56 protein-coding genes, 1 tRNA gene and 4 pseudogenes (2 of these 61 running past the window's edge) are annotated in these 55,845 nt (G+C 59.0%); 24 read left to right on the top strand and 37 right to left on the bottom strand.

Annotated features, from left to right (window positions below):
- Positions 1-901, bottom strand: the 5' portion of a protein-coding gene (locus NF78_RS15150; protein WP_035987616.1) for a M48 family metallopeptidase. 824 nt of this gene lie to the left of the window's left edge; 901 of the gene's 1,725 nt are visible here — the first part of the coding sequence; it begins with the start codon at positions 899-901; the stop codon falls past the left edge of the window.
- Positions 902-1,090: 189 nt separating this feature from the next.
- Here NF78_RS15150 and NF78_RS15145 point away from each other — a divergent pair, with 189 nt between their 5' ends.
- Entirely contained in the window at positions 1,091-1,570 is a 480-nt protein-coding gene (locus NF78_RS15145) for a DUF4079 domain-containing protein (protein ID WP_035987614.1), read from the top strand.
- Between the two features lie 175 nt (positions 1,571-1,745).
- Here the strand turns inward: NF78_RS15145 and NF78_RS15140 are convergent, their stop codons facing one another.
- The gene (locus tag NF78_RS15140; protein WP_225885301.1) at positions 1,746-2,522 is read right to left on the bottom strand and encodes a DUF1997 domain-containing protein; all 777 of its coding nucleotides are present in this window, start codon (positions 2,520-2,522) and stop codon (positions 1,746-1,748) included.
- A 211-nt stretch (positions 2,523-2,733) separates the two neighbouring features.
- Between NF78_RS15140 and NF78_RS15135 the strand changes: the two genes are divergently transcribed.
- Entirely contained in the window at positions 2,734-3,396 is a 663-nt protein-coding gene (locus NF78_RS15135; RefSeq protein ID WP_035987612.1) for an SDR family oxidoreductase, read from the top strand.
- A gap of 103 nt (positions 3,397-3,499) precedes the next feature.
- Entirely contained in the window at positions 3,500-4,336 is an 837-nt protein-coding gene (locus NF78_RS15130) for an SWIM zinc finger family protein (RefSeq protein ID WP_035987609.1), read from the top strand.
- Positions 4,337-4,426: 90 nt separating this feature from the next.
- On the opposite strand, the gene NF78_RS15125 is transcribed toward NF78_RS15130, so the two are convergent.
- Positions 4,427-6,757, bottom strand: a complete 2,331-nt coding sequence (locus tag NF78_RS15125) for an FdhF/YdeP family oxidoreductase (RefSeq protein ID WP_081972643.1) — start codon at positions 6,755-6,757, stop codon at positions 4,427-4,429.
- 234 nt (positions 6,758-6,991) lie between these two features.
- Here NF78_RS15125 and NF78_RS15120 point away from each other — a divergent pair, with 234 nt between their 5' ends.
- Positions 6,992-7,279 (top strand): hypothetical protein, encoded by a 288-nt coding sequence (locus tag NF78_RS15120; protein ID WP_156119780.1) that lies wholly within the window; start codon positions 6,992-6,994, stop codon positions 7,277-7,279.
- A gap of 63 nt (positions 7,280-7,342) precedes the next feature.
- Here the strand turns inward: NF78_RS15120 and NF78_RS28335 are convergent, their stop codons facing one another.
- The 5 genes from NF78_RS28335 to NF78_RS15095 all read right to left on the bottom strand — a co-directional run bounded on the left by NF78_RS28335 (position 7,343) and on the right by NF78_RS15095 (position 12,483).
- On the bottom strand, positions 7,343-7,798 hold the full coding sequence (locus tag NF78_RS28335; protein WP_052050524.1) for a hypothetical protein: 456 nt from the start codon (positions 7,796-7,798) through the stop codon (positions 7,343-7,345).
- Positions 7,799-7,884: 86 nt separating this feature from the next.
- Positions 7,885-9,009 (bottom strand): ParM/StbA family protein, encoded by a 1,125-nt coding sequence (locus NF78_RS15110; RefSeq protein ID WP_263970608.1) that lies wholly within the window; start codon positions 9,007-9,009, stop codon positions 7,885-7,887.
- Between the two features lie 748 nt (positions 9,010-9,757).
- The gene (groL, locus tag NF78_RS15105) at positions 9,758-11,392 is read right to left on the bottom strand and encodes a chaperonin GroEL (protein WP_035987603.1); all 1,635 of its coding nucleotides are present in this window, start codon (positions 11,390-11,392) and stop codon (positions 9,758-9,760) included.
- Between the two features lie 282 nt (positions 11,393-11,674).
- A complete protein-coding gene (gene groES, locus NF78_RS15100; RefSeq protein ID WP_035987600.1) occupies positions 11,675-11,986 on the bottom strand; it encodes a co-chaperone GroES in 312 nt (103 codons plus the stop codon).
- A gap of 152 nt (positions 11,987-12,138) precedes the next feature.
- On the bottom strand, positions 12,139-12,483 hold the full coding sequence (locus NF78_RS15095; protein WP_035987598.1) for a hypothetical protein: 345 nt from the start codon (positions 12,481-12,483) through the stop codon (positions 12,139-12,141).
- Positions 12,484-12,706: 223 nt separating this feature from the next.
- Here NF78_RS15095 and NF78_RS15090 point away from each other — a divergent pair, with 223 nt between their 5' ends.
- From NF78_RS15090 to NF78_RS15080, 3 genes are all read left to right on the top strand, one after another.
- Positions 12,707-13,891 (top strand): DegT/DnrJ/EryC1/StrS family aminotransferase, encoded by a 1,185-nt coding sequence (locus tag NF78_RS15090; RefSeq protein ID WP_035987596.1) that lies wholly within the window; start codon positions 12,707-12,709, stop codon positions 13,889-13,891.
- Positions 13,892-14,028: 137 nt separating this feature from the next.
- Positions 14,029-14,907: a cyanoexosortase B gene (crtB, locus tag NF78_RS15085; RefSeq protein WP_035987594.1), complete on the top strand. Its 879-nt coding sequence runs from the start codon at positions 14,029-14,031 to the stop codon at positions 14,905-14,907.
- A gap of 35 nt (positions 14,908-14,942) precedes the next feature.
- On the top strand, positions 14,943-15,641 hold the full coding sequence (locus tag NF78_RS15080) for a cyanoexosortase B system-associated protein (RefSeq protein ID WP_072016091.1): 699 nt from the start codon (positions 14,943-14,945) through the stop codon (positions 15,639-15,641).
- A gap of 93 nt (positions 15,642-15,734) precedes the next feature.
- Here NF78_RS15080 and NF78_RS15075 read toward each other — a convergent pair whose 3' ends face one another.
- The 5 genes from NF78_RS15075 to NF78_RS15055 all read right to left on the bottom strand — a co-directional run bounded on the left by NF78_RS15075 (position 15,735) and on the right by NF78_RS15055 (position 22,072).
- Positions 15,735-16,211, bottom strand: coding sequence for a hypothetical protein (locus NF78_RS15075; protein WP_156119779.1), 477 nt, complete (start codon positions 16,209-16,211; stop codon positions 15,735-15,737).
- Positions 16,212-16,360: 149 nt separating this feature from the next.
- Positions 16,361-17,005 carry a sigma-70 family RNA polymerase sigma factor gene (locus NF78_RS15070; RefSeq protein WP_035987588.1) on the bottom strand — a complete coding sequence of 215 codons (645 nt, stop codon included), beginning with the start codon at positions 17,003-17,005 and terminating at the stop codon, positions 16,361-16,363.
- Positions 16,989-17,300: a hypothetical protein gene (locus tag NF78_RS15065; RefSeq protein ID WP_035987585.1), complete on the bottom strand. Its 312-nt coding sequence runs from the start codon at positions 17,298-17,300 to the stop codon at positions 16,989-16,991. Before NF78_RS15065 ends, NF78_RS15070 begins: the two co-directional genes overlap by 17 nt.
- 122 nt (positions 17,301-17,422) lie before the next feature.
- A complete protein-coding gene (locus tag NF78_RS15060; protein ID WP_035987583.1) occupies positions 17,423-17,647 on the bottom strand; it encodes an NfeD family protein in 225 nt (74 codons plus the stop codon).
- Between the two features lie 198 nt (positions 17,648-17,845).
- The gene (locus NF78_RS15055; RefSeq protein ID WP_035987580.1) at positions 17,846-22,072 is read right to left on the bottom strand and encodes a DEAD/DEAH box helicase; all 4,227 of its coding nucleotides are present in this window, start codon (positions 22,070-22,072) and stop codon (positions 17,846-17,848) included.
- A 364-nt stretch (positions 22,073-22,436) separates the two neighbouring features.
- Here NF78_RS15055 and NF78_RS15050 point away from each other — a divergent pair, with 364 nt between their 5' ends.
- Both NF78_RS15050 and NF78_RS15045 read left to right on the top strand, forming a co-directional pair.
- On the top strand, positions 22,437-22,724 hold the full coding sequence (locus NF78_RS15050) for an Asr1405/Asl0597 family protein (protein WP_052050347.1): 288 nt from the start codon (positions 22,437-22,439) through the stop codon (positions 22,722-22,724).
- On the top strand, positions 22,721-23,314 hold the full coding sequence (locus NF78_RS15045) for a (2Fe-2S) ferredoxin domain-containing protein (protein ID WP_035987578.1): 594 nt from the start codon (positions 22,721-22,723) through the stop codon (positions 23,312-23,314). The genes NF78_RS15050 and NF78_RS15045 overlap by 4 nt, the downstream gene beginning before the upstream one ends.
- 239 nt (positions 23,315-23,553) lie before the next feature.
- On the opposite strand, the gene NF78_RS15040 is transcribed toward NF78_RS15045, so the two are convergent.
- Positions 23,554-24,090, bottom strand: a complete 537-nt coding sequence (locus tag NF78_RS15040) for a Dps family protein (protein WP_035987576.1) — start codon at positions 24,088-24,090, stop codon at positions 23,554-23,556.
- 404 nt (positions 24,091-24,494) lie between these two features.
- Between NF78_RS15040 and NF78_RS15035 the strand changes: the two genes are divergently transcribed.
- The gene (locus tag NF78_RS15035) at positions 24,495-24,950 is read left to right on the top strand and encodes a Fur family transcriptional regulator (protein WP_035989894.1); all 456 of its coding nucleotides are present in this window, start codon (positions 24,495-24,497) and stop codon (positions 24,948-24,950) included.
- Here NF78_RS15035 and NF78_RS15030 read toward each other — a convergent pair.
- The 4 genes from NF78_RS15030 to NF78_RS15020 form a co-directional block, all read right to left on the bottom strand.
- Positions 24,936-25,592: a DNA-3-methyladenine glycosylase family protein gene (locus tag NF78_RS15030; protein ID WP_035989891.1), complete on the bottom strand. Its 657-nt coding sequence runs from the start codon at positions 25,590-25,592 to the stop codon at positions 24,936-24,938. The genes NF78_RS15035 and NF78_RS15030 overlap by 15 nt on opposite strands.
- Before the next feature lie 44 nt (positions 25,593-25,636).
- Positions 25,637-26,527 (bottom strand): AEC family transporter, encoded by an 891-nt coding sequence (locus NF78_RS15025; protein WP_035987575.1) that lies wholly within the window; start codon positions 26,525-26,527, stop codon positions 25,637-25,639.
- A 261-nt stretch (positions 26,528-26,788) separates the two neighbouring features.
- On the bottom strand, positions 26,789-27,004 hold the full coding sequence (locus tag NF78_RS29565; RefSeq protein WP_072016071.1) for a type II toxin-antitoxin system HicB family antitoxin: 216 nt from the start codon (positions 27,002-27,004) through the stop codon (positions 26,789-26,791).
- Positions 27,001-27,189, bottom strand: a complete 189-nt coding sequence (locus NF78_RS15020) for a type II toxin-antitoxin system HicA family toxin (RefSeq protein WP_035987573.1) — start codon at positions 27,187-27,189, stop codon at positions 27,001-27,003. The genes NF78_RS29565 and NF78_RS15020 overlap by 4 nt, the downstream gene beginning before the upstream one ends.
- A gap of 99 nt (positions 27,190-27,288) precedes the next feature.
- Between NF78_RS15020 and NF78_RS15015 the strand changes: the two genes are divergently transcribed.
- Positions 27,289-27,867 (top strand): DUF4058 family protein, encoded by a 579-nt coding sequence (locus tag NF78_RS15015; RefSeq protein ID WP_035987570.1) that lies wholly within the window; start codon positions 27,289-27,291, stop codon positions 27,865-27,867.
- Between the two features lie 74 nt (positions 27,868-27,941).
- Here the strand turns inward: NF78_RS15015 and NF78_RS29560 are convergent, their stop codons facing one another.
- Positions 27,942-28,115 carry a protein adenylyltransferase SelO family protein gene (locus NF78_RS29560; protein ID WP_081972641.1) on the bottom strand — a complete coding sequence of 58 codons (174 nt, stop codon included), beginning with the start codon at positions 28,113-28,115 and terminating at the stop codon, positions 27,942-27,944.
- A gap of 144 nt (positions 28,116-28,259) precedes the next feature.
- On the opposite strand from NF78_RS29560, the pseudogene NF78_RS32450 reads away from it, so the two are divergent.
- Positions 28,260-28,715, top strand: a pseudogene (locus NF78_RS32450) (adenylyltransferase/cytidyltransferase family protein); the annotation flags it as partial.
- On the opposite strand, the pseudogene tnpC reads toward NF78_RS32450, so the two are convergent.
- A pseudogene (gene tnpC / locus NF78_RS33515) lies at positions 28,673-29,644 on the bottom strand (IS66 family transposase); the annotation flags it as partial. The pseudogenes NF78_RS32450 and tnpC sit on opposite strands and share 43 nt — an antisense overlap.
- Before the next feature lie 106 nt (positions 29,645-29,750).
- Between tnpC and NF78_RS33510 the strand changes: the two are divergent.
- Complete coding sequence (locus tag NF78_RS33510; protein ID WP_081972640.1) at positions 29,751-29,999, top strand: DUF4058 family protein; 249 nt, start codon at positions 29,751-29,753, stop codon at positions 29,997-29,999.
- Between the two features lie 68 nt (positions 30,000-30,067).
- Here the strand turns inward: NF78_RS33510 and NF78_RS15005 are convergent, their stop codons facing one another.
- The 5 genes from NF78_RS15005 to NF78_RS14985 form a co-directional block, all read right to left on the bottom strand.
- Positions 30,068-30,676 (bottom strand): Uma2 family endonuclease, encoded by a 609-nt coding sequence (locus tag NF78_RS15005; RefSeq protein ID WP_035987569.1) that lies wholly within the window; start codon positions 30,674-30,676, stop codon positions 30,068-30,070.
- A 101-nt stretch (positions 30,677-30,777) separates the two neighbouring features.
- A complete protein-coding gene (locus NF78_RS15000) occupies positions 30,778-32,256 on the bottom strand; it encodes a CoA-acylating methylmalonate-semialdehyde dehydrogenase (RefSeq protein WP_035987567.1) in 1,479 nt (492 codons plus the stop codon).
- A gap of 130 nt (positions 32,257-32,386) precedes the next feature.
- Positions 32,387-33,325 carry a DUF3365 domain-containing protein gene (locus NF78_RS14995; protein WP_035987565.1) on the bottom strand — a complete coding sequence of 313 codons (939 nt, stop codon included), beginning with the start codon at positions 33,323-33,325 and terminating at the stop codon, positions 32,387-32,389.
- A gap of 512 nt (positions 33,326-33,837) precedes the next feature.
- On the bottom strand, positions 33,838-34,125 hold the full coding sequence (locus NF78_RS14990) for a DUF4090 family protein (RefSeq protein ID WP_035987051.1): 288 nt from the start codon (positions 34,123-34,125) through the stop codon (positions 33,838-33,840).
- 56 nt (positions 34,126-34,181) lie between these two features.
- Entirely contained in the window at positions 34,182-34,889 is a 708-nt protein-coding gene (locus NF78_RS14985; protein ID WP_035987564.1) for a GntR family transcriptional regulator, read from the bottom strand.
- Between the two features lie 265 nt (positions 34,890-35,154).
- Here NF78_RS14985 and NF78_RS14980 point away from each other — a divergent pair, with 265 nt between their 5' ends.
- On the top strand, positions 35,155-36,651 hold the full coding sequence (locus NF78_RS14980) for a DUF4347 domain-containing protein (RefSeq protein ID WP_081972639.1): 1,497 nt from the start codon (positions 35,155-35,157) through the stop codon (positions 36,649-36,651).
- Here NF78_RS14980 and NF78_RS14975 read toward each other — a convergent pair.
- Together NF78_RS14975 and NF78_RS31200 are read right to left on the bottom strand one after the other, a co-directional pair.
- Complete coding sequence (locus NF78_RS14975) at positions 36,628-37,299, bottom strand: hypothetical protein (protein WP_035987547.1); 672 nt, start codon at positions 37,297-37,299, stop codon at positions 36,628-36,630. The two genes, NF78_RS14980 and NF78_RS14975, sit on opposite strands and share 24 nt — an antisense overlap.
- Before the next feature lie 135 nt (positions 37,300-37,434).
- Positions 37,435-37,590, bottom strand: a complete 156-nt coding sequence (locus NF78_RS31200; protein ID WP_156119777.1) for a hypothetical protein — start codon at positions 37,588-37,590, stop codon at positions 37,435-37,437.
- On the opposite strand from NF78_RS31200, the gene NF78_RS14970 reads away from it, so the two are divergent.
- The 3 genes from NF78_RS14970 (at position 37,585) to truB (ending at position 39,597) form a co-directional block, all read left to right on the top strand.
- Positions 37,585-37,863 carry a hypothetical protein gene (locus NF78_RS14970; RefSeq protein WP_035987560.1) on the top strand — a complete coding sequence of 93 codons (279 nt, stop codon included), beginning with the start codon at positions 37,585-37,587 and terminating at the stop codon, positions 37,861-37,863. The genes NF78_RS31200 and NF78_RS14970 overlap by 6 nt on opposite strands.
- Positions 37,864-37,979: 116 nt before the next feature.
- A complete protein-coding gene (gene msrA / locus NF78_RS14965; RefSeq protein WP_081972638.1) occupies positions 37,980-38,639 on the top strand; it encodes a peptide-methionine (S)-S-oxide reductase MsrA in 660 nt (219 codons plus the stop codon).
- A 70-nt stretch (positions 38,640-38,709) separates the two neighbouring features.
- Positions 38,710-39,597, top strand: coding sequence for a tRNA pseudouridine(55) synthase TruB (gene truB / locus NF78_RS14960; RefSeq protein ID WP_035987557.1), 888 nt, complete (start codon positions 38,710-38,712; stop codon positions 39,595-39,597).
- A 126-nt stretch (positions 39,598-39,723) separates the two neighbouring features.
- Here the strand turns inward: truB and NF78_RS14955 are convergent, their stop codons facing one another.
- Positions 39,724-41,202 (bottom strand): alpha-amylase, encoded by a 1,479-nt coding sequence (locus tag NF78_RS14955; RefSeq protein WP_035987554.1) that lies wholly within the window; start codon positions 41,200-41,202, stop codon positions 39,724-39,726.
- 210 nt (positions 41,203-41,412) lie between these two features.
- A pseudogene (locus tag NF78_RS29540) lies at positions 41,413-41,790 on the bottom strand (IS66 family transposase); the annotation flags it as partial.
- A gap of 44 nt (positions 41,791-41,834) precedes the next feature.
- On the opposite strand from NF78_RS29540, the gene cas1 reads away from it, so the two are divergent.
- Positions 41,835-42,239 (top strand): CRISPR-associated endonuclease Cas1, encoded by a 405-nt coding sequence (cas1, locus tag NF78_RS14950; RefSeq protein WP_052050520.1) that lies wholly within the window; start codon positions 41,835-41,837, stop codon positions 42,237-42,239.
- On the opposite strand, the gene NF78_RS31195 is transcribed toward cas1, so the two are convergent.
- The 4 genes and pseudogenes from NF78_RS31195 to rmuC all read right to left on the bottom strand — a co-directional run bounded on the left by NF78_RS31195 (position 42,131) and on the right by rmuC (position 45,759).
- Positions 42,131-42,718, bottom strand: coding sequence for an RAMP superfamily CRISPR-associated protein (locus tag NF78_RS31195; protein WP_156119776.1), 588 nt, complete (start codon positions 42,716-42,718; stop codon positions 42,131-42,133). The two genes, cas1 and NF78_RS31195, sit on opposite strands and share 109 nt — an antisense overlap.
- A gap of 366 nt (positions 42,719-43,084) precedes the next feature.
- A pseudogene (locus NF78_RS32445) lies at positions 43,085-43,249 on the bottom strand (DUF6444 domain-containing protein); the annotation flags it as partial.
- Positions 43,250-43,393: 144 nt separating this feature from the next.
- Positions 43,394-44,065, bottom strand: coding sequence for a hypothetical protein (locus NF78_RS14935; protein ID WP_035987547.1), 672 nt, complete (start codon positions 44,063-44,065; stop codon positions 43,394-43,396).
- A 167-nt stretch (positions 44,066-44,232) separates the two neighbouring features.
- Positions 44,233-45,759, bottom strand: coding sequence for a DNA recombination protein RmuC (gene rmuC / locus NF78_RS14930; protein WP_052050518.1), 1,527 nt, complete (start codon positions 45,757-45,759; stop codon positions 44,233-44,235).
- Between the two features lie 143 nt (positions 45,760-45,902).
- Between rmuC and NF78_RS14925 the strand changes: the two genes are divergently transcribed.
- The 5 genes from NF78_RS14925 (at position 45,903) to NF78_RS14905 (ending at position 51,535) form a co-directional block, all read left to right on the top strand.
- Positions 45,903-46,394 carry a GNAT family N-acetyltransferase gene (locus NF78_RS14925; protein WP_035987544.1) on the top strand — a complete coding sequence of 164 codons (492 nt, stop codon included), beginning with the start codon at positions 45,903-45,905 and terminating at the stop codon, positions 46,392-46,394.
- Positions 46,395-46,731: 337 nt separating this feature from the next.
- A complete protein-coding gene (locus NF78_RS14920; protein WP_035987542.1) occupies positions 46,732-48,090 on the top strand; it encodes an N-acetylmuramoyl-L-alanine amidase in 1,359 nt (452 codons plus the stop codon).
- Positions 48,091-48,281: 191 nt separating this feature from the next.
- Positions 48,282-49,526: a SpoIID/LytB domain-containing protein gene (locus NF78_RS14915; protein ID WP_052050516.1), complete on the top strand. Its 1,245-nt coding sequence runs from the start codon at positions 48,282-48,284 to the stop codon at positions 49,524-49,526.
- Between the two features lie 843 nt (positions 49,527-50,369).
- Positions 50,370-50,780, top strand: a complete 411-nt coding sequence (locus NF78_RS31190) for a hypothetical protein (RefSeq protein WP_156119775.1) — start codon at positions 50,370-50,372, stop codon at positions 50,778-50,780.
- 681 nt (positions 50,781-51,461) lie between these two features.
- Positions 51,462-51,535, top strand: a tRNA-Val gene (locus tag NF78_RS14905).
- A 225-nt stretch (positions 51,536-51,760) separates the two neighbouring features.
- On the opposite strand, the gene NF78_RS14900 is transcribed toward NF78_RS14905, so the two are convergent.
- From NF78_RS14900 to NF78_RS14890, 3 genes are all read right to left on the bottom strand, one after another.
- Complete coding sequence (locus tag NF78_RS14900) at positions 51,761-52,747, bottom strand: formylglycine-generating enzyme family protein (protein ID WP_035987540.1); 987 nt, start codon at positions 52,745-52,747, stop codon at positions 51,761-51,763.
- Positions 52,748-52,965: 218 nt separating this feature from the next.
- Positions 52,966-54,522, bottom strand: coding sequence for a DUF202 domain-containing protein (locus tag NF78_RS28320; RefSeq protein WP_197064845.1), 1,557 nt, complete (start codon positions 54,520-54,522; stop codon positions 52,966-52,968).
- 208 nt (positions 54,523-54,730) lie between these two features.
- Positions 54,731-55,120 (bottom strand): YidH family protein, encoded by a 390-nt coding sequence (locus NF78_RS14890; protein WP_035987538.1) that lies wholly within the window; start codon positions 55,118-55,120, stop codon positions 54,731-54,733.
- A gap of 190 nt (positions 55,121-55,310) precedes the next feature.
- On the opposite strand from NF78_RS14890, the gene NF78_RS14885 reads away from it, so the two are divergent.
- Positions 55,311-55,715, top strand: a complete 405-nt coding sequence (locus NF78_RS14885) for a YidH family protein (protein ID WP_052050672.1) — start codon at positions 55,311-55,313, stop codon at positions 55,713-55,715.
- Positions 55,716-55,732: 17 nt separating this feature from the next.
- On the opposite strand, the gene NF78_RS14880 is transcribed toward NF78_RS14885, so the two are convergent.
- A protein-coding gene (locus tag NF78_RS14880) for a YidH family protein (protein ID WP_081972636.1) crosses the window boundary here: on the bottom strand, positions 55,733-55,845 show its 3' end. 277 nt of this gene lie beyond the right edge of the window; the window shows 113 of its 390 coding nt (coding positions 278-390); its start codon lies off the right edge, out of view — the gene reads right to left on this strand; it ends in the stop codon at positions 55,733-55,735.

The following is a 55,845-nucleotide window of genomic DNA, read 5'->3' as shown; positions in this document are numbered from 1 at the left end:
GGTTGCGGGTCAGGGTCTGGTTCATGGCCCCCCGGAAGCGATCGAGGTTTTGGCGGGCTAGGGCGCTCATGGCCTCCGCTTCAGGGTGCTCGGGGTTGAGAATGGCGAACTGGTTGGCGGTGATGGCGGCCTCAATCCACTGCTGGCGGGCCATCTGCACTTCGGCCTGGGCCTTGAGCAGGTCTGGGTTGAAGGGGTAGCGGGCGACCGCCGCCTCCAGCACCCTCAGTGCCTCGTCAGCGCGATCGTTCTGCACCAGGTAGCGGGCGTAGAGAGCCTGCCCCGGCAAAAACTCAGGGTAGTTTTTAACCAGCAGCTCCAGGGGGACCAGCACCCGGTTGGGAAAGCCCGACTCGGCTCCGGTCTGGGCCTCGCGCCAGTAGACCTGCCCGGCGGGGGGCAGCTCGGCGGGGTCCGTCAGGGGGGCGATCGCCTCCTCTGGGCCAGTCTCGGCCAGCCACTGAGGGTCCTTGGCGGCCCGGTAGAGCAGGGTGGCATCGGCGCGATCGCCCCCCTGGTAGAGGCGATCGGCCTCCATCAGCACCTCGCTGCGCTTGGCCTGCTCCGGCGAAAGCCCCGCCAGCAGCAGGGCCCGACCCACCGGGGTATTGATGTCCAGCTCCGCAGTACTGGCCCCCTCGGCCTCGGGCACTAGGGCCGGAATATCGGGTTCTTTGGGCGGCAGCTTGAGGGTGCCGTCGGGTTGCTCCCCGTCACCGGTAGGTAGCGTGTGCGGGGGCCGGGAGGCGGGGTCCACCTGGAGGGTGTCGTTGACCAGGGTATCGCCCCCTACGCCAGGGTCGGCGGCCAACCCTGGCCGTAGCCCCAGCCCCTGGCTCAGCAGCACCGCCCCCAAAATGCTGGCCAGCAATACCGTCAGAAAACGCCTTGATCGCCGCATAGCTTCTCCCTAAATCGATGCTCTGGTCGCTTGAAAATGGAGGTATGGGGGCATATTGCACGACGCTGGGGCCGTCGCCAGGTTCCCGCCCAGCCCTTCCATTCTGACCAAAGCTTTGCCAAGCCAGAATCGGTGATCTTATAATTTTGTTAAATAAATGTAACGCCAAACCTGTGACCCCGGAGCCCCATGACCCTAGACACTATTCAGCCCTGGCTCAACTTTGTTCATCCCATCACCATGTGGCTGCTGCTGGCCATCACCCTTTACGCCCTCTACCTTGGGATTCAGGCTCGCCGCACGCGCCTGGCCGATGCCGAAACCCGCAAAGAACTGATCAAAGGTAAGTTTGCCCTCAAGCACCACAAGGTGGGCTCTGTCTTGCTGGCGTTTATGGTGATTGGCACCGTGGGCGGCATGGGGGCTACCTACCTGGAGGCGGGCAAGCTGTTTGTGGGGCCTCACCTGCTGGTGGGCCTGGGTATGGCCACGCTGATTGCGGCTTCGGCGGCGCTGGTGCCGTTCATGCAAAAGGGCAGCGAAACGGCTCGGCTCACCCACATCAGCCTCAACATTGTGCTGGTGGGGCTGTTTGGTTGGCAGGCGCTGACCGGCATGCAGATTGTGCAGCGGCTGCTGTCGGACCTGCAGAGCACCGCTGGATCCTGATACGCGCTTGTATGGCAAGGCCCCCGTGGGGGCCGTCAGGTGTTAACGCCTTGCTGATAGTGGCGGAATCCAAAGCCTGGGGTTCACGGTTTGAGGTCTGCGGTTCAAGGCCAACCGTGCACCTGAAACCGTGTACCTGAAACCCTACTGACCCGTCATTATTTAGCTCGACAGATCACTGGGACTGGTTATCCTGAGGCCCGTGACCGGCTCTGCGGCCCCAGTTTGACCAGAAATAGTGACCCCGGTAGCTCTCGGGCAGGGGCAGGTGGTGGCTGTGGTGAAAGTCCTCCTGCACTTTGCGGGTGAGCCGCTTGGAGACCTGGCGCACCACCTGGTTGAGCAGGCGATCGCCGGAGGACTTCAGCAGCGATCGCGGCACCGAGTTGAGCAGGCGCGGCATGTGAATTTTGACCGCCAGGCTCAAATCCCAATCCACCTGAGTCAGCGCGATCGCTGGCGGCGTGGCCTCTGGACCGGGCTGCAACCACATGACGGCGTGGAAATCGACGTCATAGCCGGGCGGTACGTAGCCGGGCACCGGCATGGTGTCGATGCGGTAAACCTGGTGGTCAAGGGGTGACAGGTAAAGCCCCACCTTCGGCTCTACCTCGTAGCCCAGCACCGAAAAGTGACCGACCACCAGCGCATAGCCGTGATCGGAGATGGGCTCGACCTGCATCGGCTGGGCACAGCGGGTAAACCAGCCCCGATGACTGTTCAGGTAGCGCCCCACCGTGTCGATATCGGCGGCCATGTCCATTTTGCCAGCGTAAAACCCCTCCAGCACCAGCGTCTCCCCGGTCGGGGGAGCGAGGGAAGGCTCCCCGGCGATCGCCTCCTGGGGCAGGGGGGTGGCCGTTCCAGGCTCAACCGCCCCAGCGTCTTCAGCGGCGGAGGTGAGCGGTAGGGCACCCGTATTTTGAGCCGACGGCGTGGAGTTCAGAGTCACGGTGCAACCATATGCTGAAACGACATTGGACAGGATCGTTGCGCCAAAGCTTTAACCTATCGTAAGCCTTAGTATCTCAAGTGTGCCCCCCAGAACTGTCATGCCGATCACGGTTTGCCTGGCCCTGCCAGGGAACCATCCCTAGGACTAGTTTATTTTTCAGGCCCTATTCCGTAGAATCAGGCCAGTTACCTGTACTGGGGAAGTAGCGGTGAAAGCATTTGTGGCCGGTGCGACCGGCGCGACTGGCTCAAAAATTGTGAAGCAACTCGTCAGTCGCGGCGTGCCGGTCGTCGCATTCGTCCGCAATGCCGCTGCGGCTCGCTCTCAACTGCCCCCCGAAGTCACCCTGGCGGAGGGCGATGTGACCGATAAAGACAGCATTCGCAGGGCCATGGCAGGCTGCACGGTGCTGCTCTCTGCCACCGGAGCCCGTCCCGGCTTTGACCCCACCGCCCCCTACCAGGTCGATTTTGAAGGCACCAAAAACCTGGTCGATGTCGCCAAGGAGATCGGCATTGAGCACGTCGTCATGGTGTCGTCCCTGTGTGTCTCCCGCTTTTTCCATCCCCTCAACCTGTTCTTTTTGATCCTCTACTGGAAGCACCAGGCCGAAGCCTACCTGCAGGCCAGCGGCCTTACCTATACCATCGTTCGCCCCGGCGGCCTGAAGGAGGATGACACCGACGGCCGAGCGCTGATTATGGCCCCAGCCGATACCCTGTTTGAGGGCAGCGTGTCGCGTCAAAAGGTGGCCCAAACCTGTGTAGAGGCGCTGTACCTGCCCCAGGCCCGCGACAAAATTGTCGAAATTGTCGCCCAGGAAAACGCCAACCCTCAGCCCTACGAAGCCCTGTTCGCCGGAGTGGCCTAGGGGCCGTCATCCGGTGTGACCCTGGCCCAAGCATCGGCAAACGGAACCATTACAACGCCCCTGCCTGACTCACTTACCATGGAACCAGCACAGGAGACCAGTGATGGCAGACTTTAGCCGCACCTGGTGGGGCAAGAACTTCATCGAGGCGATCGAGCGGTTGACCGACTCGGGCCGATTGCAGCGGGGGCGCTCCTACGCCCGAGGCGGCAAGGTCAAGAGCTTTGAGATCGACGGCAGCCTGGTTACAGCCAAGGTGCGCGGGTCGGTGAACCCCTACTTTGGGGTGACCAAGGAACCGACGTACACCACCACCATCAACTTTACGCCGATTAGCAAAGTCCAGTGGGCCGCTGCGATCGCCCTGGTCGCCTCCAAAGCCAGCCTGATCTCCCGGCTGTTGCTGAACGAAATGCCCGACACCATCGAAGACAGCTTCCAAACCCTGGGGCTAACCCTGCTGCCCGCCAGCGGCAAAGACTTTAAGACCCAGTGCTCCTGCCCCGACTACAGCAACCCCTGCAAACACATCGCCGGGGTCTACTACCTGATCGCCGCCGAGCTGGATCGCGACCCGTTTCTGCTGTTTGAGCTGCGCGGCCTTTCGCGGGCAGCCCTCAAAGCCGAGCTGGCCAAATCGCCCCTGGGGCAGGCCCTCTCAACAGAACTCTCGGCCCAGCAGCGATCGCCAGAACCGCTCGAGCAGTACTACACCCAACCCCAACCCGTTGAGGCATCGGCCCTCAGCCTGAAAGACTTTTGGCAGGGGGAGAAGCGCTTGCCCCAGACCATTGAAGTGGCCACGCCCTCGGCAGTCCCGGCCATTCTGGTCAAAAAGCAGGGCGACTTTCCCGCCTTCTGGAATCGCGACAACTCTTTTATAGAAGCAATGGAAGCTCTCTACGATCGCGTTCGCAGCAAAAACAAAGACCGCCTGTAGGGATCCAACCGATCAGAACCCAGGGTTTTGCTTAGCTTGGGCCACATCTCTTGAGCAAAGGTCAGCAAAACCCTCGGATCTGGGCAGCTTCTACGCTGCCTCAGCAAAAACCGCTACAGGCACCCGCTTGTAGGCCGGGGTGCCCGCTCGGGGCTCGATCCGCGCCTTCATCAGCACATTGGCCTCGGGGTAAAACATCAGCGCCGCCCCCGATCGCACCTCTCCGTAGATAATCTCGATGCCGTCGAGCTGGCCCGCATCCCCGCGCACGCTCACCCGCTGGTGCTGGCAAAAGCCCGCCCGCTGAGCATCGGCGGGGTTGATCAAAATGCAGTGGCGGTGGGGCATACCCCGATACTCATCGGCCTCTTTGTAGACCACGGTGTTGTGCTGCCCGTAGCTGCGCCCCGTGATCAGCGCCAGCACCATAGCGGGATGCTGGGCATCAGATAGGCCAAACTCTTGCAGCGTCGGCAGCCTCAGCTGGGGCAGGGGGGTGAGCTGCATTGCGGCTTTCCCCGAGGGGGTGGGGAATTTGGGCTCTAGAAAAATTCGCCCGCCGATGGTGAACTCGGTCTGGGTCTCGTCAATCTCGCCAATTTTTTCGTAGCCGGGAATGGTTTGGGCAATGAGTTGACGCACGTAGCGGGTGTCGTGCAGCCGCCGCCAGTCAATGGGGCGATCGCCGTGGATGCGGTGGGCCAACTCTGCCAGAAAGTCGATCTCCGTTACCAGGTCAGCGTCTTTTAAGTGGGTTTTGCCCGGACTGTTGAGCCGCACATAGTTATTGCCCGACTCCACGGTGGTAGGGTGGGGGTTCTCGAACCGGGCGTAGACCGGCACGACGATCGTGTTTTGCCGGGCTAGGCCGTGGAAGTGGCCCTGGTTGGGCTTGGTGGCCAGGTAGATGATCGTGTCGATGTTGCCCAGGGCGCGTTTGGCCTGGGTGAGGTCGGGGTTGGCGGCGTAGAGGTTGCCCCCCAGGCACAGCAGGGTATCGACTTCGCCCCGGTCGGCGGCTTCGATCAGGGCGCGGGCGTCGTAGCCGGGTTCGCGCCGCAGCGATCTGCCCAGCAGCTGCTCCAGCGCCTCGCGGATTTTGTCCTTGAGGTGGGCCGTCACCCCCATCGAGCCAAACCCTTGCACGTTGGAGTGGCCGCGAATCGGCATCAGGCCCGCGCCGGGCTTGCCCACGTTGCCGGTCATCAGGGCGGTGTTGGCGATGCTGTAGATGTTGTCCACGCTGTTGGCCTGGTGGGTGATGCCCATAGCCCAGGCAAAGACCACGTTCTGGCTGCTGTGAATCAGCTCGGCGGCGGCCACAATTTCCGCCTGGGGCAACCCGCAGGTGGCGACGATCGCATCCCACTCCGTAGCCGCCACCTGGTCAACTACCGCCTGCCAGTTCTCGGTGTGGGCCTTGAGGTAGTCAAACTGCACCCAGCCCCGCTCCAGCAGCACCTTTTGAATGCCCACAAACAGGGCCAGGTCGCTGCCGGGAATGGGCTGCAAAAACAGCGAGGCAATCTCTTGGCCCTGCACCAGCCGCAGCGGGTGAGCCGGGGAGCCAAACTTGACCAGCCCCACCTCTCTGACCGGGTTGATGACAAGAACTTTGCCCCCTCGATTCCGGGACGGATCGCTTCGCGAATCGCGCAGTTCAATCAGCTCATTCATCAGCCGGGGATGGTTGGCCGGGGCGTTGGAGCCCACCAGCACCACGCAGTCGGCCTGGCGCAGGCTCTCCAGGCTGACTAGGGACGTGCCGGTGCCAAACACTTTGTTGAGGCTGACCGTGGAGGGGGCGTGGCACAGGTCAGAGCAGTCGGCCAGGTTGTTGGAGCCCAGGGCCCGCACCATCAGCTGGAGCAGAAAGGCGGCTTCGTTAGACGATCGACCCGAGCTGTAGGAGGCCACCCGCTCCGGCGGCAGGGAAAAGCCAGCGGCGGCAATCTGGTAGATCTCCTCCCAGCTGATGCGCTCGTAGTGGTCAGACCCGGCCCGCCGAATCACCGGAAAGCTAAGGCGACCCAGGCGATCGGCCTGGCGGGAGGTGAGCGCTTGCAGGTCTGAGATAGTGCGGCGATCGAAGAAATGGCACCTCAGGCCCGGCTGCAGTTCCGAGGCGATCGCCTGCACGCTTTTCATGCAGCGCTGGAGCGGTTCTTCCAGCTCGTTGGCAAAGCCGCCCTTTTGCCCCCCGGTACCCCAGGCGCAGGACAGACAGGCGCTCTTGTGAACCAGCGTCTGCCAGATCTTCGGCCCCTGGATCGACAGGGTTTTTTCGGCCCAGTACTCAATCACCGGCAATCCGCCCCCCACGGCGGGGGCATGGATGGTGTCATCCGTAGCCGCGATCGGGCTGGTGGGCACTGCGGCCGAGGGGATCACGCCAGCGCTGGGTCGGTGGGGTTCGGTCATGGTCAAATGCTCACAACAGCCGCTCTCCATCACTATAGCGAGGGCTTTGCAGCCAGGCCTATCAACCCAGGGGGTAGATTACTAGCCGCTTCGTAGTCGTTCCGCATCGGCTTTCGGCACCGTTTGCGGCTAATTTCCCTCGATCGAAGGACGTTCTCCCAGCTTGCATTTGGCAAATTATATAAAGAAATATTTCGCAAAAGGAGGTTTCTTTTGAACCATCTGAGCAAAGCTTTGCTGAGTCTTGCCGTAGTTGGCACCGCGATCGCAGGGGCAACCCCAGCCATGGCCCAAGTTATCCAACTGGGGGATCAGGCCGAATTTGACCTGGGGGGAAACCGCAACCCCGAGCTGCGCCCCAGCCTATCCACCGATGGGAACCAGCTGAATATTCAAATTCAGGAACAGCCCCAGCCAGAAACTCGCTTTCGGTTCGACGGCGATCGCATCGAAATCCGTCAGGAACAGCCCGCCCCCAGAGACCGACTCAACCTGACAGTGCCGATCGAAACGGATGAATAAGCTGCGATCGCAGCCGCCCCCAACCGGGGGCATTCTATTTTTTTTTCAAACAACCAAAGCGGGCTAAAAATCATCAATCAGGCCACTCAAGCGAGATAAAACAGGGTCGTCGGGAACCGCTTCGACTTCCTCAACATAATGGCCAACCTCTGGAGCTGGCGAAGAATCCACTACGGCAGGGACGCCTGAGCCTGTCAAATCAGCTACCTGGAGAGACAACTGTGCCAGCTGAGCTTCCAACCGCTCTAGCCGATTTTTCTCTTGGGCAAAAAACCGCTGCTCCACGCTGTGCATCTGAGCTTCAAGGGCCTCAAGGCGCTTGTCTGCGGATTGTGGTGGGCCAGAGTAGGGGTGGTTACTCAGTAAAAGCTGGTGGAGGGCTTCCTTGCAAAGGCTGCTAAAGCTCAAGCCCGGCTGTCTGCTCAGCTCAGCGTTGATAGCCGCCAGGAGATGTTGGTCAAGCTCATTTTGACGAAACAGAACCAGCCTTTTCGTCTGACGTAACCACTTCAATACCATTCTTCTCGTCCCGAAACCATGATGCCACCCGTTAGTATCGCGGGTGCGTCACCGCCAGGCGGGACGCACCCCACAGCATCTAAACCCTAGGCAGCAGCTCGAGTCGCCCGGGCCGATGCCACTTGGGCCTCCCCATAGATGTACTGACCCAGGGCATTGGCCTGGCGGCAGGGGGTAGCCAGGTGGGCGTTGATCTTGGCCTCTCGCAGCAGGCGCTGAATGTCTTCCCAGAAGAACTCGCCGCCGCCGCCGGTGAGAATCACATCGGTGACGCGCTCGGGCAGCCAGGCCAGCAGCCGGTTACACATCTCCCGCGAGAATGTCTCCTTGAGGTTGGGCAAAATGTCGTCCAGGTTGGTGGGTCGATTGGCCCCGCGAGGACGGTAGAACCGCTGGCCCTGGGGCTGATTGACGGCGGCGATCAGCGCCAGGGACTGGCTGTCGGCCCCCTCGATCTGGGCCGCTACCTGCTCGTAAAACTGGCTCATGGCAAAGGCCTCGCTCCGGGATACCCCCCGCGCAAACCGGAAGTTGTCGACCATGATACAGTCGGTGGTCTGATGGCCAATATCGACGATCGCCACCGGCAGCTTGGTAAAGTCCACACTGGCATCCTTGGTTTCCTGCACCTCATTCCAGAGAATGCTGCCGTAGCCTTCGGGCATCACCCACACCTTAGCGATCTCAATGGTGATTTGCTCGCCGCGATAGCCCATCACATGGGGGCCCAGCAGCAGGCTCATCAGCTGCTCTTTCTCGCGCTCAAACTGATCCTGGGAGTGGTAGGGCAGCCCCAGCACCACCGAAATCTCACCCCGCAACTGAAAGTACCCAACACAGGCCAGAACCTTGACCAGGGCATCGTTGACCTTCGACTGGCCCACCCCCAGATTGGCGCCAAAATCTTCGGCTAGCTGGCCCATGGCATAGCCGCTGCCCTGGTAAACCATCCAGATGTCCGAGAGGGGATCCGTCGCCCGAGCCTCAAACGCGCCCCCCTGCACCTGTTCCATCGACAAATGCTTGACGTTGGCCGGAATAAACACAACGCTACCGGGGTCGCGGCTGATGGAGGTTTTAGTCGAGGTCCGGCCCAAATCGACGCTGAGAATGGATTTGGGTAAACCACCGGCCTCTCTCACCGCTGGGGCATCTTCCGAGGGCTTTACCAGCGGTGCCTGGTTCATCGGTATAGAAGCAGCTTGTGACATGGTCATTAGATTCTGAACCCTTTATCGAGCTTCACAAACACCACCAACCTCACACCCCCACAGCAAAGCCAGGCCAAAATCGTTCACAACTTTGACGGGAATCGGTTTCAGACTTGATGGCTAACTGTCCAAGACTCTTAAACTGACAAAGTGTTCCGAAAAAAATGTTTATTTTCCAGACAGCGATTTGCCATTACAATAAACAAATTTTTGTGGATTTTTCGGGTCGTCGCCGCATCAGTACTCTCACCTGTGACAAGTCAAAAAAATCACAGGGATTGTCCATCACAGTCCATCAGTTCTAACTTCTCGACCTATTTGTGTGATTTCTATCGTCATCTCTCCGCTGACAGAATAAGCAGAGTTGATGATTCCGGTCCCTAGTCTGGGGTACATCCCACTTCTGTCATCCTGAGCGGAACGGAGTGTAGCGAAGGATCTTCAGTCCTTGCGCAAGATCGAGATTCTTTACTTCGCTATCGCTACGTTCAGAATGACATTTGCAAAACTGGGATGCGCCCCCTAGTCTGTCTGCTAGATCGTTTTCGATGGCCGTAAATTCATAGCCTGAGGCAGCTTGATCAAGCGCAGTTTCTGGCGACAAAAAAGCTCGACTGATGCGATCAGCCGAGCCTTTGTATTTACCCTAAGGGCTATCATCAATGGCCTCGGATGGCCAAAGAACCAACGCTGCTAGCCCCTAACCCGCTGTTTGGGGCTAGCCCAGGCTGGGCCTGCCCTGGCGGATTTAGTAGTCGAAGTCGCCGCCCATGCCAGCGCCAGCGCCAGCGGCGGGAGCCTTGGGCTCGGGCTTGTCGACCACGATGCACTCGGTGGTCAGCACCATGGAGGCGATGGAAGCGGCGTTTTGCAGACCGGAGCGGGTCACCTTAGCCGGATCGACAATGCCAGCCTCGAACATATCGACGAACTGGTTGTTGGCCGCGTCGTAGCCGACGGTGAAGTCCTTCTCCTTCACCTGCTCGACGATCACCGCGCCATTGAAGCCCGCATTCTCAGCGATGCGGCTGAGGGGGGCCGTCAGGGCGCGGGTGACGATCTGGGCACCGAGCAGCTCTTCGCCGCTGAGGTTGTCGCTGGCCCAGGCTTCGAGCTGGGGTGCCAGGTGGGCCAGGGTGGTGCCGCCGCCGGGGACGATGCCCTCTTCTACGGCAGCCTTAGTGGCGTTGATAGCGTCTTCGAGGCGCAGCTTGCGGTCCTTCATCTCGGTTTCGGTGGCGGCCCCGACTTTGATCACGGCTACCCCGCCGGAGAGCTTGGCCAGGCGCTCCTGGAGCTTCTCTTTGTCGTAGGTGGAGTCGGTTTCGTCGATCTGGCGGCGGATTTGCTCGCAGCGGGCCTTGACATCCTTCTCGTTGCCCTCGGCGACCACGGTGGTGGTGTCCTTGGTGATGGTGATGCGGCGGGCGCTGCCCAGCATATCCACCTTCACATTGTCGAGCTTGAGGCCGGTGTCTTCAGAAATCACCTGGCCGCCAGTCAGCACAGCGATGTCTTCGAGCATGGCCTTGCGGCGATCGCCAAACCCAGGCGCTTTCACAGCGGCCACATTCAGCACGCCGCGCATGCGGTTCACCACCAGGGTGGCCAGGGCCTCTTTCTCAATGTCTTCGGCGATGATCATCAGGGGCTTGCCGGAACGGGCCACCTGCTCGAGCACGGGCACCAGGTCCTGCACCAGGGCGATTTTCTTGTCGGTGAGCAGAATGTAGGGGTCCTCCAGCACCGCTTCCATGCGCTCGGTGTCGGTGACGAAGTAGGGGGACAGGTAGCCCTTGTCGAAGCGCATGCCTTCGGTGACCTCCAGTTCGGTGGTCATGGATTTGCCCTCTTCGAGGGAAATGACGCCCTCGCGACCGACTTTGTCCATGGCGTCGGCGATCATCTGACCGACTTCGTCGTCGTTACCAGCGGAGATAGAACCCACCTGGGCGATAGACTTGGAATCGCCCACGGGGCGGGCGTGCTCAGCAATTTTTTCGACCAGGAAGGCGGTGGCTTTGTCGATGCCGCGCTTGAGGGAAATGGCGTTGGCCCCAGCGGCGACGTTGCGCAGCCCTTCTTTGACAATGGCGTGGCCCAGCACCGTAGCGGTGGTGGTGCCGTCGCCCGCGGCGTCGTTGGTCTTGCTGGCGGCCTGGCGCAGCAGGGACACAGCGGTATTTTCAATATGATCTTCTAGCTCAATTTCTTTGGCGATGGTGATGCCGTCGTTGATGATCTGGGGGGCACCATACTTTTTCTCTAGCACCACGTTGCGACCTTTGGGGCCGAGGGTGACGGCCACGGCTTCGGCCAACATGTCAAAGCCACGCTCTAGGGCGCGACGGGCGTCTTCGTTATAGGTGATGGTTTTAGCCATAGGTAAAAAATCCTCCCAGCAAGAATTGTTGACTAACTGCGTTGTGTGGTGTTTTTCGGTGTGTCATGGCGTTGGCATGGCCTGAGCCTGGCTTATAGCCTGACGCACCAAGTCTGACTCAAGGAATGCCGCGAATGGATGAGACATGTCCTTGAAAGGTTTTCCTAGCGGTGCATCGCTTCGCGGATGCACCCTACGGGGTGATTGGCGATCGCCCAGGTTCATGGTGGGCGGTGCCCACCCTACCCAGCCAAAATCGCGAATCCAAAATCGGAAATCAGTTTAGGCCAGGGCGGCGAGGATGTCGGACTCGCGCAGCAGCACGTAGTCGTCGGTGCCAAGCTTGATGTCGGTGCCAGCGTACTTGGAGTAGAGCACCTTGTCGCCGACTTTGACTTCCACGGTCTGGAAGGCACCGTCGTCGCTGCGCTTGCCGGGGCCGACCTGCACCACTTCGCCCACCTGGGGCTTTTCCTTAGCGGTGTCGGGCAGCAGAATGCCACCAGCGGTTTTCTCTTCGGCGGCGCTGACTTTGACCAAAATGCGATCGCCCAGGGGTTTAACAGTTGACACACTCAGGGTGACAGCTGCCATGGTATACCTCCAAATCGTTGGGAATAAAAGGATTAATCAGGGGGAATTAGAGGCTAATTGATAACAGTCTTTAGCACTCTCGCTTCCTGAGTGCTAATTTAGCCGCCCAAAAGTTCCTGCCGCAATTCTCTGGGAGGTGTGGTTTGCCGAACTTACCCCTGCCATTCCCCGAACACGATCGACTGCGCCACCTTGCCGATCCGTCCCAGGTCGTCATCCAGCAGGGGCGGCCAGACCACCCCGGCCTTCTGCCCCTGGGCGTAGAGCTGGCGGCTTTCGTAGGAGAGGATGAAGAGGGCTTTGGTCAGGGTGCGATCGAGAGTGGGTTCGTTTTTGAGCCCTTCGAACAGCACCTTGAGGGCCAGCAGCAGAGAGGTGACCTGGCCAGGAATGGGGGGCTTGCCCTGGCGCAGGCAGGCGATAAAGGTGTCGGGCAGGTCGGCGCTGGTGCCAAGGGTTTGGCGGACCACAAATTCGCGAGCGGTTTCAAAATCCATAGGGATAACGGTCACTGAATAGGGTAACCGACGCTATATCTGCCTCAGTCTACCGCCTAGTCTGGATTTGAGCGCCAGGGATAGCCAAATCGAGGGGGAACCCTGGAACCGTGGGGCGCGATCGCCCTGCTCCACCATCTGTTACGGTTTCGTTGCAATCGGGCAACCTGGGTGTGGCTGGCGTGGCCGTGCGCCGGTCCTTCATTCACCTCAGCGAGGGACTATGACCCTTTCGTTTTCCCCCACCATTCCCTTTGTGGACTTGACCTGGCAACATGCCCCCCTGCAGGAGGCCCTCCAGGCGGTCATGGCGGCGGTGCTCACCCAGGGAGACTTTGTGCTGGGGCAAGCGCTGACGGAATTTGAGGCCAACTTTGCCACCGCCTGCGGCACCGGGTTTGGGGTGGGGGTAGGCTGCGGCACCGATGCGATCGCCCTGGGACTGATGGCCTGTGGCATTGGCCCTGGGGACGAGGTGATTTTGCCCGCCAATACCTTCGTCGCTACGCTGATCGGCGTGCTGCGGACGGGGGCCACGCCCGTACTGGTGGACTGCGATCGCGCCACCGCCCTGCTCGACCTGGCCGTCGCCGAGCGTGCCATCACCCCTCGCACCCGCGCCCTTGTGCCCGTCCACCTCTACGGCCAGCTGGTTTCACCCCAGGGCCTGCTGGAGCTGGCCAACCGCCACGGGCTGATTATCTTTGAAGACGCCGCCCAGGCCCACCTGGCCCAGCGCGACGGCTACACCGCCGGATCCATCGGTCTGGGGGCAGCCTTTAGCTTTTACCCCAGCAAAAACCTGGGGGCCCTGGGCGACGGCGGCATGGTTGTCACCACCAATGCACAGGTGGCCGAACGGGCGCGATCGCTGCGCAACTACGGGGCCACCCGCAAGTACTACCACACCGACCCCCAGGGCACCAACAGCCGCCTCGACACCCTGCAAGCCGCCGTACTCAACGTCAAACTGCCCCACCTAACCGGGTGGAACCAGACCAGGTCCGCGATCGCCCAGCACTACGATCGCCGCCTCGCCCCCCTGGCCGAGCACGGCCTGCTGCCCCTGCACAACGCCGCTGGCCCCGGCCACGTTTACCACCTCTACGTGGTGCGCGTCACCCCCACCTGCCCCATCGGCCGCACCGAGCTGCAGGCCCAACTCACCGCCGCCGGAGTCCAAACCGGCATCCACTACCCCATTCCCTGCCACCTGCAGCCCGCCTTTAGCTCCCTCGGCTACCCCCCCGGCCGCTTCCCGGTCGCAGAAGCCCTGAGCCAAGAAATTCTCTCCCTGCCCATGTACCCCGGCCTCACCCCCGAGCAAGTCGATGACGTCGTAGACGCTATGGTGGAAGCAGTGACCGGGAGGCAGGTTGCAGGCGTTCTTCGCGAGGTAATGGGGTGATGAGGGGACGAGGGGATGAGGGGATGAGGTAAGAAAGCCATCCACTCTCCCACCCTCCTACCCATCCACTCTCCCACCCTCCTACCCATCCACCCACTCACCCTCCCACTCACCCACCCTCCCACCCATCCACCCCCATGCCCCTCCGCCGTCACCCCACCCCCTGGGCCATCGCCGCCCTCCTCGCGATCCTCTACGGGCCGCTGCTGGTGCACTGGGTAGACGGCTGGCTGCACAAATCCATCAGCATTCAGCACGAGTACTTCAGCCACGGGCTTTTGGGGCTGCCCTTTGCCGCCTACGTAGCCTGGGGCAAGCGCAAAGCCTGGGCCGAGCTGCCCAACCACTGCCACCCGCTAGGGCTGGGGCTGGTGGGGGTAGCTGGCCTAATGTACTTCACTCGCCTGCCCGACTGGATGAACCTCTCGCTGCCGGTGATGCTGGTGGGGCTGTGCCTGAGCCTGAAGTCTCTGGCGGGGCTGCGGCTGCAGGGGATTTCCCTGGTTCTGGTGGCGCTGGCAACGCCGAACCAGCTGCCCTACCTGATTGAGCCCTACATTCTGCCCTTGCAGCAGTTGATTGCGGCGGTGGCGGGTTTTTTGCTGGTGCAGCTGGGCCTGCCGGTCACGGTGGAGAGCATTTATCTGTACGTCAACGGTCAAACCGTGGAGGTCGCCCCCCACTGCGCCGGGCTGAAAATGCTCTTCACCAGCCTCTACGTGGCGCTGATGCTGGCCTACTGGACGGGAATTTTGCGATCGCGCCTGCAGACCGGGCTATTTTTTGCCGGTACGGTGGTCATTAGCGTGGCGGGCAACATCTTGCGTAACGCTCTGCTCAGCTATTTTCACGGCATGGGGCAAACCGGGGCCTTTGACTGGCTGCACGAAAGCTGGGGCGGAGACCTCTACTCAGCCCTGATGCTGGGAACGATCATTCTGCTGCTGCGGCTGATTCAGGACCGGGTGCCCGCCCAGCTCAGCCTGGCGCTACAGTCGCCCTCCTCGTCGGTATAGTCCCTGTCACCTGTCGTTTAGCGCGATCGCCCCCCATGACCTCCCAACCCGCTTTACCCCGTTCTTTGCCCAGCCGCTGGGTCAACCTGGTGCTGGTGGTGGTGCTCAGCCTTCTGGCCGCAGTGGCTATTGTGCCCGGCTACCTCAACGGCCAGTGGCCCTGGACAACTACCCCCCAGGTGGCCCAGATCGATCAGCTCCGGTCCCTGCAAACCGAGGGTCTGGCGCTGCCTGGCTGGCGACAAACGGTGACCGAACGAATCGACATCAACCGCCAGACCTGGACCCTGGCCGAGTATCAGGCGGCATCCCCGGCCGTCCAGGGCACTCCGGTGCAGCAGTTTGCGCTGCTGCTGCATCCCCAGCCCTGGCACAGCAACCAGCCCCAGCTGGAATGGATCGACCTGGCGGGGGCGCAAAACTGGCAGGTTGAGGGGCGGCGACGGCTCCAGGCCGGAGCGGTAAACGCGAGGTTTTTTCGGGCCTGGGGCGATCGCCAGAGCTTCGCGGTCGTGCAGTGGTACGCCCTGCCCGGCGGCGGCCACCCGTCCCCCAGTCACTGGTTTTGGGCCAACCAGTGGTCCCAGCTCACCCGCCGCACCCTCACCCCCTGGGTGGCGGTCAGCCTGCTGCTGCCGATGGAGCCGTTGGGGGCGATCGCCGACTACCAGCCCACCGCAACCGATCTCACGGATTTAATTCAGCAGCAGCTCGAGGCCACCGCGCTGCAATAACGGTCATCCCAAAAAGAACCTGCCCTGGTGGCCAGGGCAGGTGGCGATTGGTTTGGCTGACGAGGTTTGGTGCCCTCCACGGGTCCTTTGGCGTCAGGCATCGGGGAGCGACAGATCCTCTGTGGCAGCGGTATGTTGGCTAAACCGGTGGCCGCAGTTACCGCATCGCTGCTGAGGAAAGCTGTCAGAGGCATAGGGTTCGCGCAGGTCTTTTGGAACAGCTACGTACCCTTTACCCTCAGGGCACTTCAGAAACACAGGGGCATAGAAACTCCGGTCCTTTGGCGGTAGACCAACCTGCTCAGTCAAGTATTCGCTGAGGTAGGCTCGTTTTGCCGACGCAGGCAAGTCATCCTCATCGACATCGGTGTAAAAATAGTCAATAAACTCCAGCCATTCCATCAGTTGTTCATCCGCTTCAGCCCGGCTCCAAATCTGGGAGATTTGGGCAATCTGCTGATTGGGGTCCATATCTGGATTTGTGATCAACAGGTAGTAATTCCATACCTGCCCCTTTTGCTCTGAGCTGAGGTGGGAGAGGAATTGTTGATCGAGAGTGGGAGTTTTCATAGTATTGGTTGAACGCTCCACGTTCATGGTTAACTGCTAAATCAATTGAGTTGCCAGGCCACTGCAACGTACGATTCGCTCGGTGAGAGGTAACTTTTCACCCTGGCCCTGACCGGTTGACAACGGCCTGACTCCCTTGAAGCAACAGGTTAAGGTGCTTGACTTGCACCTCCCTCATACAGCTTAAAGAAGTGCAGCTTCAGTCGCTTGAGAGCACGGGATTCGCGCTTTCTAAGGGTCTGTACCGAGGGAACCGTCCCCTCAGCGCCTGCGGCCATGTACTTGTAATGCTGACGAATTTGTTCATAAGTTTTGCGCTGGATAAACTTCATGCGAATCAGCGCTTGATCGGCTTTTGACAGCTCATTTAGAGCCATTTCAAGGTATTCCAACTGCTCAATTAGCTCTGATTCCACCAGCGGACTTTTGCCATAGTGAGCCAGCGTTGTCAGATGCTCAATTTTGCGCTCTTCCTTGACTGCCGCATCAACTTTATTTCTCAAAATATTCAGGCACACCTGGCGCAGCCAGGACTCGGGCTTTTTTATGGGCTGACCGTGCCGCTGAATATACTCAACCCCTCGTTTGACCCCCTCAACGATCACCTCATCGAGGTCAACATTGGCAATGTGCCACTGCTTAGCAAACCGAATGAGAAATTTATACAGGGCAGTCCCCTTAAACTCGTCCGGCATCAGCAGATGGCTGACCGCTGCCATGAACGCGTACACCAGGTCGTGGTTTGGCCCCTGGCCAGAGGGCTGCTCAAACGGTGTATTAGTGGCATTTGTCATGGCTAATTCCTCGTTGGGTGAGCGGGGGGCTGACGGTGAAAAACTGATACCAGTCCAGGTCGATGGGTTTTAGGGCGGTCGTATCCTCCAGGGCAAAGTCAGCCCCGTGGGTCAACTTGCACAAGTCCTTTTTCGGTTCTGGGTGTTCAAAAGTGGGCTGCAGCCGGGTGGCAACAAACGTTTTCACGTGGTTTAGTACCTGCTGGGTAAAGCGGATGGCGCTGGCAATCCATCCTCGAAATCGGAGGCGATCGGGTATATCCGCAGGATCGGCGATCGCAAACTTGATAACCATCGGTCTAGGTCCTCAACGAACGATATGGAACAATCGAACTGTCTATGGAATAGTGGGGGCTGGCCCCAAAACGTGACCCATCTTGAGCCAATACTATTTTTTGCGACTCTCAGAACCACGGCCTAGGCCGGTTCAATCAGCAGGGTGTTGCCCTGGCGATCGATGGGCCGCACCGCATCGCCCGCCTGAAAGCTGTAGCTCGACAGAGCGGCCCGGGCCGTCCAGTACACGCCGTTGACGCGCACAACCCAGGCCAAACCGGGCTGCACCACCGAATGAATGACGCCGACCCCCGGGTAGAACTTGTGTTCGAGCACAGCGCTAATGGGCGTGGTTGAGATGCTCATGGCATTGGGCCTCCGTTGCTTCCCTCCCTTACTAGTGAGGATAGACCCCAATGTGTGACATGTTGTAGTACGCAAGACACAAAAAGTATAGCGACTCCACTGGGCGGAGCATGCTGGCCCTTGCCGCAGTTGAATACAGAACAGCGCAGCGGGGTATAGCCATCGATTCAATCGTTATCTGGCGCTGGGAGGCGATCGCTAGCCTTCGCTAATCAGCCGCAGCAGTTGCTCGGTGGAGATCTTGCCGCTCATGTCGGTGCCCTCCAGCAGGCTGTCGGCCAGGTCGCGCTTTTGCCGGTGCAGGTCCACAATTTTTTCTTCGATGGTGTTTTTGGCTACCAGGCGATAGATCGTGACCGGGCGCAGCTGGCCGATGCGGTGGGCGCGATCGCTGGCCTGATCCTCCACTGCCGGGTTCCACCACGGGTCCATGTGAATGACAAAGTCTGCCGCCGTCAGGTTGAGCCCAGTGCCCCCGGCCTTCAGGCTGATTAAAAACACATCCCCCTCCCCGGCCTGGAAGGCATCGACCCGCTTTTTGCGGTCTTTGGCAGGGGTGCTGCCGTCGAGGTACTGGTAGCTAATATTCTGGCCGTCGAGAAACTCCCGCAAAATGGTGAGGTGGTCGACAAACTGACTGAACACCAGCGCCTTGTGGTTGTTCTCCAACAGTTCCTCCAGCACCTCGCCAAAGGCTTCCAGCTTGGCGCTGGGCAGGGCGGTGGTGCCCTTGACCAAGCGGGTGTTGCAGCAGGCGCGGCGCAGCTTCATAATTTCCGCCAGCACCTGCAGGTGTTTGGTGCCCACCTCGATGGTGGGATCGGCCAGTTTCTCCACCGCTTCGCGCCGCAGGGCCTCGTAGAAGGCCATTTCCTGGGCGCTGAGTTCCACCTGGAGGGTAATTTCGGTGCGGGCGGGCAGTTCGTCGAGCACCTGGGTTTTGGTGCGCCGCAGAATGAAGGGCTGAATTAGCTTTTTCAAGCGGTTGCGGGCTGCCTTGTCCTGGTTGCGCTCGATCGCATTGGCAAATCGAGTATTGAACTGGTCCTGGGAGCCCAGCAGGCCGGGGTTGATGAAGCGAAACAGGTTCCACAGCTCGCCCAGGTGATTTTCGATTGGGGTGCCGGTGGTGAGGATTTTGTAGCTCCCCTGGAGTTTCATCGCCGCCTTGGAGCGCTTGGTGGCAGCGTTTTTAATCGCCTGAGCCTCGTCGAGCACGATGGTCTGCCACTGCACCTGGGCCAGCATGGCGGCCACATCATCCTGCTGCAAGAGGCCGTAGCTGCATACCACCAGGTCAAAGGGCTGGAGGGTATCGAGGACTTTCTGGCGATCGCCCGTGCCAAATTGAATCGGGTTCAGGGTGGGCGCAAACTTTTCCGCCTCGCTGGTCCAGTTCATGCACACTGAGGTGGGCGCCACAATCAGCGTTGGCCCCTGGGGGGCGCGGGTGAGAATCAGCGCCAGGGCCTGCAGGGTTTTGCCCAGGCCCATGTCGTCCGCCAGGCAGGCCCCCACTCCCCAATGGGCTAGCCGCGCCAGCCAGTTAAAACCCTCGACCTGGTAGTCGCGCAGTTCTGCCTGCAAGGTAGAGGGCAACTCGGGCTGGAGGCTCTGGACTTCCTTCAGGCGTTTGACATGCTCCTTCCAGTGCTTGTCGGTTTTGAGCTGGCCCACCTCCTCCATCCAGTCCTCCATCGCCAGCGAGGCCAGGGGGTGGAAGCGCACGCCGTTGCCGCTGGTTTCGGAGTAGGCCCGCAGCTCGTCGAGGCGCTTGCGAAACTCCTGGGTGAGGGCGAGAAACTGGCCGTCGACCAGCTTCACAAACCGCCCCGAAGACTGCTCCAGCAGCGCCATCAGCTGCTGCATGTTTAGCACCTCGTCATCGCTGATTTGCAGCTCGCCGCTGGCGGCAAACCAGTCGCGCTGGCGCTGAATTTGCACCTTGAACTGGCTGAGGCCAACCCGGCTGGCGATCCGCATTTTTTCCCCTTCGGGCCATTCCACGACGGCCAGGTCACCCACCTCCTGGAGTTCCACCAGCAGTTCCAGGCAGTCCTCCGGACTGTCGATCAGCCACTCGCCGTCGGTGTCCTCCAGCCGTTGCAGGGTGGGGCAGGCCTTTTCCAGGGCGCGGGCCATTTTTTTCTCTGCTTGCAAGTTGCGGTGGGTTTGCAGACGGCGACCGTCGATTTCGGCAATCACCATTTCGCCGCCTGTGCCCGGTCGGTAGTAGGGACCGTCCTCGCCAAAGGGCCGGGTAAGCAGGGAAACCTTGAGCCCTTCACCAGCGGGCAGCAGGTGCAGGTGGGGCTGGGGCTGGGCTTCGACCTCTTCGGCATCGGCCACGCCGCCACCGATGTCGGAATGCACGGTAACCAGGCCTGCGACGGCGTTGATGGCGGCGAGCACCTGCTCTTTGGCGCTTTCGGGCACCTCCAGGGCGTTTTTTGGCCCCAGCACTTCGGCAATGCGGTGGTGCTGGGCAGTAAACTCAACCACCTTGAGCCGGGTGGGGGTCTCTTTGACCAGGGCGATCGCATTTTTTCCCACCGCTTCCGGCGTCAGCGAAATCGCCAGCTTGCCCGCTCGGGTCTGACGCACCAGCAGGGCCGGTTCTCCCTTCACCACGTCCACCCGAGTGGTGGGCGAGTCTTCCCAGAACACCAGCGGGTGCCCAACCAGGGCCAGCAGCGCCTGGTGCTTGAAGGTGTAGTTGTCGTAGCCGTAGCTGTAGGGATCGGTGGTGAGGTGAGCGCAGATGTCGCGATCCTGGGGGGTGAGGTAGCCGAGCTTATCGGCTTCGTACTTGAGGCGCTTGAGGGCGATCGCGCGGCCTTTGCTCCAGCCGCCCTTCACGCTGATCTTTTGCTCCTTGGGCTGGAGCAGCCAGGTCTCGGCGGAATAGATGGTCAAAAACCAGGCCAGCCGATACTCGCTAGGGGCCGCCTTCGTCGGGGTAGAGGATGGGGTGGGGCTGAGGCCCATCAGCGCCGTTAGCGACAGCTCCCAGGGCTGCTTGGGGGTAACAATGTCAATCAGAGGGCGAAGGCCCGTTTTTTGGCGCAGTTCCGCTACTTTCTGGGCGTAGCTATCGTCCTCAGTCAGACGGGCCAGCAGCTCGGCGGCCTCCAGGGCAAGCCAGTCGTACCCGGCGGCGATGGCGGCCTGGTAAAACTCCTTGGCAATGTCGGGCAACCGTTCCCGGGCATTCTCCAGATCGACCCAGTAGAGGCACAGCATGTCGATCAGCGTTTCAAAGCTGCTGGCGTTGTCGAGGCTGCTGACGGGGGTGTTGGTCAGGTAGCGCTTGGCCGCCGTGTTGCCCTGGAGCACCTGGGCAACTTTCTCCAGACAGCTATAGATCACGCTCATCCAGTGGCGATAGCCCTGCTCAGCAATGATGTGGGCGTGGCCCTCGGCTTCTTTGAGGCTGGCGGAGGATCCCTCTTGAATGAGCGCCAGCAAGAGAAACAGACCGGGCACGGTGTCGAAGTAGATTTTGCGCTTGCCGGTGCTTTTCTTGAGCAGCTTGAGGGCGACAGCGCCAGCCTGAACGGTGTGGTCGTAGTCGCCCTGCAGGCAGCTCAGCCAACTCTGGTGCAGCAGCACCTCGATCGGGTCTTCGTCGGCGAAGGTTTGCAGAGCGGTATCGGCCTCCTCCAATTGCCCCTGGGCGATCAGTTGCTCAATCCAGATGCCCTTCAGGCGATCGGAGACGGTGGAGTTGGGCTGGGTGCATTCTTGATGCAGCAGGGCTGTGGCTTCTGCCGCTGGGGTCAGGGCCATCAGCGAGTTAGAGCAGAGGCTGCCCAGGGCGGCCTCGTAGAGGTTGGGCTCCTGCTTGAGGGTGAGGAACCAGTCGCGATCGAAGGGGTTGTTGCAAATCAGATCAAACACCTGGGCCATGGATATGCGGCCCGAGGTGTAGGGGTTGCTGTAGTAGGCGTCAAACTGCTGCTCGATGTAGTCCCAGTCGTGGCGGTAAAGGCCGATGCGGACCTCGCGCAGAAACTCGTCCTCGGTTTGAAAATAGCGCAGGCTCTGGTTCCAGCCGTGGGTGCGAATCGGTAGCCTGGTCTGCACCGCCCTGACCATGGGCTCAAAGCGACCCTGGTGAATGGCGTCGCGGGTAGCAATTTCGACCAGCAGCGGGTGGCACTGAGGGCCGTAGGTGGTGTGGGTAACCAGCAGGCGTTTGCCGTTCAGGCGAGTTATGAGCGGGTTGAGCAGATGCGGCCCCGCAAGGCTGGGCTTTTCGGCGCTCTCAAAATAGAGGTTGAGGCAGTCGAGCAGCTTTGCCTTGCCGATCGGGGCATAAATGATGGAATACAGCTGCACCAACTCGCGCTCGCGGTCGGCAAGCTTTTGGTAGGACTGCACCAGATTGGCGCGGAGGGCGGCGGCGGTTGGGGAAGATGGCATGGTTCGGCGATCGCAGCAAACTGATCGTTAAACCCAGTGTATTAGCGATCGCTGGTCCAGTCTGCGTCCCGTGACCAAATGCCGGGTTGAGTTAGTGGCAACAGCGCCTTCTTATTGAAAATTTGTTGCATTAATCTCCGAGCTTGGGTATCTTAGTAAAAACGAGAGTCAATAGCAATGACAGACTTGTCGCGGTGAAGTCGAGCTAAGAAAATTACCAAAGCGTGCTGAAACCTTGGCTGGCAGGGGCTTTTGGCCTTTCGCTCTCCTACTCTCTCGGCACCTGCAAGCGCCTAGTCTAGAGTTAATTTCAATAAGTTCAGGCCCCCTGGGGTCACCGCTATGGAGAGTCAGTCGAGTTAATATGCAAGCTTTAAAGTCAGACTACGCCGAGTTCGGGCCCGACCTGTACACCATTGCCCCAGCCAAAACCGTAGTTGAACTGGACCGCATCAATCGGTGGACGGTCTACCATCGCCTGCAAGCATTGGGTCTGGCCTGTGATTGCGGCTGCGATCGCCCCCTGAGCGTCGCGATCGATACCCCCGCTGCCGCTCTACAAGTCTGGAGCGTGGTGCAGGCCACCACCCAATCAAAGCTCTCTCTCACTGACCACCTGGAGCGCTGCTGGCAGCAAAGGAGCCTGCGATGAAAACCCTTTACGAAACCGCTGAAGCAAACCTGCAGGCGGCATCGCCCACCGGGCAGGTGCTCAAAGGCCAGTATGCCGGGGTCTACCGCTCCGACAAGGGCAAGATCAAAGGGCTGCTGCTACAGGCCGGGACCACCGAATACACCATCAAGTTGCCCAAGTACCTGCGCCCCATGCTGGTGCGCGAGTTGTCGCCTGGGGAGTTTGTTCAGGTGTGGGCTTACGCCGAAGACGATCGCTGGCGGGCCATCAACGTTCTGCCCCTGCCCGAGTGCGAGTCCGAAACGCTACGGCAGCGTTGGGCCGCATTTTCGCCATTGCCATCTCCTGCGGCCGAGGCCCACCCCAAGCAAAAGCGCCTCTGTATCGAAGTGTGTACCAAGGGCAAGTGCTACAAGCAGGGCGGTCGCCAAATCCACAGCGCACTGCAAAATGCCGTAGACAGTGACCCCGAGCTAAGCCACGTATCCATAAAAGCCACGGGCTGCATGAAAGCCTGCAAACATGGGCCCAATCTGCGGCTGCCCAATGGCCGAATGCTGCACAACCCCACGCCAGGCGAAGCCCTATCTCGGGTGAGGCCACAATGACGAGCCAAGCGTTTGACCCCCAGCGGTGGGATCACTGGCTAGTCATTGTCACGTTTGTAGCGCTATCAGGCTGGATTATTTGGAAGGTCTATCTCGAATCGTAGGAGATGAGCGTGAGCAAGCGTTGGTTGTGGGAAATTTGGGGGCGGACGCAACAGCTCGGTGCAGCAACGTTGCTCAAAAAAGTCAACCCTCTAGGGGCAAACGGTTGTTCGCCCCTAGGGACTGAAACAGGTGATCTACCACCCCAGTTTCAAACTATCCGGTGTGAGGAAGTGCTGTAAATGGTAGGCCCGCTCCTCAGTCTTCAGCAAAATTTGCTCGTACAGGTAGCGGGTAGCGCGATCGCCCAGGCTTTCAGCCTGAGCCGCCAGTCGCCGAATCAGATCGACCAGCGCCTGCTCAGCCTTCAGGTCGTGGTCGATCATGATGCGGCAGCGGTAGGTGTCGTCGTTTTCCATTTCGAAGCAGCACAGCTCAGACAGCTTGCCAAAGCTCAGCGGTGGGATCCCTCCCAGCCCGTGCAGACGCTCACCCACATCATGGGCATGCTCCTGGGTGGCCTCGTAGCTCTCCGAGAAGTATTCGTGGAGCATGTAATACTCCGAACCTTCCACCACAAAGTGGTGCTTTTGGTATTGCAATGTCAGGGCCACAAAGCTGGCATAGACCGTCGCCAGCCCATCAACAACAGGCTCTGTAATCGACTTCTCCAGCAGAATTGGGTTGTCTGCAATCTCACCATAGGTTTGCAGCAGAGTCTCAGTAATAGGCATAAGCATCCCCTCTTTTCAGCAGTGAAAGCAGCCCTAGCCTTTCAGGGTTGCTTATTGAGCCTACCTTATTTTTTTGAATCTAGCTAATACCTTTATTGGGATAAAGCGGATAGAGAAATACAGAATTTAATTGTCGACAAGGATACCGAAAATGATTTTCAATAGCTCTAAAATCCTGTATCGAAAACCATTTGCGATAGACCAAAAGACAGACCAAAAGACAGACCAAAAGACCCGACTGAACTTTAAATCTAGCTGTAGCAGTCAGGTCGGCAATAGCTCAGCCAGTTGGCTCATCAGCACCTTTCAACATGCCCTTCGTTAGATGACAGAATTCAATTTATATGGCCAGCTTTATACCCTTTTTCAAATACAGCAAAACAGCGATGGAGCCTGACCTAGCCTTGCCAGATTCAAATCAAGAGCCAGAACTACTTAAAACCGTTCTCAATAAAGAAGGATTTCGGTTCACGAGCCAGCGGCAAAAGATTCTGGATCTGTTTCAGTCTGCGGCCCTGGGCCACCACCTCAATGCGGAGGAAATTCATCAGCAGCTGTTGGATCGAGGGGAAAAAATTAGCTTTTCTACCATCTATCGAGCGCTGCACGTGATGGTGCGGCTGGGGCTTTTGCAGGAGCTAGAGCTAGCCGAGGGCCGCAAATACTACGAACTCAATACTCCGTTCATGGAGCAGCACCACCACCTCGTATGCGTTCACTGTGGAGCGGTGCAGGAGTTTGAGGACGCCACCATGACCCAGGTGGGCAGCAGCGAGAGCGCCTTGCGGGGGTTCTCGCTGCTCAACTGTCAGTTTACGGTCTACGGCATTTGCCCCAGCTGCCAGTCACTGCTGGGCTAGGCGACGGTAGTAGTGCCACAGCAGGTGGGCGACAGCCCCACGGTAGGGATGCAGCGGCTCTGTGCAGGCCAACAGTTCCCGGCGTGTAGGACGATTTGCCAAGTTTTGCAGCCGCTGGTAAGCCACCTGCACGGCAAGGTCTGAGGCCGGAAAGCTGCTCAACCGCTGAAGGCAGAACAGCAGGTACACTTCTGCTGTCCAAACCCCGATACCTTTGATTTGGGTGAGCTGGGCCACGGCGTCGCCATCGGGTAGGGCCGCCAGGCTGTCGAGATCGAGCTGGTCTGATTGCAGAGCTGCCGATAGCCGCCGACAGGTGGCAATTTTGGCGCGACTGAGCCCGACCCGCTGAAGGGTGAGGTCTGGGGCAGTGGCGATCGCCCCAGGGGTCAGCTCCAGCGCTGCCTGTAGCCGCTGAAAAATGGCTTGAGCAGCTTTCGATGACAACTGCTGCCCCAGAATAATTCGCACTAGCGAAGCAAAGCCCGGCGACCAGGCACGCACCGTGAGGGAGCCCGCTTCGGCCTCAATGCGAAGGAAGCTGGGGTCGCGATCGCACACCACCGCCACCGCCCGCCGCAGCCCAGCGCTGGGCGGCATTAGCTCACTGTCTAAGGTTTTGGCTGCATCACTCGGCGCCATCGCAACAATCACCCCAACTCTAAAATCCACAATCCAAAATTGGCTCACCGACCGCTCAACCACAGCACCACCGGCAGAGTAAACACACTGCAAAAGGTTGACAGCACGATGGTGCGGGCTACCCGAGTGCGATCGCCCCCCAGCTCCGTCACCCAGATCAGCGAGTTCACCGCCACGGGCATGGCCGCCTGGAGCACCAGCACCTGCCGGTCTAACCCCTGTAAACCTACCGCTGTGCCAATGCCGTAGGCCAGCAGGGGGGCCACCCCCAGCCGCAGCCCCGCGCCGAGCAGTTCATAGCGGCCAAAGACCAGCTCCGTTCGCGCCAGCTGTACCCCCAGGGTCAGCAGCGCCACCGGAATTGCGCCCTCCCCCAGCAGCGCCATGCCCCGCTCCAGCGGCAGCGGAAACGCGCCCTGCACCGCCTGGAGGCCTAGCCCCACCAGAGCAGCCCAAAACACGGGCAGCCGCAGGGTGACGTTAAGCCCCGCCCTCAGCCCCGCCCCCTTCAGCACAATGGGGAACACGCTGGCGATCATCACGCTAGAGCCGACCAGGTACACCACCGCCCGCTCTAGCCCAGTCTCGCCCAACGCAAACAAGATGAAGGGCAGGCCCAGGTTGCCCACGTTTGAAAACATCACAATGGCAATCAGACCCTTTTGCTCATCCACCGAGAAGTCGAGGCGACGGCTCAGCCCCACCGCCAGCAGGTACAGCACCACGGTATTGAGCAAAAAGCTGGCGACGATCGCGATCGCACTGCCCAGAGCCAGCGTGGTCTGGGCCAGGCTGGTCAACACCAGCGCCGGCAGCAGGGCGTAGATGTTCAGCCGCGTCAGGGTTTGCATGTCTAGCTCAAAGCTGCGCCCCACCCCAAACCCCACCAGGGCCACCAGGGCAACGGGCAGCATCGCCGAAATCAAAATTTCCATAGGCCCCCGATAGTCTCATACCACCGTCTTTGCCACGGCGACCGATTTAGACTCTAGGGGAAAAAGCTGTCATCGAGTACCTGTTCCCAGCTATAGCCACACTCGGGATCGCGATCGTAGAGGGTCGCCAGGTCTAGCCGAGACAGGTTTAGCGCCATAGCCTTCCCACCGCACTGGAGGTTTAGCCCAGTGTACTGAATTTCTATAGACACCCAACCCTTCTTGCGCTATCCCCAGGGCATGGTGCCTGGGGCTAAGGCGCTATGCGGCGACTTCAATGTAGGCGGAGGTGGTAGAAGGTTGCGGAACGTCTAAGCCTTCTAGCTTGAGGCTTTCGAGATGAAACTCGATCGCTTCACGCATGTTGCTTTCTACCTCAGCCCGAGTCGTCCCAGTCGAAATACAGCCCGGTAAATCGGGGGAATAGGCCGAAAAGCCTGTCTCAGTTGGTTCAATGACGATCAAATATTGAGTCACGACTTAATTCCCGCCTGTTTGAAAATGCTGTTGAGGGTGCCTCTGGCCAGATCGTCGCTCAGCTTACCCGGTACTGTCACAATTCCTGGCTTGGTAGAATGCTTATACTGCCGATGACTGCCACGGGTGCGCGCCAGATACCATCCATCTTGCTCGATTAGGTTGATAACCGCTCTAACCTTCATGATAGTTCTCTGGAGGACGGGTAAAGCAGAGTGTGCCCAGCCTCGCTACAAGAGCGCGATCGCCTAAAATTCAAGCTAACCCCAGCGTAACCTCTGCCGATGCCATCCCCTTTCCCAGGCATGGATCCGTACCTTGAGCAGCCAGGGCTGTGGCCCGAGTTCCACAATCGGCTGCTGGTGGCTATTGCCGATGCGCTAGGGCCACAGCTACGGCTTAAGTACCGAGTCGCGATCGAAAAGCGTGTCTACCAGTATGCAGCGGCGGATTTGCAAATTGGCCGTCCCGACGCAGCGGTATTTCGGGCCTTACCCAAGCAAAATGTCACGACCCAACGACACGGACAGGTGTTGGTAGAGCCCGTCATGGTCGAATTACCCATGCCCGAGGAAATTACAGAGCGATTTCTAGAAATTCGTGAAGTTGGTACAGGCGAGGTCATTACCACCCTTGAACTAATCTCTCCCAGTAACAAACGATCGGGCAAAGGGCGGCAACTGTACGAAGAAAAGCGGTTAAAAGTCTTGGGCAGCCAAACTCACCTGATCGAAGTTGATCTAATTCGCGCCTTTGGCCCCCTGCCCCTGCGCGGCGCGGGAGTGAGCAGCCTCTATCGCATTCTGGTCAGCCGGGTAGAGCAACGCCCCCTGGCTGCCCTGTATGGGTTCAATCTGAGGTAAGCGTCCCTCATCGAACTTTCTAAGCTAGAGAGAGAGGCTGACCATGAGCCTCCAGAGAGTCCTCCTGCTCGGGCTCAAATTGAGGAAGTAAAGATCTGCTCACGCCAGCGGGGGGAAAACTGCTCAGTGAGGGCAAAAAAGAAGTCGTGGTAGCCCACCTGGACGGCACTGAGCAGGTCGATCGTCTGATTGACCAGGGCGGTGGCCAGATCGGCGTCTAGCTGCTCAAATCCCAACTTCTGCAGCATGCGCTGCCGGTAGTAGGTCTCGTAGCGATCCTTGAAGGGTTCTCTGGAGCAGCCCGCCGCCTACCCCGTCGCCCTCTCCGATGCCCTAGCCGAGCTGACGGCGCGCACCCGTCGCGGCCCGCAGCCCCAGTCCCAGTCCTGAGGATGGCCGCCATGACCTCACCGGAACGTTCCACCGATCGCGCCACCGGGCTCCACGTTGCCCTGTTTGGCACCAGCGCCGACCCGCCCCATCGGGGACACGCAGCCATTTTGGCCTGGCTGGCCACCCAGTTTGACCACGTGGCGGTGTGGACGGCCAACAACCCGTTTAAAGCCCACCAGACCGACCTGGGCGATCGCTTTCGCATGCTGGAGCTGCTGATTGACGAGCTAGACGCCCCGCCCCAGCGGGTGCAGGTGCACCCCGAACTCAGCCACCGGCGCACCGTCGTCACCCTGGAGCGGGCGCGGCAAATTTGGCCGGGGGCCAGGTTTGCGCTGGTGGTCGGGGCCGACCTGTTAAAGCCAGCCCGCAAGGGTTTGACGAACTCGATAAAGTCGGAGCGTACCAAGGTGCCATCACGCACCCGGTGCCACCAGCGAAATAATCGCCGCTGCCGCCTCAGCAGCGCCTCGCCAATCTCACGCGAGACGCCGCTACGGTCTGCCATGGCGGTGAAGTCTCGCTTCAGATGCGCCCAGCACACCTGCCATCGGGTCACCTCAATCCACCGGTAGGCGCTGTAGCGGTCAGAGGTGACAATTCCTGAAAACTCTTCACCAATCAGGGCTTTAGCAGTCGCCTGTGACCGACTGAGCACCACCTCGAAAAAACTCACCAGCGGCGTCACCAGCACCCATAGCCAGCCTTTAGTGCGCTGGGGATTTCCCCCGTCTCGATTGCCTTGGGGGTAACTGGTTTCATCACTATGCATCACGGGTTGGCTCTGCACGTAGGCCTTGGCCTCCTCCACCGCCGGACTCACCGCGTCACTGATTTCTTGCCGCAAACGCCCGATGCCACCACGAGAGAGGCGCACCCCGAAGAGGTCGTCCATCACCGCACACACCTGCCGATAGCTCAGCCGGTACCCCCCACTCAGCAAGGCCACCATCGCCGTCAGTCGTTCACCATAGCCCAGGGCAGAGACCCCCGACGGCAGCTCGGCGCGGGTTACCGTGTCGCAGCACGGGCACCTCAGGCCATGCAATCGATACTCCACCACCTCGGGTTTAACCGGTGGCACTTCTATCACTTGATGGCGGTGAGGATGAGAATCGTGGCCTGATAAGCTAGCTCCACAGGCGTCGCAGGCCGGGGGAATCACCTCATGGACGGCTCGACAATCTTCGGCGGGATATAGTTTTCGAGCTTCGCGAGGAGCAGTTTTCCCGCTCTGCTCTCGCGGGGCTTTCTTGCCTTTCCCTTTGGCTTTAACACCTTTGCCAAAGCCATCCGTTGACGGTGGTTTTGATGAATTCTGTGAATTCTGATTGACTTTCTCTTCCAACGCCATCAGCCGCTCACTCAGAACCCGCACTAACATTTGGATGCTAGCGGGGGTCGCTTCCCAGTCGGCCCTCGGAACTCGGATTCCAGCTATCTCGATCTCGTCGCTCATCGCTTCACCTTACCGGGACTCCTAGCCCAAAATCCCTAAGCCTTCGTTAAATTCCTGGGACGGTTACAATCTGAGCGATGCAATTCCCCCTTTTCCAGTCCCCCTTCAGCCCCAAGACCCACCGACGTGGGTCGATCTTCAAGATCTAGTAAATGGGGTCCACGATCGCGCTAGCTATGATTTGGCGATTGACTACAGCTATGACCCGGTGCCACCGCTGGGTGAAGCTGATGCGGCATGGACAAATGATTGGTTAATAGCACAGAGCTTGAGGGAGTAAGTGATGATTGAGCTTGAATGCTGCCCTCGCCACGGTGATATGTCAGCAGTCACCCACTGGATCGTTTTCTACAGTTGCCCAGCCGCAAAAATAGCACTCGCCTGAATCCGCAGCTCTGGAAATGTTGGCGAGATTAACTGATTATCGTGCTGAAACAGCTGCTTATCGTAGAACCCCCCGGTGAGCTGACAGACCGTTACTGTTGGCTGTTTCGGTTGCCCAATGTATTCTCTGCCCCCTAGCGCCAGATAGTCTGTAATCCAGTATTCCGGCACTCCAAACAGCGCATAGTCTTCTACTTTGCGGGCATAATCGTTCTGCCAGTTGGTGCTGACTACCTCGGCAATCAGTTTAATTGCCGCATTGGTTGTCACAACAGGCTGAGTTCTCCACAGCGGTTCGTGAACCAGTTGAGTTTTGTCCAGCACAATCACATCGGGGCGAAAAGCCGTATCGTCTGAGAACCGAACCAAGCAGCGGTGGGGAATGATGTAGGGCAAGTCCAGGCGATCGATTTCAACGCTGAGCTTTCGCACCACGAAACCGATCACCTGCTCATGCAATCCCGTCGGTTCCAAATCGATTAGCTCCCCATCGATTAGCTCATAGCGATCCTGATCGCCATGGTTGGCAATAAAGTCGTCAACATTCAGCAGTTTTGGATTGGCCTGCACCATCGTGATTTTCCCCTCCTCCGTGCTTGCAGTCGTCGATCAAGGCCTTATCGCCATTATGGCAAAGCTGATCTAGTGATGAATTCTCGTGCAGTCCCTTACTATCAAAACTGGCGGCTCCATTCTTTGGGCCAGCGCTCGACGACCACCTTGGTCTGGGTGAAAAATTCCACCGCGTGGGCTCCCTGGCCGTGGAGATCGCCGAAGAAGCTGTCTTTCCAGCCGCTGAAGGGGAAGAAGGCCATAGGGGCGGCTACGCCGATGTTGATGCCGATGTTGCCTGCGGTGGCCTCGTGGCGAAACTTGCGGGCGGCGGCCCCGCTGTTGGTGAACAGGCAGGCCATGTTGCCCCAGGGGCTCTGGTTCACCAGGGCGATCGCGTCCTCCACCGTATCCACTGCCATCAGCCCCAGCACCGGGCCAAAGATTTCGGTCTGGGCAATTTCTCCCGTGGGGGGCACCTTTTGCAGCACCGTGGGTTTAACGAAGTGACCTGCCGCCAGGTCAGGGATCTTGGCATTACGACCGTCCACCAGCACCGTTGCTCCCTCGTCCGCGCCGGTTTGAATCAGGCTCTCGATCCGCTGCCGACTCTGGGCGGTGATCACTGGCCCCATCTGCACCTCGGGGTCGAGGCCGTTGCCCACGGTGCGGGTGGCGGCGGTGTGGGCGATCGCCTCCGTAAACCACTCGCTGGCCTCCCCCACCGTCACCGCCAGAGACGCCGCCAGGCAGCGCTGACCGGCACAGCCAAAGGCACTGTCGGCGACGATGCGGGTGGTCATGGTGCGATCGGCGTCGGGCAGCACAATCACCGGGTTTTTAGCTCCGCCCTGGCACTGCACCCGCTTGCCGTGGGCTGCCGCCTGGGCATAGATGTATTTGGCGACCGGGGAAGACCCAACAAAGCTGATCGCCCGAATGGTGGGGTGTTCCAGAATGGCATCTACCGTTTCCTTAGCACCATGCACCAGGTTCACCACGCCGGGGGGAAAGCCCGCCGCATCCAGCAGCTCGAAGATGCGCTGTAGGGTCAGGGGCACTTTTTCGGAGGGTTTGACGATGTAGGTGTTGCCGCAGGCCAGGGCGTAGGGCATAAACCAGAAGGGGATCATGGCTGGGAAGTTGAAGGGGGCGATCGCCGCCGCCACTCCCAGCGGTTGGCGAATCATAAACTCATCGATGCCGCTGGCGATGTCCTCCAGCACCGTGCCCTGCATCATCATCGGAATGCCGCAGGCCACCTCCACATTCTCAATCGCCCGTCGCAGCTCGCCCTTAGATTCCGCCAGGGTTTTGCCGCACTCCTGGGTGACAATCTGAGCCAGTTCCTCCAGGTGAGTTTCCAGCAGGTCTTTGAGCTTAAACAGGGGCTGCACCCGCTGGGGTGGCGGCACTCGTCGCCAGTCTTCAAAGGCTATGGCGGCAGCGCGGGCCGCCTGATCGACTTCATCTTGGGGGGACACAGGCACTTGCCCCAGCACCTCACCCGTGGCCGGATTGTCGACCGTGAGCACCTCCCCTGCCACAGAGGGCACCCACTGACCGTTGATGTAGTTCTTCAAAATCCCCGATTGCGTCATAGCGGTGCCTATTACTGCTCATTAGCATCATAGGCGCTGCTCTGCCCAACCGATGGCTGTCTGTGGGGGGCAGAGGGCGTCTGCCAAAACCAAATTCAGCCGCAGATGGTTTTAGACGGGACCGCTGGACTTACAGCTTATTGGAGAAATCGCCTGAGTTGCGGCGACCTTCACGGTAGCGCTCCAGGCGCTGCATGGCCATCTGCAAACTCATCTGCATGCGGTTAAACGCCTCGGCCAGCTGGCCCACCTCGTCCTTGGACTTGACCGTGAAATCGGCCCCAGGCTTGCCCATACTGGCAGCTTCGGCGGCCAGGGCCATCCGGTTGAGGGGACGCACAACGTAGCGCTTAAGCCAGAGGTTGACCATCACGATCGCCAGGGAAAAGGCCATTACAAAAATGCCCAGGATCAGCAGCAGGGACTGACGCGCACTTCTCAGCACCTTAGCCGCCGGCACCGAAATCATCTGCGCCCCCACAATTTCATTCAGACTCCAGCCAAAGCCATTGCTGGAACCGTAGCGCTCGATCAGGCTGGCGGGGGCGACGGCAGGGGTGCTGTGGCACTCCAAACAGCTGGCCTGGGTAATCTTAATCGGGCGGGCAATGTAGTAAAGGTCACCTGCTGGCGTGGGTCGAAAGCCGCTGGTTTGCTGGACTGCGCTCTGCTGTTTAAATTGCTCGACCAGCTGGGCCTCAAAGCCATCGGCCTTATCTCTCAGGTTAGTGGGGTTGAGGGTGGCTTCTTTGTAAAAGAAATCGGCATAGATGGGGTTACTGCGGAAGGTTTCAAATACTTCACGGGCGGAATAGGCGGGCACCGTTTCGGGCAAAAATTCGGTACTGAGCCGATCGACCAGCTGGGGATTGATGTGATTGGTGGTGTAATCCCGCACTGAGTTCATCGTTTCCATCAGCATCAGGGCTTTGGTGGTCAGCTGCGCCTGGGAGTTGTGATTGAGCACAGAGGACAGAGCGACACTGCTGGCCACGATACCGCCCAAAAATACGAGCAGCAGCAGCAGGGTAAATTTTTGGCCAAGTTGCAGGTTGTCAAGCTTCAGCATAGGGCGGCAGGTGTGGTGTGTTCCGTCATCAAATACACCCGTAGTTGGCCTGTTTCCGGAGATAGCGCACGTATCGCTACGCTTTGCAACACTCATCGGTCATATTTTTCCAGCTGTAGCATCGCGGCCCAAGATCAGAAGGTAACATCTGCTACACCTAGAGTAGCAACAGGTCCGCTTGTCCCGGATTGGGTAAATTCAGACCCATTGTTCCCAAATGGCCGGGTCCACTGTCCCTATTGCCCAACTATTTTTGACTCAGCCCCCAAAGGGCTCCCCGGCAAAGGCATGAACGGCTCTGGCCGGGATGAAAAAGCCCTGCACCAAAATTCAGCGGCAGGGCGAACCGAGGTTTGACCAGCGATAAAACCTGTAGTCTGGCAATCCTCAATTTGTCGGTCGGATGACGCGCCAGCAGAATCCAATCAGGGTTGTTGCTGTTGGGTGAAAGGCAGGGTTCACCCAACCTCCGAGAGCCCAAATTTTTGGGCTTGACGCTGCCCTAGATAAAACTACTTGCCGCCGTAGAAATAGGCGATCTCTTTGTCTTTGAGAGGGGCAAAGTCGGCGGCAGCCAGCATGGCGTTCAGCTCATCCTGGGAAAAATGCTTGGCCCCAATTCGCACAATCCGCGATCGCATGGAGTTGGAGACACCGCTGCGCTGCCGCCCGGCTTCTTTCGCCATTACCTGGTGGTAGAGGTCGAGCTTGGCAGGGGGAATGGGGGTGCCGTCGAGATCGATGCCGGCTGCGATCGCGGCATCAACGGCATCGGCCCCGGTGGTGGGAGTCTGAGACATGGCGGTTTCTGCTAGGTGAATCGTCTCAAGATCCTACCAGACCGCGATCCCCGTCGTCAGGACGGAACCGCCGCAACCGGCTGATGGCCCTCAATTTCTTTGACCACGCGGGTTTTGCTGGCCCGCAGGTGCTGGGTGATGGCGCTGACGGCCACCTCCGAGTTGCGGCTGAGGATGGCCTCGTAGATCTGGCGGTGCTCCAGGCGAATATCGAGCACGTTGGGGTTTTGCTGGAGGGTCTGGATCCGCAGCAGGGCCATGGCGTCAAACAGTGAATCGAGCAGCGACACCAGCCGCCGATTGCCCGAGCTTTCGGCAATCAGGTGGTGAAACTGGTAGTCCACGTTGAGCAGCCCTTCGGGGGAGAGGCTGCCGTGGCTGTTGGCGGTGGCCCCCTCGGCCTGGGCCACGCAGAGGGCAATTGCCTCCAGCTGCTCCGCTGTGGCGTGGGTACAGGCCCCGGCCACCGCCAGGGCCTCCAGGGCCAGCCGACAGTCGTAGAGTTCTTCGGCATCGGCGGCAGTAATGGTGGTCACCCGCAGCCCGCCGCTGACATCGGCGGTAACCAGCCCGTCCTGCTGGAGCTGGCGCAGCGCCTCGCGCAGGGGGGTGCGGCTCACCTGCAGCCACTCGGCCAACTGGGTTTCAACCAGGCGATCGCCTGGGGAGAGGTCGCCGGTCAAAATCGCCGAACGCAGCGCGTGGTACACCTGCTCGTAGAGCGACTTGCTGCGGTTGATGATCGGTGAAGAGGATAGAATCACAGGGGGTTTAACCTCTGGCGCAGGTGGAACACTGGCCGATGAGACAGCCGTGACGCCCATGGCGGCCACAACAGCAATACTTCCTAATCATACAAAGTTGGCCCTTAAAGAGGGTTGAGAAAGTTCTCAAGGGGCAGAAATCTTGCTACAAAGTCGCGATAACTAAAGAATGGCTCAACTTCAGCTTTGCGTAGCGGCGGGAGCTTAGTATTTTTAGCGGTGAGAATAGGTTTTCCTTGAGCTGTGGGCAAGCAGGGGTTGAGTAGTGGCAAGTAGGGAAGGTAAATGGCTGTGGCACGGCCTGTGGCTTGCCGTGGCGATCGCGGTGCTGGTCTGGCCTGGGTTGGGGTTGTGGTCTGGGCAATCTGAGGTGGTGGCGATCGATGGCGCCCTGCTGACCGACACCGGGGCCGCGTGGCGATCGCGCCTGGCCCCTCACCAGCACCTGGTGATCGTTCAAGACGAACTGGCCCCCATCACCCGTGCCCTGGAGCGCTACCATCCCCAGGCTCTACACTTGGTCAGCCACGGCAGCCCCGGCCAGATCCTGCTGGGAAATGCCACTCTGAACACAGCCAGTCTAAACGCCTATCGTCAGGAGTTGACGACCTGGCACAACGCCCTGCCAGCGGGGGCCGATCTACTGCTCTACGGCTGTGAGCTCGGCCAGGGACAGGAGGGGCAAGCCTTTCTACAGCAGCTGCAGCGCCTGACCGGGGCGGATGTGGCCGCCTCCACCACCCCCACGGGTAACCCCGAACAGGGAGGCGACTGGCGGCTGGAACGCCGTCTCGGCCCTATCGAGACTCCGGTGCCCTGGGTCACGGCACCGCTGGTTGGGGTGCTGCGGCAGATCACGGTGACCTCCACGGGCGATCGCGGTCCCGGCAGCCTGCGGGAAGCCCTGGACATCGCCAACCAAACCCCCGAAGACGACCTGGTCTCCCTGGCCGCCGTCAGCGGCACCATTGCCCTGGAGAGCACTCTGCCCGCCATTCGCAGCGGCCTGTTTCTGGTGGGTGATGGCGACGACATTCTCAGCGGCCAGCGGTTCCACCGGGTGCTGGTGGTCGAGGCGGGGGATGTCACCCTGCGTGACCTGACCGTGGCCGACGGGCTGGCAGCGGGCGACAACGGGCTGGCGGGAGCCGGAGGCAGCGCCGGCCTGGGGGGTGGACTGCTGATCAAAGGCGGCAAGGTGACCCTGACCAACATGCACTTTGTCGATAACCAGGCGGTGGGGGGCAGCAGCATACCCCGCCAGGAACCCGAAAATACGGCAATTCGGCTGGAAAAGCAAAAATATACCCTGAATCGGGGCGCGATCGCGGGGGTCAACGGCATTGGCATTCACCAGACTGACACCCTGCCATCTTCCCCCAAGGGCCTCACTATCGACACCGTAGACGATCGCATCAACGCCAATCGGGGCGCGATGGCGGGGATCAACGGCATTGGCGTCGGCGGCATTGGCACCATCGCCTTTGCGGGGGGCGGCGGCTTTGGCGGGCTGGGCAATGCGGGCAACGGCGGCAACGGTGGCAACGGCGGGGCGGAGGGGGGCAATGGCGGCAACGGTGGCGACGGCGGCAACGGCGGTATCGGCATTTTTGGCGGCAGCAACCCGGCGGGTGACCTGGGCACCATGGGCGTGGCCAGCTTTAGCGGCGGCGGCGGCCTGGGCGGCGTGGGCAACGCGGGCAACGGCGGGCGCGGCGGCTTCCTGGGACGGTTACACTTATTCTTTGCCATCAGACATTGAATCCAGCTGCTGACGCTGAACTTTAAACCGCTCAATTCTGGCTTGAATATCCTGAGCAGTGTCTTGAATGGCTTGTATATCAGATTCGAGTAAGTAAGGAGTAAGAATCGTGAAAATAGGCTCTAGCTCAACTGAAAACTTTAACAACAATTGAGTAATATCATTTTCGTAGAGACTGACTCGGCTAAAGTCGCCCTGACGATACAGTGACGGCAAAGCGTAAAATTTGAGTATGATGAGGCCCTCAACAGTCGCACAACGAATCGTGCGGTTCCCAAACTGCTGTTTTACCGCGTACTGTTGATTGACCAACTCAAACAGCTTATTCTTCGTCAGCAATACATCGACCTGCAAAGCACCAAAATTACCGCGAATAAAGTCTCGATTCTCTTCTACGATCGCCAGTTCAGGCAAGTTATCCAGTGCCTGCTTTGAGAAAATAAAATCAATATCCTGAGTGTTGCGGCCTTCTATATAGCTGAGCATGGCAATGCCGCCGACTAGCAGGTACTCAATCTGGCGAGATTCTAGCGTGACGAATAAGGTATCAACCGCCGCTAGAAGATCGCCTGTCCTCATTCTGCCACCCCAGTTTTTGACATCGAATACCAGTCCATTGCGGATGATGTCTGCGATTGTGCTAGTCATCGATACATTCTCTCAGCCTTAGGACTCGTTCGCGGGCATTCTTTTTAACACCTACCTGTTAACACCTACCTGGAGCTTACTTAAACCAACCAGCGCCATAAACTTGAACAGGCAATTGAATTAGTTATCAGCTTATTATCTCTCATTAGTAGGCCGGATCCGCAAGGTTACTCTCCAGGCCAGCCGGGCATCGGTGGCTTCGGCGGCGGCGACGCGGCGGTAGGGCAGGGCGGCGGCGGCGGCGGCCTGGGCGGCGCGATCTTTCTCCAGGCGGGGCGGCTGATTTTGCACAACACCGTGTTTGAGGGCAACAGCGCCACGGCGGGCGCAGGGGCGAACCCCGGCATGGGCAAAGGCGGCGCAATTTTCGTGCCCGATGCCGAGACGCTCCAGGCAGCCTATTCCCAAGCTGGGGGCGATCGCGGTCTGCACCTGTTGCCCCAGGCCCGCGCCCTGGGCCGACTTCCCACCTTCATTGACAACTACGCCACCGATGCCGCCGCCTCGGCCACCGACAACCCCGACTGGTACGGCGTAATCAGCCACAGCGCCGGGGTGAACTGAAGACAGTCTGCGTTCTTGGACCGCCATTTTCACGGGTGCTTTTCCGGGCTGCCGGGGGTTGAGCGCCGGGGCTGGTGGCGTAAGCTAGGAATAGTTAAGCAACGTAACGGATCGCTATGCAAACTCTGCGTCAGTTGTTTTTTGGCCTGCTGCTGGTCGCCGCCCTGGGGCTAATGTGGGATGCCCTCCCCTTCTACGCCACCGCCGACTCCATGCCCGAGTCGCCTGGGCAGGCGAGCGACCCAAACCTGGCCACCGCCACCTTTGCGGGGGGCTGCTTCTGGTGCATGGAAGGCCCCTTTGACCACCTGGACGGCGTGGTCTCCACCACCTCCGGCTATACCGGCGGCACCAAAGTTGACCCCACCTACGCCGAAGTCTCTGGCGGAGGCACCGGCCACGTGGAGGCGGTGCAGGTAGTCTACGACCCCAGCAAAGTCAGCTACGACAGGCTGCTGGAGGTCTTTTGGCAGAATGTGGATCCGGTAGATAGCCGGGGTCAGTTTTGCGATAAAGGCAGCCAGTACACCTCGCGCATCTTTGTCCACACCGACGAGCAGCAGGCCCTGGCGGAGGAGTCTAAGACCACCCTCAGCGTCCTCAAGCAGTTCCAGAAAACCCCCATCGTCACCGCGATCGAGCCCGCCCAAACCTTCTACCCGGCCGAAGACTACCACCAGGACTACTACCTCAAGCACCCGCTGCGGTACAAGTACTACCGCACGGCCTGCGGGCGCGATCGCCGCCTGGCCGAAGTTTGGGGCAGTGGGGAGTAGGCGAGTGGATGGGTGGATGGGTGGATGACTAAAGCCGGAAACCTAAAATCCAAAACATACACCGACTACCGTGCAAGGATTTCTGAACTTCTACAAGCCCCAGGGCATGAGTTCCCACGACTGCGTGGGGGCGGTGCGACGGCTGACGGGCATTAAAAAAGTGGGCCACGGTGGCACGCTGGATCCCTTAGCTGAGGGCGTGCTGCCGATCGCCGTGGGTCGCGCCACGCGGCTGCTGCCCTACCTGCCCGAGGGCAAGGCCTACCGGGCGATCGTTCGCTTTGGCCTCACCACCACCACCGATGACCTGGAAGGCGAAGTTCTGACCCAGCAGGCCGCCGATCGCCTTACCGTAGACGACATCACCGCCTGTCTACCCGAGTTTGAAGGGGCGATCGCCCAGGTTCCGCCAGCCTTTAGCGCCATTCAGGTGCAGGGGCAGCGGCTCTACGACCTGGCCCGCAAGGGGCGAGCCGTCACCCCACCGTCCCGTAAGGTTGTGATTCACAGCCTCAGGGTGCAGCACTGGCAGCCGGGGGCACAGCCGGAGCTAACGCTCGATATAGATTGCGGCCCCGGCACCTACATTCGCTCGATCGCGCGGGATTTGGGCGATCGCCTCGGCACCGGAGCCACCCTGGCCCACCTCACCCGCACCCGCAGCGGCGGCTTCAGCGCCGAGCACAGCCTGACGCCACAAGAGGTGACAGATTTAGTCGAAAAGCAGGCGCTGGAGCTGGTGACCCCAGCAGTGGCATTGGGGCATCTGCCTGCGATCGCCCTTTCCCCAGAGGTGGCCCGCCGCTGGCAGCAGGGACAGAAGTTTCCACCCCCGGAGACAATTTTGCCCCACACGCCCTACCGCGTCCTCAGCGACGCCAGCGGGGACTTTTTAGGCATCGCCCAGCTCGAAGACCGCGACGAAGGCCCCATTCTCAAAGCCAAGATGGTGCTGTAGGTGGGTAGGGGCTCGTCATCACCCTCGTCCAAATCATTCTCTGACTGAAGGCCAAAGCGATTGCATTGGGCGAATGGCATTCGCCCCTACCCACCTACCCATTCACCCGCCTACCCATACACCCATCTACTCCTTCGGCACCCACACCGAAACCGACCCCGCCTGGCAGCTAAACTCGGCCCAGCCTTCGTCATTGGTGGTGACGGGCTCGCTGATGTGCTCGGTGATGTCGTAGTAGGTGCAGTTGGGCTGGCCCACCTCCATCCACTTATGGCCGTCCTCACCGTTGGTGAGCACCACCGCCATCCCACCGGGGTTGGCTTCGGTGCCGAGGCGGGTCCAGCCGATGGTGCTGGGGTGGTCAAAGTAGTCGTACTGGTCGCCAAAGGCGTAGGTGCGGCGGGCATACAAAAACTTGTCAATCAGCCACTGGTGGCTGTCGAGCCAGATTTCGTACTCGCCGCCATCGTTGCCCGTGTCTTTGTAGTGAGCGCCGTAGTAGTCGGCGTAGAAGATACAGGGGTAGCCATCTTGACGCAGCAAAATCAGCGCGTAGGCCAGGGGCTTGAACCAGGGTTCCACCACCGATTCGAGCGATTGCAGCGGCTGGGAATCGTGGTTGTCCACCAGGGTGACGGCGAGGGCGGGCTGCTGCTGCACCAGGGTGTTGTCGAAAATGGTGGTGAGGTCGTAGTCGCCCCCGGCTTTGCTGGCTTCGCAGAAGTTGTAGTGCAGTGGGGCATCGAACAGGTGCACATCGCCCCCGGTGACATCGATGAAATGGTGCAGCGCCTCGATCTCGTAGGACCAGTACTCGCCCACCGCAAACAGCCTGCGCCCAGCATGGCGACGACAGTGGTTCAGCCACTGGGGAAAAAAGCCCGCCCGCACGTGCTTCACCGCATCAAATCGAAAGCCATCGACGTCAACGGTATCGACATACCATGCGCCCCAATCCTGGAGAGCATGGCGCACCTCCTCCGATTCCATGTCGAGGTCGCAGCCCATCAGGTAGTCAAAGGCCCCTTTTTCGAGGTCTACATGTTCATCAAACTGTTTGCCTTTGAACAGGTAAACCGCGTCGTAGGCAGGGTCGTTTTCGTCGTAGTCGACGGCGTCAAAATGCCACCAGTGCCACTCCATGTCGGAATATTTGCCCTGGCGACCGGGGAATTTAAAGTGTGTCCAAACCTTGACCATCCGGTTTTCGCCAATTTGCTCGTGGCGGTTGTCGTGGCTCATGGGGGTAGCTTCGACCTCTTCGAGGGCATCGGCCCCCATCATGTGGTTAAAGACCACGTCGGCGTAGACGCGAACCCCGACTGCTTTGGCCGCCTTGACCGCCTGAATGTACTCGTCTTTGGTGCCGTACTTGGTGCGAACACTGCCCTTTTGGTCAAATTCGCCCAGGTCGTACAGGTCGTAAACGCTGTAACCTACGTCCAAGCCGCCAGCGGTGCCTTTATAGGCGGGCGGCAGCCAGACGGCAGTAATGCCGACCTCGGCCAGGTCTTTGACATTTTTAGCGAACTCGTTCCACAGGTTGCCGTCAGGTTCAATGTACCAATGAAAATACTGCATCATCACGCCGTTAGGCTCTGACATACCCGTAGAATCCTTTTAGGAAAATAATGGTGATTCCGGGATTATGGCAGGTTCTCTCATTTTTTTCGGTCTACCTTGCGGCATATTTCGAGGTAAGTAGAGGGGTTACTGCCCACCATCAAACCCCCGTTCTCCCACATCTAATCCAAAATCCGATTTGGTAAAACCCCAATTCATAAACTTATTCGTAAGCGTCCCTCATCGAACTTTCTAAGCTAGAGAGAGAGGCTGACCATGAGCCTCCAGAGAGTCCTCCTGCTCGGGCTCAAATTGAGGAAGTAAAGATGGCGCGGGCCGGTTCAACCGAGCGGCGGCACAGGTTTGACTGAGGAAGGCCAAGACATTGCGATGCTGAGCCTTCAAGGAGGTGACCACCGTCAGCATGCGCGAGACAAACTGACTTCCTCCATGAGACTGGGAGCCAAAACTGGTGCGCCGCCAGATCACCGCTGGACGCAACGCCCGCTCAGCAGCATTGTTGGTCGGCTCCACCCCTGGGGTCTGCACAAACGTCCAAAGGGCGGGTTCTACCTGTAAGAGTTGCTGGCAGGTGCGGATGGTTTTAGCTAGCGGCGTCTTTTCGCCCGGTCAACGCCCTGCTGAGCTTTGGCTACACGCTGCTGTTTAACAATGTGCTCAGTCTGTTGCACCTGGAGGGGCTCAACCCCTACCTAGGCAACCTGCACCGAAATGATCGCCACGAAGCCCACCTGGCCTTTGACCTGATGGAAGAATTTCGCTCGCCCATCGTCGATACGCTGGTGCTGACGCTGCTAAACCAGCAGGTGCTCAAGCCCGATGCCTTTCTACCGCCCAAGGCCAACGGAGCCGTCTACCTCACCGACGACGCCCGCCGCCGCTACCTGCAAGCCTTTGAAGACCGCATCATGACCACCCTCCACCACCCCGATGCCCGCGACCCAGTCCCCTACTTCCATAGCGCCCAGCGCTCTTGTAACTTGGTATTAAAGGCCGTAACCCTATGGGGCAGAGAGTTTGCTGGTTCTTCAGCAAGAGTTGCTGCAATGCTTACCTGACCCAGCCCCCGTGAGGCGGAGCCGCCCAGCCGAATGCGGTCGCCATTGCCCTGAATAAACGCCAACAGTTGCTCAGCCAGCGCATCGTCATTCACCAAAATGGTGCTGCGGTAGACCGAGGGCACTGGCTGCTGTTTTCCCTGGGTTTCATTCAACACCTCCAGGCTGTAGAGAATTTCATCTTGGGCGGTGGCCCGTTGGCGGTTGATGCCTACCCGTGTCAACAGGCGCTTGTTAACCGAGTGGGTAGCGTGGGAGGTGCCCGATTTGCTGTAGAAACCGCTAAAGGGTTCTACGCGATTGCCCGTTATGTCATTAGGTTCATAAAACAAGCCATGCTCTTTAGCGCAGTAGCTGTCGATGAGCGAGTCAAACACGCCTGCTTTGCCGGGCTTGAAGCCACCGTCAGTTTTAGAACTCAGCGCCGTGACGGGCAAGACAGAGATGGCTTCGGCTCTAAGTTCGTAGGTATCGTACAAACTTGCAGATGCATACAGAGTGCTTGAAATATATTTGTCTCCATTGGTTAGATCAACAACTATTTGTGATCGATTATAAAACTTCAACTTTTCGCTCAGAATTCTAGGGATTGCTTGGTGTAGTTCATTCCTTTCTACCAGCGTTGACTCAATAGAAACACTATCTATATAATGTCTTACTATCTCATTGCGCTCTCCCTCAATAGAATTACCGTAACCGTCCCAGGAATTTAACGAAGGCTTAGGGATTTTGGGCTAGGAGTCCCGGTAAGGTGAAGCGATGAGCGACGAGATCGAGATAGCTGGAATCACCTCATGGACGGCTCGACAATCTTCGGCGGGATATAGTTTTCGAGCTTCGCGAGGAGCAGTTTTCCCGCTCTGCTCTCGCGGGGCTTTCTTGCCTTTCCCTTTGGCTTTAACACCTTTGCCAAAGCCATCCGTTGACGGTGGTTTTGATGAATTCTGTGAATTCTGATTGACTTTCTCTTCCAACGCCATCAGCCGCTCACTCAGAACCCGCACTAACATTTGGATGCTAGCGGGGGTCGCTTCCCAGTCGGCCCTCGGAACTCGGATTCCAGCTATCTCGATCTCGTCGCTCATCGCTTCACCTTACCGGGACTCCTAGCCCAAAATCCCTAAGCCTTCGTTAAATTCCTGGGACGGTTACACTTATTCTTTGCCATCAGACATTGAATCCAGCTGCTGACGCTGAACTTTAAACCGCTCAATTCTGGCTTGAATATCCTGAGCAGTGTCTTGAATGGCTTGTATATCAGATTCGAGTAAGTAAGGAGTAAGAATCGTGAAAATAGGCTCTAGCTCAACTGAAAACTTTAACAACAATTGAGTAATATCATTTTCGTAGAGACTGACTCGGCTAAAGTCGCCCTGACGATACAGTGACGGCAAAGCGTAAAATTTGAGTATGATGAGGCCCTCAACAGTCGCACAACGAATCGTGCGGTTCCCAAACTGCTGTTTTACCGCGTACTGTTGATTGACCAACTCAAACAGCTTATTCTTCGTCAGCAATACATCGACCTGCAAAGCACCAAAATTACCGCGAATAAAGTCTCGATTCTCTTCTACGATCGCCAGTTCAGGCAAGTTATCCAGTGCCTGCTTTGAGAAAATAAAATCAATATCCTGAGTGTTGCGGCCTTCTATATAGCTGAGCATGGCAATGCCGCCGACTAGCAGGTACTCAATCTGGCGAGATTCTAGCGTGACGAATAAGGTATCAACCGCCGCTAGAAGATCGCCTGTCCTCATTCTGCCACCCCAGTTTTTGACATCGAATACCAGTCCATTGCGGATGATGTCTGCGATTGTGCTAGTCATCGATACATTCTCTCAGCCTTAGGACTCGTTCGCGGGCATTCTTTTTAACACCTACCTGTTAACACCTACCTGGAGCTTACTTAAACCAACCAGCGCCATAAACTTGAACAGGCAATTGAATTAGTTATCAGCTTATTATCTCTCATTAGTAGGCCGGATCCGCAAGGTTACTCCTCCGTCGGTTCACCTGTGAGGCGGCGGGGGATGCGATCGCACCCCTCCAGCGTTTCAATCGGCTCCCCACTGGCGGCCCCCAGCTCCTTGAACTTGCGGGTCGTCACCAGCACCCGACTCTCCAGGCAGCCTGCCGTCTGGTTAAACGCTTTCACCGAGGCATCGAGCCCCCGCCGCAGCTTCACCATATGGCTGGTGAGCACGGCCATGCGATCGTACAGTTCGCGGCCCAGGGCGCTGACCATCTGGGCATTTTCGGCCATTTTTTCGTGCCGCCAGCCGTAGGCGATCGCTTTCAGCAGCGCAATCAGCGTAGTGGGTGTAGCCAAAATCACGCTCTGGCTGACGCCGTACTCGATCAGTTGGGGGTCGTGCTCCAGGGCGGCACTAAAGAAGGTTTCCCCCGGTAAGAACAGCACCGCAAACTCCGGCGAGTCATCGAACTGATCCCAGTAGGCCTTGGCCCCCAGTTGGGTGAGGTGGGTGCGCACCTGGCGGGCGTGGGCGACGAGGCGATCGCGCCGGGCTCCCTCATCGGTGGCTTCCAGCGACTCCAGATACCCCTGCAACGGCGCTTTTGAGTCAACAATAATCTGCCGTCCATTGGGCAGCTTGATCACCATGTCGGGACGCAGCCGCCCACCCTCGGCCTCCACCGTGGGCTGCTCCACAAAGTCGCAGTATTCGATCATGCCCGCCATTTCGACCACGCGGCGCAGCTGCATTTCGCCCCAGCGCCCCCGCACCTGGGGTGCCCGCAGCGCCTTGACCAGGTTGGCGGTTTCGCCCTGGAGCTGGTTCTGGCTGATGGCCAGGGATTTGACCTGCTCGGTGAGGCTGGCGTAGGCCGACACGCGATCGCGCTCCAGGGCTTGCAGCTTGCCGTCCACCTTGTCCAGCGCCTCTCGCAGCGGGCTGACCAGCGAGTCGATCGCCTGCTGCCGCAGATGCAGGCTGCCCTCCGCCTGGGTCTGAAAGCTCGACAGCGTGGCCTGGGCCAGCTCCAGAAACGACTGGTTGTTGCGCTGCAGGGCATCGGCAGACAGCGCCTGGAAGGTGTGGGCCAGCCGCTGCTGGGCCTGGTCGAGCAGGGCGACTTTTTCCTGGGTAGCGCTGTGGGCGTGGGCCAGCTGGGTTTGCAGCTCGGCCAGTTTGGCCCGCAGCAGAGAATTTTCCTGCTGGGTTTGGGCCAGGTGGCTGGCGCGATCGCCCAGCATTTTCTCCAGTTCCCCTAGGCGGCTCAGCTGGGCCTCGGCGGTGGCGCGGCGAGCCGCTTCGTCGCGCAGCTCGTGGCGGCTGTAGTCGAGCTGGGCCTGCATATCGCGCTGCCCAGCCCGCAGCTCCTCGATGTGCTGGTCCTGGTGGCGCAGTCGCTCGATCAGACTGGCGCGATCGCCCGCCATCTCGGCCCTGGTACGCTCCCGCACGGTTTGCAGGCGGCTGGCTAGCAGCAGCGCCGTTACCCCCGCCCCAAGCACCAGCCCTACAGTAATGCCGCCTAAAATAATGCCGATCGTCACTGGCCTCCCCTTTCTTCTAGACTAGCCCCCGCCCCACCCATCCCAATTAGTCAAAAGCCTAATCCCTGGGATGCTGGGGTACACGTATACTACAGCAGTCCACCCCTTACCCATCCACCCCTTACCCATCCATCCCTTCACCCATGCCCACCCCCACCCCCCTCAAAATCCACCCCGCCACCCCCGCCGATATCCCTGCCCTGGTAAACCTGATCAAAGCCCTGGCCGACTACGAAAAGCTGGCCCACGAAGTCACCGGTAAACCAGAGGACCTGGAGCAGGCGCTGTTTGGCCCCCGTCCCTACGCCGAGGCTGTCCTCGCCTGGATCGAGGACACCCCCGTGGGCATGGCCCTGTTTTTCCACAACTTTTCCACTTTTTTAATGCAGCCAGGAATCTACCTGGAAGACCTGTTCGTACAGCCCGACTACCGGGGCCAGGGCATCGGTAAAGCCCTGCTGCGACACGTGGGCAACCTGGCTCTTGAACGGGGCTGCGGCCGCTTTGAGTGGAGTGTGCTCGATTGGAATGCCCCCGCGATCGCGTTTTACCAGAGCATGGGCGCTGAGATTAAGCCCGAGTGGCAGATCTGCCGGGTGACGGGGGAGGCGCTGGCGGCGTTTGGGGAAATGTAGGGAGTAGGCGAGGGCGCGAGTGGATGAGTGGATGAGTGGATGAGTGGATGGGCAGGGAAGGCCGGGGAAATGAGTGGGGTGGATATATGGCTAGTACCCTGAGGCATAAGTCAGCCAACCATTCCTGACACCTGACACCTGACACCCGAGACCTGACATCCTCAGAAACGGTGGCCATATTTCTGCCAGGCAGTACTAGGCTGAGATTGTGAGTGGCCTTCACCCATCCACCCTCCTACCCTCCTACCCTCCTACCCATCCACCCTCCTACCATCCACCCCACTTACCCATTTCCTAGATATGATTCTGGCCAGAGCGTCTAAGCATGCGGTTCCATATGGCACAGATTTTTATCTCAGCGGGTCACGGGGGGTTTGAAGATGGGGTGGTAGACCCTGGGATTGTGCTGCCGGGAACCACTGAGGCGGCGGAGATGATCCAGATTCGCGATCTGGTGGTGGCTGAGCTCAGGTCGCGCAGCTTTGCCGTGCTGTCTGTGCCCGACGACCTCAGTGCCGCCCAAACCCTGGCCTGGATCAATGCCCGCTGCCGGCCTGGGGATGTGGCCCTGGAGATCCATGCCGGAGCCTTTAGCGATCCGTCAGTGCGGGGGGCATCGGTGTTTTACATTGCCAGAAACGAGGTGCGCCGCACCCACGCCGAACTGCTGCTGCTGGCCCTGGTGCGGCGGGTGCCCTCGCTGCCTAGCCGGGGTGTGAGGCCCGACACCGAGTCACCCACGGGGATGCTGCCCTTCTGTCGTAACCTGGGCTGCCCCTCGCTGCTGATGGAGGTGGGCTACCTGAGCAACCCCCAGGATCTGGCGATTATTCAGCGACAGCGGCGCGACGTAGCCCTGGGCATTGCCGACGGGCTGGCCTCTTGGAGTCGGGCGGTGGGCAGCGACATTCCAACCACCCCAGGGACTAACCTGCCGGAGATTAGAATTAACCTCAACGGCGGCATTTACCCAGAGACCGGCATCATAGTCAACAACAATTCCTATATCCCCATTGATATTGCCGATCTGCTGGGAATCAATGCAGCCACCTCCCCCAATATCACCCGCATTCGCTACGCCAATGTGGTGTACATCAAAGCGGTGGATCTGCAAACCTACAACGTGTCGGTGGGGTGGGACGCGGCCACGCGCACCCTGCGGCTGCGATCGCGCACGGGCATGCAGTTTTGCCCCGGTGCCATGGACCGCATTATGGGCATTGGCAGCACCACCGAGACTCAGCTGAGGTTGTTTCTGCAAAGCGTTAACCCGTCCGCCGTCAATACCTATGGCGATTTGCCCAAACTCTACCGCGAAGAGGCAGCGGTCGAGGGAGCCAACCACGACATTGCCTTTTGCCAAATGCTGGTCGAAACCAATTCCCTCAACTTTGGCGGCAGCCTCAACCCGGCCCAAAACAACTTTGGCGGCATTGGTTCCCCCACGGGCGGCATGGAGGGAGCCTCGTTCCCCAGTGCGCGAGTGGGAGTCCGGGCCCAGATTCAGCACCTTAAAGCCTACGCCAGCCTCGACCCGCTGGTGCAGCGTCAGGTCGATCCGCGCTTTCAGTTTGTGGTGCGAGGGGTCGCCCCCCTGGTCGATCAGCTCAGCGGGCGCTGGAGCGCTGACCCCGAGTATGGTCGCAAAATCTTGGCCTTTTTGCGGCGGCTTTACGACTCGGTGCTGCCCCCCTAGGCCGGCTTTAGGGCCACTTTAAAAGCTGGCTCAGGGAAAGCAACTTGGGAACAGCGGCACAGTCATGGGGGTATGGATCCTGATGTTCTGGATTTGGGCATCGATGATACCGTTGACTTGCGGGTATTCAGCAGCTAATTGATGCCAGCCCCTGGAACAGGCCGATTGTTCAATTCGTTTCTCACCCAACGATGACTCTACTTCGTCAACCTCTCGTCCCTGGGCTGCTGGTCAGCCGTGCCCTCCTGCTGCTGCGGTTGGGGCTCAAGCACAGCCTCAGCCTGTCAATCCTGTGGTGGCTGATCGCGCTGCCAGCCCTGGCGGTCGAAATGCGGGTAGCCGTAGGCGATCGCCTCAACCAGGCCGTAGTCGGCAGCTCCACCCCAGCAATCATCAAAAACGGCGCGGGTCAGGGGGTGGGCCAAATTCCCCAGGGACGAGCGATCACTATTACGCCCTCGGGGAGTGGGCTGCGGCTGGCGGACTGGCAGGGGCAGGCGTTTTGGGTAGAGCCTACGGTTGGTGGTTACGTCTTCATCAACGACAAATGGTACCGGGGCCGGGTGCTGGTCGTGCCCATGGAGGGCAGAGTAACGGCCATCAATTGGGTGGATATCGAAGCGTACCTCTACGGGGTGGTCGGCAGTGAAATGCCCGCCAGCTGGCCCCAGGAAGCGCTCAAGGCCCAGGCGGTGGCGGCCCGGTCCTACGCACTGTATCGGCGCGATCGCACTCAAAACGACCTGTTCGATGTGGGCAGCACTACGGCCCACCAGGTCTACAAGGGGCTGGCAGGCGAAGCCGCTTCGGTGCAGGCGGCGGTGAACGCCACCCGGGGTCAGGTGCTCACCCACGGAGGCCGCATCGTTGAGGCGGTGTTCCACTCCTCCTCCGGCGGTCACACCGAAAATTCTGAAGACATCTGGCAGCGCCCCAGCCCCTACCTGCGCGGCGTCGCCGACTTCGACCAGGAGGCACCCGTGTTTCGCTGGTCGGAAACATTCTCGGCCCAGCAATTGGCCCAGCGGATTACCGGCATTGGCCACCTGCAAAGCGTCGCCACCGAACGCACCACCCCCCGGGGCCGAGTGGTCTCCATTCGCCTCCAGGGGACCCAGGGCAGCCGCACCCTCACCGGCCCCGAACTGCGCCAGGCCCTCGGCCTCCGCAGCACTCTGGTTTCGTTCAACATAGCCGGTGACTCCATCCGCATCGATGGCCGGGGCTTCGGCCACGGTCTGGGGATGAGTCAGTGGGGAGCGCGGGGACTGGCCCTGCGCGGCCACAACCACCAGCAAATTTTGACCCACTATTACCAGGGCACCGCCCTCGCCAACGCCCGCGTGGCTCAGCTCTCCGAGCCGCAGCGTCCCCTGGGTCCAGGGCCCCTGGTGGTGCTTCAACCCAGGGCCGCTTTTTCAATTCAAGGGCTATAGTTGCGATCGTCCTGCCCGATGTGCCACTTTCTATGTCTGCCCGGACGTATAGCTCAGTTGGTTAGAGCACCACGTTGACATCGTGGGGGTAGTAATCTCTTAGATGCTTGAGAATGAAGCGTTTCAGGTTTTGTACAGCGACTAGCGTATCTCAGTTGCATCTCTAAAGCGCCTCTCTTTAATAAATCCTCATCTCCTCTCCCGTTTGCTCGGCAGGGGAGTTTGACGCGAAAGTATTAATTTGATAAAGATCAATATTTCTGCCCTGATCCATCAGAACCGTTTGGGAAGACTTGAGTATAAGCACTCGCTTGACTCAGTATGCTCAAACTCCCATTGGTTCTTGGTACTGCTTTGGTTTGTATTTGGGGCAGTGTTAGCCCTGCCTATACGCAAGTCAATTATCAGCGCCAGCTCTCTCAATACACTACCCATTCCCAAGGAATAGATTATTTAACGATTGGGCGAAATATTAGAGGCCTCTACGAAAATCCTACAACTTATAGGTGGCCAGATGGAGCAAGGGGGGTTTTCGGAGACGATGGTTCTGTCGTCAGAATCACAAAGCAAACAGCCGCCGATGGCAACGTCCTTTACTATATGCGATTAAATCAAGAATCTAGAATCCTCAGATATAACGCTACACGGGATTCAATGGGTTATACCGATGTGTGGTCTTATTCAATTGGTCACAACTATCTAAAAGCCAGAGTAACAGTGCTGACTGATTTTGGTCGATACCTAAATGAACCACAGATTATCAATGTAGAAACTAATGAAATGTATCCGGCTTTTCGGACACTACTAAATTTCTGATTATTACCACTTTGTGGAGAAAAATATATGTTGAAAACTTTAATGGGTAGTGCGATCGCAACTACGTTCTTAGCCACTCTCGCGATCGCTGCTCCGGTTCAGGCACAGAGCTTTGAGCCTTATCCAGTTGATGGGTGCCCCGGTATCATCATTAACTATATCTGCCACGATCGCATTGATGGCAATCCATCACTATATTCCATACCCAGCGGATACCAAGGTCGTATCGGACTCGGCGGCGTTAGGCTTGGAGTTAATAGCAATATATTCTTTGCTATCGATTTAGAGACTGAACAAATTGTTGGCTATGTTTATGTTAATGATGATGCCCGAATGATTCCTAACCCCAGTGGTATGCCAAATATAAATAATCCTAGATTGATGCGACAGTTAGTTCCTGAGACGGTTGCCATCTTGAATGAATTAGTGCTCTATTAGTAGAGCTAGTCCCTCCCTGACAGATAAAAACCCCTCAGGTGTTGCGAGCGTATTCTGAGGGGTTTCTACTTATAGTCTGCTTCAATTGGAAATGTAAATTTTACACTATAGCGACTTTCATTCGAGTTAGGTGTAGTGTGAAACCTATAACCTTTTGAGTAGCCATATACATACGATCGCAATAATCAGTATTGATATATTGATTACAAGAGCTAAGGAAACCCACCTTGCCTCTTGCTCCTAGAAAATGACACTTTCACCTAAATCCCTCTCCGAAGCTTCAAAACATAGAGAGGGATTTTTGTTTGACTAGCGATATACGGCAATCCTATTTGATTTGTGAAATAAGCATCCTGGCCAGACAGAGCTTTTAGTTCTCCTTCTCTTCAGTAATCATGGCAGATCGCTATAGCGGATAGGTCTGTTCATCGGATCGTCGGGCAACCCTAGATAAACAAACTGTCGCCTCCCTTGGTACGTCTATACCAGTCACAGCCAGCCACGCAATGCTTGTACGGACACCGACTCCTTGGGAGAACGCTTGCCAGCCATATCTCTTATTGCTCTCCTGAAATGCCTGTTTTCTCAGCTTCCAACACTTACTCCAGCAATTTCGCCAACCGCCCTGCCTGGAAAAGGTTGCGATCGCCCTGCCCGATATGCTACTTTCTATGTCTGCCCGGACGTATAGCTCAGTTGGTTAGAGCACCACGTTGACATCGTGGGGGTCACTGGTTCGAGTCCAGTTACGTCCATCCCCTGAAAAGCGTACGTTTTAAAGCATTTAGCGATTGAACGCTGGGTACGATCGCATCCATGAAGGTCTTTGGGCTTACCACATTAAACGAAGTCATGAAGGTTTGAGCGCCTCGACAGGGACAGAGTGAATATCTGAAACGGCCAAACCTGCCAACGATGACGATTCAACCGAGAGTATAGACGGTTGGATGTGCCTCAGGTGGCCTGCCGGAGAGGGCGATTTAGGCGATCGCCTTCACCAACCGAAACCCCACATGGGTAGTACCGGTATCCACCGCTTGGGATTCCCGGGCAGCGGGGCGGTAACGGCTGCAATAGTTCTTGGCGCATAGGTAAGAGCCCCCTTTGATCACATGGGTGGCTCCGTCCTGGGGCTTTTTAGGATCGTAGCTGGCCGCCTGGGCAGGGCCGATGGGGTCATGCTGGTGGGCCAGGTCGTCGTGGAGCACGGTGTACCAGCTGGAGGTCAGCTCCCACACATTCCCCGCCATATCGTAGAGGCCATAGCCATTGGCCGGGTAGGACATCACCGGAGCGGTGCCCAGGTGGCCATCGGCCTTGGTGTTGAAAAAGGGAAACAACCCCTGCCAGGTATTGGCCTGTTTAGCGGAGTACTGCTCGCCCCAGGTGTAGGTCCAGCCCTCGGCCCCGCCCCTGGCGGCGTACTCCCACTGGGCCTCGGTGGGCAGTTGGCGATCGGCCCAAGCGGCATAGGCCGTGGCATCCTCGTAGGCAATGTGAACCACGGGATGATTCTCCTTACCTTGCAAATCGCTATCGGGGCCGTAGGGGTGTCGCCAGTTGGCCCCCGGCACCCAATGCCACCAGCTCAGGTAGGCCACCTGCTGAAGGCCCTCCTCCGGCGGCTGAAACACCAGGGAACCCGGCGATCGCTCCTCCTCAGACAAATCAGAAAATTCCGCCCCAGACAGGGGCCGCTCCGCCACGGTGACATAGCCTGTATCCGCCACAAAGGCGGCAAACTGGGCATTCGTGACCTCATGGGGTTCGATGCAAAAACTGCTGACGAAGACATCCTCGGCAATTTTTTCCTCCACAAAGTCCGAGTCTTCAGCCCCCATGGTGAACGTGCCCCCAGGGATGTAGACCATATCCCCAGGGCAGGGGTAAGAGTCCGCGAGGGAGGGGAGGGGGAAGAGTAGAAGGGTGAGGAGGGTGAGGAGGGTGAGGGAGCGGGGGAGAGGCATGGGTGGATGAGTGGATGGGTGGATGGGTGGGCGGGTGGATGGGTGGGCGGGTGGATGGGTGGGCGTAGGGGCGGACCCGTGTGTCCGCCCGGGCAGGAATGGTAGCGGAGGTGGATGGAAAATAGACAAGGAGGCAAATTGGTCTTAAAGATCCCAGGGTTCTAACTAAGGGAGGTTTTGCCATTGGCCAAGGGACTTGAGAACCCTGGGATCTCCGACTAAGCTGGGTTCTCTGCGGTTTGCCGTTGTCGCTTGGCCCAAACGTTGTAGGGGAAGGCTGTCACTGCCCCGATCACCACGTAGGCGATCACCGTGGGAATGGCATTTCCGGCCCCATTGGCGGCGAGGAGGAACAGGGCAAGTCCGGCATTGCGGGCGATGGTGCCGGTGGCAATGGCGGAACGTACCGAGATCTCGGGCCCGCCCAGAAAGTGGCCGCAGGCGAGGCCGAATATCACAATCAGCGGGATGGCCACCAGACCGCGCCAGGCAATGGTGGGCAGCACTACGATGCTGATGCCTAGGGCAAACACTAGCAGTACCGCAAACAGAGTGCTGGCAATGGTAGACAGCAGTTGGCCGACGTTTTCCGCTTGCTCGCCGCTGAATTGGCGAAGGGCTAGCCCCAGCCCTAGGGGTAAAACTTGGGCGAGGAGGACCTGCTTGGCAATGGCCCCATAGTCGGCACTGGCGTCAATGGGGGCAAACAGTTGGGTCAGCACCCACAGCGTTAGCGGTGTGGTGACAATCGCCAGTATGGCCAGGGTCACTTGTAGGCTAATGGCCACCTCTGGATTGCTGCCCGCCATGGAGGCCCGCCGAGACAGCAGCGGTGCCCCCGGAGCCGCCGCCAATACCGCCAACCCCAAGGCCACCCGCCCTACCCCCGGATGCCCGCCACTGAGCACCAGATAGCCAATTACTGCCGCCCCCACGGGGAACAGCACCAGGGTGGCCAGCAGCGATCGCCCCAATAGGCTGGGCTGCCGCCACAGGGTGGCAAAGCTGCTAGGCGAGGTTTGCGCCCCCAGGCTGAGCATCAAAATAAACACGATCAGGGCCGCCAGGGTGGTAATCACCCGACTGTTGAGGGTGAACACCTCCGCCATTTGCACGCCCCCCACCACCAGGGGAATGAAGGCCGCCAGCCCTAAAAACAACAACACCGTAGCCACCACCAAGCCCTGCGACCAGGTGGGGCCATACTTGTAATCGTCGGATTCAATAGTTTTCAGCGTTGTCCAGTGGTTGACAATCGCCATCACCAGCGTCACCAGCCCCAGGGTCATCAGGCTCAGCCCCAGCACCCGCTCCTCGGTCAGACGGTTGATGCTGAGGGCGGTCTCGGTGCGATCGAGGTAGCTGAACAGGCGATCGATGCCAAAGCCGAAGCTAATCATCGACAGGGCGGTACGAATCCAGGCCATCAGGGTGCGTTCCTCGGCGGCGCGGGTGCGTTCCTTAGCCAGTTCGGTCCGTAGCTCAGCCAGGTCGGTGCGCTCCATGGAAAGGCCCGTCCGCTTTTCGGCCAGGTCGGTGCGCTGTTCCGCCATGGTTGTCCGGTTTTCGGCCAGTTCTGTTCGTTTTTCGGCCATGACGGTCCGCTGCATGGCCAGCTCATTGTTACTCGGTAGAGGGGTCGGGGGTTCGGTGGGGAGCATGGGGGTGGATGGGTAGGGGGTGGATGGGTAGGGGGTGGATGGGTAGGGGGTGGATGGGTAGGGGGTGGATGGGTAGGGGGTGGATGGGTAGGGGGTGGATGGGTGGGTGGGCAAGGGGGTGGATGGGTAGGGGGTGAAGAGGTGAAGGAGTGAAGAGGTGAAGGGTGAAGAGTGATAGGTGAAGGGTGAAGAGTGATAGGTGAAGGGTGAAGAGTGAGGGGTGTTTCGGGCTGTCTCTGGGTGGCATCCACTCATCCACTCATCCACTCATCCACTCATCCACTCATCCACTCATCCACTCATACACCCATCCCCCCCCTCACTAAGTAATCAGCGGGCTGATCAGTATGCCGAGGAAGGCGATCGCCCCCAACCCGGTGAGCACGTAAGCCACCACCAGGGAAGGGGACTGGCGGGATTGGTAGATTAAGTCGTTGCGCTGGATGCGTTTGAGCTGGCGCTGGTGGTCGAGGGCGGCGAACAGCATGGCAAAGGTGCCCAAAGCCACGAAGGAGAGGCCCAAAATGCGCGACAGCCGCAGCGGGTTGACGACATCGCCCAGGGCTGCGTAGATCGCGGCGACAATCCGCTCAATCCCAAAGCCAAAGCCAATCAGGGCCAGGGAGGTGCGAATCCAGGCCATCAGGGTGCGTTCTGCGGCAGCGCGGTTGCGTTCTTTGGCGAGTTCGGTGGCGGGGTTGGGCTGGGTCATGGGGTGATGGGGTGGTGGGGTGGTGGGGACGTAGGGGCGGACCCGTGTGTCCGCCCTAGGGGGGGAATGGGGGTGGTGGGAGACTTTGAATTTTGAATTTTGAACGCTGAATTTTTGAGTCAGGGAAAATTTGGGCTATTCTCAGGACAACTAGAAATGTGATTTCTGACCAGCCAGGAGAATGAGCGCGATGGCCAATCCGATGCCTCAAAAACCACTGAATCCAACTAACGAATTGGCGAAGGAGCGCAATCGGGCGGCAGCGGAAAGAACTATCAATGCCTGGTTGGGAATTTGTCTCAGCTTGATCGGTTTTGGGGTTGCCTTCGACCAGATTTTTCGCAGCCTGCGGTGGCGATTTCCCGCCATGGAACCGGCCATCACCAGAGAGACCGCAACGCTGATTGGAATGGGTTTTGTGGGGGTGGGCTTAGTCCTTCTGGCCATAGGGTTAATACAACATCGGTTGGCGATTAAAAGCATTGAAAACCCCGATTATTTAATGCTATCAGTGAAGGAGATGAACCAAATCGTCGTCACCGGCATTGTGATTTTGGGCATCGCCGGGCTGGTGACCGTCCTATTTTTGATTTAGGGCCCTACAGCCGTGCTTCATAGCCATAGCTGAAACCCTAACCAGAAGAAGGCCAAAGTGCCGATGATCAGCGTCAGGAGGCCCGTGGTCGCCCCCAGAGGCCAGCGGGGAGTATAGCGATACACTGGGG

Origin of the sequence: Leptolyngbya sp. KIOST-1, from assembly GCF_000763385.1 — a bacterium.
Lineage (GTDB): Bacteria > Cyanobacteriota > Cyanobacteriia > Phormidesmidales > Phormidesmidaceae > Nodosilinea.
Note: the sequence above shows the minus strand (reverse complement) of the source record. Positions and strands in the feature narration are given on the sequence as shown.

Excerpts from the sequence above, each read along its gene's own strand:
- NF78_RS15145 (WP_035987614.1), top strand. The coding sequence starts at position 1,091 with ATGACCCTAGACACTATTCAGCCCTGGCTCAACTTTGTTCATCCCATC.
- NF78_RS15130 (WP_035987609.1), top strand. The coding sequence starts at position 3,500 with ATGGCAGACTTTAGCCGCACCTGGTGGGGCAAGAACTTCATCGAGGCG.
- NF78_RS15125 (WP_081972643.1), bottom strand. The coding sequence starts at position 6,757 with ATGACCGAACCCCACCGACCCAGCGCTGGCGTGATCCCCTCGGCCGCA.
- NF78_RS28335 (WP_052050524.1), bottom strand. The coding sequence starts at position 7,798 with ATGGTATTGAAGTGGTTACGTCAGACGAAAAGGCTGGTTCTGTTTCGT.
- NF78_RS15110 (WP_263970608.1), bottom strand. The coding sequence starts at position 9,009 with ATGTCACAAGCTGCTTCTATACCGATGAACCAGGCACCGCTGGTAAAG.
- groL (WP_035987603.1), bottom strand. The coding sequence starts at position 11,392 with ATGGCTAAAACCATCACCTATAACGAAGACGCCCGTCGCGCCCTAGAG.
- groES (WP_035987600.1), bottom strand. The coding sequence starts at position 11,986 with ATGGCAGCTGTCACCCTGAGTGTGTCAACTGTTAAACCCCTGGGCGAT.
- NF78_RS15095 (WP_035987598.1), bottom strand. The coding sequence starts at position 12,483 with ATGGATTTTGAAACCGCTCGCGAATTTGTGGTCCGCCAAACCCTTGGC.
- NF78_RS15090 (WP_035987596.1), top strand. The coding sequence starts at position 12,707 with ATGACCCTTTCGTTTTCCCCCACCATTCCCTTTGTGGACTTGACCTGG.
- crtB (WP_035987594.1), top strand. The coding sequence starts at position 14,029 with ATGCCCCTCCGCCGTCACCCCACCCCCTGGGCCATCGCCGCCCTCCTC.
- NF78_RS15080 (WP_072016091.1), top strand. The coding sequence starts at position 14,943 with ATGACCTCCCAACCCGCTTTACCCCGTTCTTTGCCCAGCCGCTGGGTC.
- NF78_RS15075 (WP_156119779.1), bottom strand. The coding sequence starts at position 16,211 with ATGAAAACTCCCACTCTCGATCAACAATTCCTCTCCCACCTCAGCTCA.
- NF78_RS15070 (WP_035987588.1), bottom strand. The coding sequence starts at position 17,005 with ATGACAAATGCCACTAATACACCGTTTGAGCAGCCCTCTGGCCAGGGG.
- NF78_RS15065 (WP_035987585.1), bottom strand. The coding sequence starts at position 17,300 with ATGGTTATCAAGTTTGCGATCGCCGATCCTGCGGATATACCCGATCGC.
- NF78_RS15060 (WP_035987583.1), bottom strand. The coding sequence starts at position 17,647 with ATGAGCATCTCAACCACGCCCATTAGCGCTGTGCTCGAACACAAGTTC.
- NF78_RS15055 (WP_035987580.1), bottom strand. The coding sequence starts at position 22,072 with ATGCCATCTTCCCCAACCGCCGCCGCCCTCCGCGCCAATCTGGTGCAG.
- NF78_RS15050 (WP_052050347.1), top strand. The coding sequence starts at position 22,437 with ATGCAAGCTTTAAAGTCAGACTACGCCGAGTTCGGGCCCGACCTGTAC.
- NF78_RS15045 (WP_035987578.1), top strand. The coding sequence starts at position 22,721 with ATGAAAACCCTTTACGAAACCGCTGAAGCAAACCTGCAGGCGGCATCG.
- NF78_RS15040 (WP_035987576.1), bottom strand. The coding sequence starts at position 24,090 with ATGCCTATTACTGAGACTCTGCTGCAAACCTATGGTGAGATTGCAGAC.
- NF78_RS15030 (WP_035989891.1), bottom strand. The coding sequence starts at position 25,592 with ATGGCGCCGAGTGATGCAGCCAAAACCTTAGACAGTGAGCTAATGCCG.
- NF78_RS15025 (WP_035987575.1), bottom strand. The coding sequence starts at position 26,527 with ATGGAAATTTTGATTTCGGCGATGCTGCCCGTTGCCCTGGTGGCCCTG.
- NF78_RS15020 (WP_035987573.1), bottom strand. The coding sequence starts at position 27,189 with ATGAAGGTTAGAGCGGTTATCAACCTAATCGAGCAAGATGGATGGTAT.
- NF78_RS15015 (WP_035987570.1), top strand. The coding sequence starts at position 27,289 with ATGCCATCCCCTTTCCCAGGCATGGATCCGTACCTTGAGCAGCCAGGG.
- NF78_RS29560 (WP_081972641.1), bottom strand. The coding sequence starts at position 28,115 with ATGCTGCAGAAGTTGGGATTTGAGCAGCTAGACGCCGATCTGGCCACC.
- NF78_RS15005 (WP_035987569.1), bottom strand. The coding sequence starts at position 30,676 with ATGGTGCAGGCCAATCCAAAACTGCTGAATGTTGACGACTTTATTGCC.
- NF78_RS15000 (WP_035987567.1), bottom strand. The coding sequence starts at position 32,256 with ATGACGCAATCGGGGATTTTGAAGAACTACATCAACGGTCAGTGGGTG.
- NF78_RS14995 (WP_035987565.1), bottom strand. The coding sequence starts at position 33,325 with ATGCTGAAGCTTGACAACCTGCAACTTGGCCAAAAATTTACCCTGCTG.
- NF78_RS14990 (WP_035987051.1), bottom strand. The coding sequence starts at position 34,125 with ATGTCTCAGACTCCCACCACCGGGGCCGATGCCGTTGATGCCGCGATC.
- NF78_RS14975 (WP_035987547.1), bottom strand. The coding sequence starts at position 37,299 with ATGACTAGCACAATCGCAGACATCATCCGCAATGGACTGGTATTCGAT.
- msrA (WP_081972638.1), top strand. The coding sequence starts at position 37,980 with ATGCAAACTCTGCGTCAGTTGTTTTTTGGCCTGCTGCTGGTCGCCGCC.
- NF78_RS14955 (WP_035987554.1), bottom strand. The coding sequence starts at position 41,202 with ATGTCAGAGCCTAACGGCGTGATGATGCAGTATTTTCATTGGTACATT.
- NF78_RS14935 (WP_035987547.1), bottom strand. The coding sequence starts at position 44,065 with ATGACTAGCACAATCGCAGACATCATCCGCAATGGACTGGTATTCGAT.
- NF78_RS14925 (WP_035987544.1), top strand. The coding sequence starts at position 45,903 with ATGCCCACCCCCACCCCCCTCAAAATCCACCCCGCCACCCCCGCCGAT.
- NF78_RS14920 (WP_035987542.1), top strand. The coding sequence starts at position 46,732 with ATGGCACAGATTTTTATCTCAGCGGGTCACGGGGGGTTTGAAGATGGG.
- NF78_RS14915 (WP_052050516.1), top strand. The coding sequence starts at position 48,282 with ATGACTCTACTTCGTCAACCTCTCGTCCCTGGGCTGCTGGTCAGCCGT.
- NF78_RS31190 (WP_156119775.1), top strand. The coding sequence starts at position 50,370 with ATGTTGAAAACTTTAATGGGTAGTGCGATCGCAACTACGTTCTTAGCC.
- NF78_RS14900 (WP_035987540.1), bottom strand. The coding sequence starts at position 52,747 with ATGCCTCTCCCCCGCTCCCTCACCCTCCTCACCCTCCTCACCCTTCTA.
- NF78_RS14890 (WP_035987538.1), bottom strand. The coding sequence starts at position 55,120 with ATGACCCAGCCCAACCCCGCCACCGAACTCGCCAAAGAACGCAACCGC.
- NF78_RS14885 (WP_052050672.1), top strand. The coding sequence starts at position 55,311 with ATGGCCAATCCGATGCCTCAAAAACCACTGAATCCAACTAACGAATTG.